Origin of the sequence: Actinoallomurus soli, assembly GCF_024055715.1 — a bacterium.
Classification (GTDB): Bacteria; Actinomycetota; Actinomycetes; order Streptosporangiales; family Streptosporangiaceae; genus Actinoallomurus; species Actinoallomurus soli.
Genome location: NZ_JAMXMV010000024.1, coordinates 1 through 57,671, shown reverse-complemented (window position 1 = coordinate 57,671; position 57,671 = coordinate 1). Strand labels below are relative to the sequence as shown.

The window sequence follows — 57,671 nt, the reverse complement described above, 5'->3', positions numbered from 1 at the left end:
GACAACCCCTGTTCGGATGCGATACGCATCACTAGAATCCGTTCTTGTTTCGGTGTCGCGTGACGCGTACGCGGCCGCGAGCAGGGAGGACGGCCATGGCGGAACGACTGCCCCTCAGCACCCCGCACTGCACGGTCGAGCGCGACGGCCACGTCGTCATCGTCACCATGAACCGGCCCGAGGCCCGCAACGCCCTCAGCACCGACATGCTCGTCGGCATGGCCGACGCGTGGGCCTACGTGTCCGATACCCCGGAGGTCCGGGTCGCCATCCTCACGGGGGCCGACGGGCAGTTCTGCGCGGGCGCCGACCTGAAGGCCATGGGCCGGCCGTCGGAGGACGAGCGGGTACGGCGACGCGCGTCCGAGATCCCGGACTTCCACTGGAAGGGCCTGCTGCGCGACTCTCAGCCGAAGAAGCCGCTGATCAGTGCGGTCGAGGGGTACGCGGTCGCCGGCGGCACCGAACTGCTGGTCGGCACCGACCTCCGCATCGTCGCGGAGGGGGCCACGCTCGGGCTGTACGAGGCGAAGCGCGGCCTGTTCCCGATGGGCGGCAGCGCGATCCGGCTCCCCCGCCAGATCCCGTACGCCTTCGCGATGGACATCCTGCTCACCGGCCGGTCCGTCTCCCCCGAGGAGGCGCTGCGGATGGGCCTGATCAACCGGATCGTCCCCGACGGCCGGGCCCTGGCGACCGCTCGCGAGATCGCCGACGAGATCGCCTCCTGCGGCCCCCTCGCGGTCCAGGCGATCCTGGAGACCTACCGCAGGACCGAGGGCCTGCCCGAGGCCGACGCACTGAAGATCTCCGACGAGCTCGGCTGGCCGGTCATCGGCTCGGCCGACGCCAAGGAGGGCGCCCGCGCCTTCAAGGAGAAGCGCCCCGCCGTCTTCACCGGCGAATAGCGGGGCGCCGCGGCCCTGATCAGGACGGCGCGCCGCGGTCCGCTGATCAGGACGGCGCGCCGCGGTCCGGTGATCAGGACGGGCGCCGCGGTCCGGTGATCAGGACGGAACCGTGGGAAGCGTCCTGCCGTCCCATCCTGCGACTGATTCGACGTGATCACCACGAATGGGGCGGCGATGGGCGGGCTCAACCGCGGCTTGGGGACGGTCGTCACGGCGGTGGCCGTGGTCGTCGGAGTGGCCGGCTGCAATGACGAGACCGGCGGCGACGCGTCGGCGTCCCCCACGGCGAAGCCGTCCGCTCACGGGGTGGTACGCGTCGACGGCGCCCCGCTGCGCACGCACTACATGTCCTGGCCCGGCAAGTCGTTCACGGTCGACCTCATGGGACTGGACCAGGTGGCGCCGGCCCGTGTCGTCGCCCGGTTCCGCGTCACCGCGGGGCCCGGATCGGCGGTCGCGCCGACCGCGTGGGCCGCTCCGGCGCACCCCGGGGACCACGCGCCGAGCGGCGCCCTCCTCCTGGATCCGGCCCACGCCACCGAGTATCCGGTGCTCCGCACCCAGGCCGGCGCCTGCCTGTGCACGGAACTGACCGACGTCAAGGCCGGGCAGCAGGTCGACGTGGACGCCGCCTTCCCGGCGCCGCCGGGCGGCGCGGGGAAGATGATCGTGGTGTTCCCGAACACGCCGCCGTTCCTCGGCGTCCCCATCGCGGCGCACGCGCCGTACGTTCTGCATCAGCGGCCGGGCGGCACGCCGTTGAACCCGGTGACGACGCCCGCGGCCGGGCCGGAGAGCTACCCGCTCGTCACCACGGTCCGGCACGGCGACGAGACCGACGCGACCGGCGGCGGCAAGACCAGCGTCCGGCTCTCCTCCGACGTGCTCTTCGCGACGAACAGCGCGGCCTTGACCGCGAAGGCGAGGACCCTCCTCAAGCAGGTGAGCGCGAAGATCGAGAAGTCGCCGGGCGACACCGTCGCGGTCGACGGGTACGCGGACAACACCGGCACCGACGCGGTGAACCTCCCCCTGTCCAAGAAGCGTGCCGAGAACGTCCGTGCCACACTGCGCCAACTGGTGAAACGGCAGGGGATGCGGTACTCGGCCGCCGGACACGGATCCGCCGACCCGATCGCGGACAACACCAAGCCCGCCGGGCGCGCCCTGAACCGGCGTGTCGTCATCACGTTCGCCGCACTGGCACAGCCGCCGCAGGACAAGCGGCCACTGCCCACCGCGAACGCGGACCCGGCCGGACGGCCCGAGCCTCCGGCGCTCGTCTCGGTCCACGCCGGCAAGAGGCCCATCCCGTTGCTGCCGTGGCCGAAGTCGATGACCTTCGGTGTCACCGGCCTCATTCGCGAGCCGAGCGGGTTCGCGGTGCTCACGTGGACGCTGCACAACGTCAACAGGCACCCGATCCCGGCCGGATTCGCCACCGACCTGGCGGACGTCTTCCGCAATGCCGGGCCGGGTCGCATCGTGCTGGGCGTCGGCCAGGACGAGTACAAGAACGTCACGGACACCAGGCAGCAGGCGGTGTTCCCGGGGTACTCGCTCCACCAGGGCGACGTCGTCGTACGCGCCCAGGGCAGCCTCGTCGGCTGGAACATGTTCCGGCTGCCCGCAGGCGTCCGGACCGTCACCGTGCGGGTCCCGGGCTTCCCGGCGGTGACGAACGTCCCCGTCCAGGCGCCGAAGCCGTGAACGCCCGGTGCGGAGGTGAACTCGAGAGCGCAGCGGGTTCGTCCCGCATGGCGTGTCCGGCCCGGTGCCACGCGTCCGGAGTCGTTCGTCACGGCACGGGCCGCAGCACGGCGTCAACGGCGGCCGCCACGTGGAGCCGGGTGGTGGGGAAGACCGGCACGGGACTGTCGGCCGCACCGACGAGCAGCTCGATCTCGGTACAGCCGAGGATGACGCCCTCGGCGCCGGCGTCGACCATCCCCGCGATGACCCGCCGGTAGGTCCGGCGCGACTCGTCGGACATCACGTTCAGGCACAGCTCGTCGTAGATGATGCGGTGCACCTCGGCGCGATCGGCGGCAGGCGGGACCAGCACGGTGAGCCCATGGCTCGCGAGCCGGTCGCGGTAGTAGTCCTGCTCCATCGTGAACGCCGTGCCGAGAAGCCCCACGGTGGACAGCCCGGCGGCGGTGACCGCCGCCGCGGTCTTGTCGGCCAGGTGCAGCAGCGGGATGTCGACGGCGGCCTGAACCTGGTCGGCGACCTTGTGCATGGTGTTCGTGCAGATCAGCAGCAGGTCGGCGCCCGCCGCCTCGACCTTGCGCGCCTCGTCGGCGAGCAGCCGCCCGGCGTCCTCCCAGCGACCGCTCATCTGCAGCTCCTCGACGTCGGCGAAGTCGACGGAGGCCATCACCAGCCGCGCCGAGTGCAGGCCGCCGAGCCGCTCCCGGACCACCTCGTTGGCCAACCGGTAGTACTCCGCGCTCGACACCCAGCTCATGCCACCGAGCATCCCGATCGTCCGCATGGAATCTCCCTCGCCCTACCGCCCGGCCCGCACAGGCCAGGACACCGGCGTCCATGCTCGCGCACGCCCGTACCCGGCCCGCGCGCTCGTCCCGGACTGTGCGGCCCGGTTCCGTGCCGACCCGCGTGGACGGCCGGGCTCCTGCGATCCGGCCGTCCACGGGTGCGGCGGTCACCGCGGCTCGCTCAGTGGGCGGATGAAGGTGTCGCGGAGGGCGACGGCTGCCGGCCGGTCCAGTCGGGGTGGCCGGGCATCGGCGGGGTCTTCGCGCCGTACAGCCAGGCGTCGAAGAGACCGGTCAGGTTCCGGCCGGACACGCGGTTCGCGACGGCGATGTAGTCCTGGGTCGTCGCGGAGCCGTACCGGTAGGTGGTGTAGAACGTGCGCTCGATCCGCTGGAACGTCTGGTCGCCGACCACCTGCCGCAGCGCGTACAGCGTCAGCGCGCCCGGCGCGTCGGTGTCGAACAGCACGCCGACCGCGTTCTTCATGTGCGCGGGCGGGCCGACGATGGGCCGCTGGTGGGCCTCGTCGGCGTAGATCTCCTTCATGATCTGGTCCATCGGCTCGAACCCGCGGTCGGACGTGTACCGGAACTGGTAGTACATCGCGTGGCCCTCGCTGAGCCACATGTCGTCCCACGTACGGGGCGAGACGGTGTCGCCGAAGTACTGGTGGATCAGCTCGTGCACCTGCGTCGGCGACTCCTTCTCGTCCGGCTGGGCGAGGGCGGCGGCCGGGAACGTCGAGATGGTCGGTGTCTCCAGCGCCACCCCGTCGTACCCGCTCGGGGCGCCGAGGATCCCGTACGTGCTGTAGGGGAAGGGCAGTCCGAGCGTGCGTTCGGCCCAGGCGACCTGGTCCGCGGTGCGCGCGATCGCGGGTGCGAGCTTGGCGGCCTGTGCGGTCGGGGCGTAGCTGTGCAGCGGGAGCCCGAACGGGCCGACGGCGTCGGTCCGGGTGAACTTGCCGACCGCGATCTGCACGACGTCGGTCGGGATGGGGCGGTCGATGCGGTAGACGAACGTCGTCCGGCCGTTGGTGGTACGCCGCTCAACGAGCGTGCCGTTGGCCACCGCCGTGCGGTCCGCCGGAGTCGTCACCCGGAAGGTGAACACGGCCTTGTCGCTCGGGTGGTCGTTGCTGGGGAAGATGACGTGAGAACGGTCGGCCTGGCCCATCACGGCGAACCCGTCCGGAGCGTTGACCCACGGTTTCCAGGGCCAGGCCATGCCCTGCGGCATCTTCACCGCCGGCGAGGCCGGATTCGCGTCGCGGTCGGCGACGTACTGGATGGTGGTGACGAAAGGGTGCCCGTCGGGCAGCGACCTGGGTGGTGTGATGAAGAGCTTCTCCCCGGCGGTACGGAAGCCGGCCGGCCTGCCGTTCACCGTCACCGAACGGATGCGCTGTCCGGCGGAGTCGAGGCTGAAGCGGGACAGGTTCTGCGTCGCCATCGCCGTCATCGTGACGCGCGCCGCCATGGTGGCAACGGCCGGGCGGTAGTCGAAGGCCACGTCATAGGAACGCGCGTCGTAGCCGCCGTTGCCCAGGGAGGGGAAAAGGCGATCCCCCAGGCTCGCCGCGCCGGGCGTCCCCTCGGCGGGACGGGCACCGGCGGGCACGGTCACGCCCGACAGCGCGGCGGCGACGGAGACGACGGCGAGGCATCGGGCCGTTCGCTTGTTACGGGGCTTCATGGAGACCTTTCTCATGGGGGTTCCCGGCGCAATACGGTCGGTGGTATCTCCCTAGAGGCTGGCAAAGGGAGCGGATCGTGCGCGTCCGCCCACGGTCGGAGACCGTGACGCGAAAGATCCGCCCGATGACTGACCGGCTGTAAGCCCCTCTGTGGAGCGCTACGGAAGTGGAGTGTTCAGGTCGCGAACAGCTCCTGGCCTAGCCCCGGCCGGTCGTGTGGCGCTCGGCGAGTTCCTGATGGTGCGCGACGGGCCCGCTACGCGCGTAGGCCGTACACGGTGTTCTTGTTCATGGCCGTGGAGCAGGTGAGGATGACAGTGCCGTCGCCGGTGGTGGCGGCTTGCTGTGGCTTGGTCACGTGGTAGCTCCACAGGAGGCGTCCGGTTTCGGCGTGCAGGGCGTAGGCCATGTCGTAGTAGCCGGTCAGGTAGACGATGCCGCTGAACGGGCCCCACACGCCTCGGAAGGCCATGCCTTCGAACTTCCACCGTTCGGAGCCGTCGGTGACGTTGAGAGCGTGCAGGGTGTTGGCACTGTCGTCGATGACGTACACCGTTGACTGATCGGCCGCCGGGGCCACGTCGGTCTGCCCGAACGCGGCCTTCCAGCGGACCTGACCGGTCTTGGCGTCGAGCGCGCAGAACGGCGATGATTCCTGACCGCCCACGTACACGGCGTCGCTGGTGGCCAACGGAGGGCCGAGATACCTGCCGGCGGCGAACTGCCAGCGTTGCCTGCCCGTCACCGTGTCCATGGCGTAGACGTTCGGAGCGGTCATCTCCCCGCCATCGGCGAAGGCCACGGTCGTGTCGGAGACGCTGATCCAAGACGTGTCGGCGGCCCCGGCGCTGTAGGTCCATCGCTGGTGGCCGTGCGTCCGATCCAGGCAGATCAGGGTCGAGACGGCAGAACCGTCCCGGGTCCAGCCCGCCACCGCGGTGTCCGCCACATCGATCACGGAGAAAGGCGCCTTGGCAGACCACAGCTGCTTTCTTCTGGACTCCTGGAGGGCGTAGAGCCGGGACTCGGTGGCCACGTAGAGCGTGTTGTGATCCTGGGCGACCGCGCGGATCGCCGGCGTGGCGGGAGCGGACCACTTCCAACGGCGCGCGCCGTTCCCGGGATCCCGACCGGACAGCGTCCCGTTGACCTCGCCATCGTCCGTCTCGGCATTCTCGGTCACCAGGACCGTATCCCGGGTGGCGACCGCAGGAGTCCCGGTGTTGACGGTCAGCTGCCACAGGATCCGCGGCGGGTTGACCGAGCGCGTATCGACCGGAGCGGGGCTGGGGCCGTTGGTACGGCGTTTCTTTCGCGACCCGGTCAGGAACGCGGGGGCGGTCACTGCGGCGGTCACGGTGATCGCGGCAGCGCCTCCGGCGGCCAGGACGCGCCGCCGGCTGAGCACCGGCCTCACAGGCAGCGTTCTGGTGGCGACGTGGGTGTCGGGTGGTTCGACGTGCGTTTCGGGCAATTCGGTGATGGTCGGGGCGACCATCACCGGTGGCACGACGGTGGCCAGGATCTGCTGGACGGTCGGCCGGGCCGCCGGGCGCTTGTCCAGGCAGGCGCTGACCAGCGGCAGCAGCGCGGCGGGGACGTCGCTCAGGTCGGGCGGATTGTGCACGACCCGGTAGAGCAGAGCGGGGGTGGCACCCGCGCCGAACGGGGAGCGGCCGGTGGCGGCGTAGGCGAGCACCGCGCCGAGCGAGAAGACATCGCTGGGTGTCTCCACGGGCCGGCCGTTGATCTGCTCAGGGGACATGTAGCCGGGGGACCCGATCGTGACACCCGTGCGGGTGAGGGCGCTGGCTTCGGCTGCCCGGGCGATGCCGAAGTCGATGACGCGGGGACCGTCACCGGCGAGGAGGATGTTGGACGGCTTCAGGTCGCGGTGGATGAGCCCTGCGGTGTGGATCGCCGACAGCGCGTACGCCAAACCCGCCGCCAGGCGACGCAACTCGCCCTCGTCCATCCGACCGTGATCGGCCACGTGGTCGGCCAACGAGGAGCCTGGAATGTAGGCGGTGGCCAGCCACGGAGTTTCGGCATCGGGGTCGGCGTCCAAGACCGCGGCGGTGTACCTGCCGTCGACCGCACGGGCGGCCTTGACCTCCCGGGCGAACCGGCGGCGGAAGTCCCGCTCGTCAGCGAGTTCGGCCCGCACCACCTTGATGGCCGCCTGCCGGCCGTCGACATCACGACCGAGATAGACCCGCCCCATCCCGCCGGCGCCAAGACGCCCGACCAGCTTGTATGGGCCGATGTGCGCAGGATCTCCCGGCGCGAGCGACTCCACCACACCCCCACACGCACGCGATTGTCCGGAGGCGGCACCGGACTTCCCGAGGGCCCACTTTAACGATCACTGACTAACCCGGCGATCCGCGGCGGTTCGCCCGCTTGATGGAGCGGTCGTACAGGCCCGCGTCGCCTTCGGCTCGCCAACGACGGCCCCACCTATGGGCGGTGGTGCGGGAGATGCCCATTTAATCGGCCAGGTGGGCGATGGGCCTGCCGGACCGAATCCGGTCGACCAGGAGCCTTCTGCCGTGGACGGTCAGCCGGGCATTGGGGTGGGACACGGCGCCCTCTGCAGTGGTGGGGAGACGCGTGGAGGTGGGGACGGCCGCCTCCACGCCCCTTGTGGTCCATCGCCCGCCGGTGTGACACCAGCGGGCGACACTGATCGGCGTTACCCGTGATCAGTGTGACTGGTCGGTTCGGTCGAAGAGGTCCTTCGGGTGGAGGACTTCGTGTTCGTGTGTACTGCTCTGCATGCTCCAGAGCAAGTCGGCAAGCTGGTCGGGGTCGACCACGGGCATGTCCAGGACCGGCTGGCCGGTGGCGCGGGCGGTCTCCTGCTGCTGGTGGAATGCGCTGTGCTCGATCACCGCGCCGATGTAGAGCCTGCCGACGTGGACGCCCTGTTCGGTCACCTCGGCCTGCAGCGCCTGGAGGTAGTTGCGTTGGGCGGCCAGGACGGCGGTGCCGGACAGCTGCGGCATTCCCTGCACGGCGCCGGCGGCCATCGCGACCAGGACCGCTCCCTGCTTCCGGTCGAGCATGTCCGGCAGGAACTCGTGCACGAGGTCCACGAGCGAGTAGACGGCGAGCGGCATCAGGTCGCGCAGTTGGTCGGCGGTCAGGTCGAGGACGGGGATGTATCCGCGCACCGAGGGCCCGTAGTAGATCGCATCGAGGCTGCCGACCCTGGCGCGGATCTGCTCGGCGAGCCGGGGCACCGCGCGCTCGTCGGACAGGTCGGCGGTGAGGGGATGCGCGGTGGCTCCGGCGCGGGTGAGCTCGGCCGCCAGCGCGTCGAGCGGTTCCTGCCGGCGGGCGATCGGGACGACGGTGTAGCCCTCGCGGGCGTAGCGACGGGCGACGGCTCGGCCGAGTCCGGGGCCGGCCCCGACCACGGCAATGGATTTCGGCATAGGCGGCTGCTCCTAGAATCCGGTTGACAGGGCATTGTCGACCACGTGGTCAACTTGACCCTATGGTTAAGTTGACCACGTGGTCAAGTTACCGGAGGGGGCTCATGATGTCAGAACCGGGCAAGGGCACCGCCCCTGCCGCCGATGAGGCCGCCGGGAGCGGTGGCGGGTCGCTTCGCGCCGATGCCGCGCGCAACGTCGCTCAGATCCGGGCGGCCGCGCTGACCGCGTTCCGCGGGCGCGGGCTCGGCACCCCCTTGGCGCAGGTCGCGGCCGCCGCGGGGGTCAGCAAGGCCACGATCTACAACCACTTCGGAGGCCGGAAGGGCCTGATCGACGCGGTCATCGAGGAACTGGTCACCTCTGAGCTGTACTCGGCAATGGATGCGGCGCGCCGCGCGGATGACCCGTGGGAACGCATCTCCGGCTGGGTCGGCGCCCGGCGCGATCTGCAGTACCGCGAGCCCGCCTTCACCGACGTCATGCTGGCGACGTACTCGGAGTCCGAGCAGTTGGCCAGGCTCGCCAAAGCGGTCACCGATGCGACCGCCGAAATCGTGGAAGCCGGCCGCGACTCCGGAGTGCTCCGCGCGGACCTCACCCCCGGTGACCTCTTCTGGGCCGATGTCGCCAACGGCCTCGCGTTGCGCGAGATGCCCAGACCCCGCCGCGAGGACTACGACCGTCGCACCCGCCACTTCCTCGACAGCCTGCGTCCGCGCTGAACAGCGTCCGTGATCATCGGCCGCTGGTGCTGTTTTCGGCGATGACCCACCGGGCGGCCGGCCAGGACGCCATTGTGCTCGGGCAGATCCGCGTATCCGACGGCACGACCGCAACGGTCAGGCAACCGACTTTGAAATCGCCATGCGTGATACCAGTGCACCTTGCGCTCACCCGGCAGGCGCGACCGCACCATCGCTTCGCGTACAGCCGCCCTGGATTCGGGCGGCAGGATGGACGCGGCGAGGATATAGACGTCGGGATCGAGTTCGCGGTTGGACTCGGACTCGGACTCGTCGACGAAAGCACACTAGGACAACGCGCCCTCCTCCGCACGAAGCGCCTCTCTCCTTCCCGCGGGTCGAGGGCGAACGGACCTTCGATTCGGCTGCTCACCATGTCAGGACGACATGGTTCATCGCAGGCGATTACAGGAAGTGACCGTTTAGTGGCTTTTCTCTGAGGGACAACTCCGTCAAAACTCGGGCCTCTGAGGAGGAACAGATGGCCACGCAGATATGGCGGCGTCGGCGCGACTCGGCGGCGGAGACGACGGCCTCGGCCCCGGCGGTGAGCGACTCCCGGACCCGGCGCTGGGACACCACGCGCGTCCGGCGGTTCCAGCGGCATGACGGGCTCAGCGCGTTCGTGTGGCTGGCCGCCTGGACGATCACCCTCATCCTGCTGTTCGGCATCGCGCTGACCTGGGGCGGCGCCAACCAGGCGAACGACGTGGTGCACGCCGTGATGCGGGCCGGCACCTGGCTGGCGACCCCGTTCCACGACGTGTTCCGCAACGGCGACGCGCGCAAGCAGCTCACGGAGAACTGGCTGTTCGCCGCCGGTGTCTACCTCGTCGCCGGCCGCGTCCTCGCCTGGCTGCTCCGCTGGTAGCGGCCGACCTCACCGGGACCATGGCCCCGCGGCGGGCCACAGTCCCGGCTTGTGCGGAAATTGACCAATCGGTGTCAGGTTCGGCGGAAATCTCTGGCTCGGCGGGATTCGGCGCTGTTAGCTTCCCCCGCATGACCGTCAACGATGACTTCATCAACGCGCTGCCGAAGGTCGAACTTCACGTTCATCTGGTCGGTTCGGCGTCCGTGCCGACCGTGCTGGAGCTGGCCCGGCGGCACACCGGCCACACCGTGCCGACGAACGAGGCGGCCCTGCGGGAGTTCTTCGAGTTCCGCGACTTCCCGCACTTCGCCGAGGTCTACTTCGCGGTCAACGGCCTCATCCGGGAGCCGGAGGACGTCGCGACGCTGGTCACCGGGGTGGCACGGGACCTGGCCGCGCAGAACGTCCGGTACGTCGAGCTGACCGTCACGCCGTACTCCCACGTGTCGGTCGGGATGACGATGCCGGCCGTCACCGAGGCGCTGGACCTCGCCGCCCGTGAGGTCGCGGACCGGATCGAGGTCGCCTACGTCTTCGACATCCCCGGCGAGTTCGGGGAGGACGCCGACCGCGGAACCCTCGACCACGCACTCAACCACCCGCCGGAGAAGCTCGTCGGCTTCGGCATCGGCGGCGTCGAGCAGGACCGGCTCTCGCACCAGCAGTCGATCCGGGACGCGTTCCGCGCCGCGATCGCCGCGGGGCTGCACAGCGTGCCGCACGCCGGGGAGATGAGCGGTCCGGAGACGATCTGGGAGGCGATCCGGGAGCTGAAGGCCGAGCGGATCGGGCACGGGATCGCCTGCCTCGACGACCCGGAGCTGGTGGCGTACCTGCGGGAGACGCAGCTGCCGCTGGAGGTGTGCCCGACCTCGAACGTCTGCACCAAGCAGGTGCCGGACATCTCCGCGCACCCGCTCCCCCGGATGCTGGCCGAGGGCCTGTACGTGACCCTGAACAGCGACGACCCGCCGATGTTCGGCACGACGCTGACCAACGAGTACCGCGTGGCGGCGCGGGACCTGGGGCTCGGCCGCGAGCAGCTCGCCGATCTGGCCCGCAACGGCGTTCGCGCGTCCTTCCTGGGCGAGGACCGCAAGCGCGAGATCCTCGCCGAGATCGACGCCGTCCAGCCCGCCTGAGCCGCCGTGGCGGGCCGCCGGCGGGCGCGGGCCCGCGCCCGCCGGCGGCACCGGTGGTCAGGATTCGGTGAGGGCGTTCAGGCGTTCCATCGTCTCGACGTACTCCTCGATGAGGTCGTAGATCACCTGGGAGGCGGTCTTGACCTGGTTCATCGAGCCGACGATCTGGCCGACCGGGAAGGTCGTCAGCTCCCCCGCGCCGGCGCGGTTGATCCGCCGGAGCGCGTCGGAGATGAGCATGAACTGCATCGGCATCGGGAGCGTGCCGGGCGACTCCGGGGACTCCCAGGCGTCGGTCCAGGCGGTCTTGAGCATCCGTGCGGGCTTGCCGGTCCAGGAGCGGGAGCGCACGGTGTCACGCGACGTCGCGGCGAGGAGCCGGTCGCGGGACGCCTCGGGGGTGTCGGCCTCCTCGACGGTGAGCCAGATCGAGCCGGTCCAGACGCCCTCGGCGCCGAGCGCGAGGCCGGCGGCGACCTGACGGCCGCGGCCGATGCCGCCCGCGGCCAGCACGATGGTGTCCGGGCCGACGGCGTCGACGGCCTCGGGGATGAGGACCATCGTCGCCACGTCGCCGGTGTGGCCTCCGGCCTCGGTGCCCTGCGCGACGATGATGTCGACGCCGACCTCGACCTGTTTCCTGGCGTGGCGGGCGTTGCTGGCCAGGCCGGCGACCTTCACGCCGTGCTGGTGCGCCTGCTCGACGACGTCCGCCGGGGGCGGCCCGAGCGCGTTGGCCAGGAGGGCGATCGGGTGCTTCAGCGCCACCTCGACCTGGGGGCGGGCGGTGGCGTCGGTCCAGCCGAGGAGGTAGTGGCCCGCGCCCTCCTCCGTGAGCGGGTCGACGCCGTGACGTTCCAGCAGGTCGTTGACGAACTGCCGGTGGCGTTCGGGGATCATGCCCTGCAGCTTGGAGAGCAGCTCGCCGGCGTCACCGAGGTCCGCGCCCTCGTACTTGGCGGGCATGACGACGTCGACGCCGTACGGCCTGCCGCCGACGTGGTCGTCGATCCACGCCAGCTCGGTCTCCAGCTGCTCGGGGGTGAAGTAGAGGGCGCCGAGGACGCCCATGCCGCCCGCGCGGCTGACCGCCGCGACGACGTCGCGGCAGTGGCTGAAGGCGAAGATCGGATATTCGATGCCGAAGAGTTCCGTTACCCGTGTCCGCACAGTCCCGACCATAGGTGCCGCGACAGCTAACTGCAACAGGTTCTAGTTAGGTTTCCTCGGAAGCCCCGGGTGATGTCCGGGCTCGCACACTGGAACGCGTAGCAGACGAATACGAAGAACATCCCAACCAGAGGTGTTGACGGCGGTATGACCGATTGTTAGCTTGCCCGCTCGGGGCTCCTACGTTGGAGCGAGCCCGGAGGGCCAGCACGGATGACCGATCCGTTCGGATCAGCCAATGGAACGGCCTCCCGGCCGGCGGCAGCGCGGCCGCAGGTCAGGGGACCGTCGCCGCCTGCCCTGACGCAGGCGCGGGCCGGCGAACCCTCACCGCCCCCACCGGCGCAGGCGCGGGTCGGCGAACCGCCACCGCTCCCACCGGCGCAGGCGCGGATCGGCGAGCTCTCGCCGCCCGCGCTGGTGGACCGCGCCCCTCTTCTCGCCCGCGCCCGCGACCACCTCGCCGTGGGCGGCAGCGTCGTCCTGACCGGGCCCGCCGGCATCGGCAAGTCCACTCTGCTGGCGGCACTGGCCGAGGAGTTCACCGATCACCGGGTGCTGCGCTGCTCCCTGTCGGCGACCGAACGGCACCTGCCGTTCCTCGGCCTCATCGACCTGCTGGCCGAGACCGGCGACGATCTGCTGGACACGCTCCCCAAGCACCAGCGGGACGTCCTGGAGGCGGCGCTGCTGCGCCGCGACGACCCGGTCGGCGAGCGCGACGTCCTCGGCCTGCGCGTCGCCGTGCTGGCGGCCTTCCGTACGCTCTGCGCCGCCGCGCCGGTGCTGCTCGTCGTCGACGACGCGCAGTGGCTGGACGCGCCGAGCGCGGAGCTGCTGGCCTTCATCGCCCGGCGCGCCGACGGGCTGCCCCTGCGCGCCCTGGTCGGCCTGCGCGCGGGCCCGGGCGAGCCGCAGGATCCGCCGGGGCTGTGCCCACCGCCCGTGCTGACCCTGCCCGTGCCCGCGATGACGACCGCGGAGATCGGCGGGCTGCTCGCCGACCTGCGGCTGCCCCGTCCGGTCCTGGCCAAAGTGCACCGGGCCAGTGACGGCAACCCCTTCTTCGCGCTGGAACTGGGCCGGGCGCTCGCCGACCACCACGAGCCGCTCGATCCGGCGGCGCCGCTCCCGGTGCCGGACGGGCTGCGCACGCTGATGATGGGGCGCCTGCTCGCGCTCTCCTCCGGCGCCCGCCAGACGCTGCTCGTCGCCGGCGCGGCGGCGCGGCCGACGCTCGCGCTGCTGCGCGCCGCGGGCCGGCCGGAGGCCGCCGCGGACATCGCCGAGGCGCGGCACGCCGGGATCGTCGCGCCCGGGGACGTCATCCGGTTCACGCATCCGCTGCTGTCGGCGGTGCTGTACGCGGAGTCGGCCGAGCGGGACCGGCTCGCCGCCCACGCGGCCCTCGCCGACGCGGTCACCGACCCGGTCGAACGCGCGCACCACCTCGCCGTGGTCGCGCCGGGCCGTGACGCCCAGGTCGCCGAGACCCTCGCGGAGGCCGCCGCCGCGGCGCGCCGGCGCGGGGCCCGTGCCGCCGCCGCGCGGCTGGGGCTCCTGGCCGCCGAGCGCACCACCAAGCCGGAGGCGGAGCCGGGGCTGCGGCTCACCGCCGCCGAGGACGCGCTGGCCGCCGGCGAGTTCGCGATGGCGCGCGGCATCGCCGAGCACGTCCTGGCGGTGGCCGTACCGCCCGCCGAGCGGGTGCGGGCGTGGATCGTGCTGCTGGACTCGTGCGGGCAGGCCCTCGCCGAACTCGACGAGGTGTTCCCGCGCGCGCTGGCCGACGCGCGGGACGACCCGGCGCTGCTCGCGCCGCTGCACTACCGCCTCGCCTGGCGGGCCTGGCTGGTCAAGGGCTCCGCGCCGCAGGCCCGCGCGGAGGCGGCGACGGCGGCACGGCTGGCGGCCGAGGCGGGCGACCGCAGCACGGAGCTGCTCGCCCTGGCCAAACAGGCCCTGGCGGAGTTCCACATCGGGTCGCCGGAGGCCGAGCGGACCATGGCGCGGGCCCTGGCCGGCCCGCAGGATCCGGCGATCCGACTCGGCCACAACGGCCCGGTGTACCTGCGCCACAAGCACCACCTGCTGCACGACCGGCTGGAGGAGGCGCGCGCCGAACTGCGCGCGCTGACGTACGCGGTGCGCCAGCGGGGCGCGGTGGAGAGCCTCTTCATGTGCCTGTACGGGTCCGCGCACGTGGAGACCGCGCGCGGCCGCTGCGACCGGGGCCTCGACCTGGCCTACCAGTGTCTGCGGCTGGCGCAGGACAGCGAGCTGAGCCAGGGGCCCGCCTGGTGCGCGGTCGCGTTCGCCGAGGCCGCGGGCGGCTCGGTGGACCGTGGCCTGGCCGCCGCCGAACGCGGTGTCGGGCACAGCGAGGACGACGGGGACCTGCTGTTCCTGCCGACGACGCTGCACGCGCTGGGGCACATCAGGCTGCTGCGCGGCGACCCGGCCGGGGCCGTCGCCGCCCTTCGCCGGGTCCGCGCGATGGAGGCGGCGCAGGGCCTGGCCGAGCCCGGCCTGCGGCGCTGGCACGCCGACCTCGCCGAGGCGCTCGCGGCGATCGGGGAGGTCGCGGAGGCGGACGAGCTGATCGAGGAGACGAGGCGGCAGGCCGCCCGGCTGGGCCGGCCTAGCGTGCTGGCCGCCCTGGACCGGGCCGCCGCCCTGGTCCTCGCCGCGCGCGGGGACCTGGACGGAGCCGTACCCGCGCTGGAGCGGGCGGTACGGGCCCAGGCGGCGCTCCCCTACCCGGTCGAGGAGGGGCGGGCCCGCCTCGAGCTCGGCCGCCTGTACCTGCGCGCGCGGGACGTTCCGGCGGCGCGGGAGGCGCTGCACGGGGCCCGCCGGGTGCTGCTGCGCGCCAAGGCCGCGCCCTGGATCGCGGCGGTGACCGCCGAACTGGACCGGCTCGACCTGGGCGTGCCGACGGCGGCCGGGGACGACGACCCGCTGCGCGCGCTGTCCGGCATGGAGCGCCGCGTGGCCGCGCTGGTCGCCGAGGGCGCCACGAACCGGGAGATCGCGGCCCGGCTGTTCGTGAGCATCAAGACGGTCGAGGCGGCGCTGACCAGGTCGTACCGCAAGCTCGGCGTGCGGTCCCGCGTCGGCCTGACCCGGGCCGTCACGAGCCCGCGCGCGGCGGACCGCCCGGCGTAGGGATTTCCCTACGGCTGTCTGAAGGGTCTTCTCAGCTTCCCCACGGAATCGGACACTCTGCGCAAGGTCCTCCGAACCGGAGGGCCGAGACCCTGCCCCTTCCGCCTGCCCGCGATGGCGCGGGCCCACCCCCTTGGCGAAAGGATTTCCCCGCTCATGTCCAAACGACGCATCGCGACGGTGTCGGCCACGGCCGTCATCGCCGTCGCAGGCGGACTGCTGACGGCTCCGGCCGTCACCGCCGCCCCGTCCCAGGTTCCCGTGAAGGCCCCCGCCAAACCACAGCCGGCGGGGCGTTCGGCGTTCACGCCGAGCGACTTCACGGTGAACACGTCCCCCTCCACCCGCGCCCAGGTCGTCGCCCAGGCGCGTAAGGCCCTCGCGGCGCACAAGAGCGCCGGGCACGTGAAGTCGGGTGACGCCTTCACGCCGCGCACGGTCGTGGTCGACAAGAACGGCGCGGCCGACGTGCGGTTCGACCGGACGTTCCACGGCCTGCCGGTCTACGGCGGCGACCTGATCGTCCACCTCAAGCCGGGCGGCACGTACCGCGCGCTGAACACGGCCACCCCCGCCTCGGCCGTGTCCACGACGCCGCACGTCGCCGCCGCCGACGCGGCCCGTACCTCGCGGACGCAGCTCGCCGGCACGGTGTCCTCGGTCGGCACGCCGCACCTGGCCGTGTGGGCCACCGGACGGTCCTCCCAGCTGGTGTGGGAGACCGTCGTACGCGGCGTGCGCGCCGACCGTACGCCGAGCGTGCTGCACGTCCTGGTGGACGCGACCAAGGGCAAGGTCGTGACCAAGCGGGACGAGATCGACACGTTCCTGTCGCCGGCGCAGCAGCGCGCCGCCGAAGCACGCGCCAAGGCCACGCCGAACGGTGGCGTGAGCCCCCTGACCGCGGGCACGGGGAACTCGATCTACAGCGGCACGGTGCCGATCGACCTGACGCAGTCCGGCAGCACGTGGACGATGAAGGACCCGTCGCACGGCAACGGGTACACCACGAACCTGAACCACGCGACGAGCGGCACCGGCACGACGTTCAGCAACTCGACCGGGACGTTCGGGAACGGGACCAACAGCGACCCGGCCTCGGCCGGCGTCGACGCGCACTACGGCGCGGCGGAGACGTTCGACTACTACAAGAACGTCCAGGGCCGTAACGGCATCTTCGGCAACGGCGCGGGCGTGCCGTCCCGTACGCACTACGGGAACGCCTACGTCAACGCGTTCTGGGACGGCTCCCAGATGACGTACGGCGATGGCTCCGGCAACTCCCGTCCCCTCGTCGAGATCGACGTCGCCGGCCATGAGATGAGCCACGGCGTCAGCGGCGCGCTCACCGGCTGGGGTGAGAACGGCGAGACCGGCGGCATGAACGAGGGCACCAGCGACATCTTCGGCACCATGGTGGAGTTCTACGCGAACAACGCCAAGGACACGCCCGACTACACGATGGGCGAGCTGATCAACATCAACGGCGACGGCAAGCCGCTGCGCTACATGTACAACCCCTCGCTCGACGGCAGTTCGCCGAACTGCTACACGAGCAGCAACGGCTCGCTGGACCCGCACTACTCGCTCGGCCCGCTGTCCCACTGGTTCTTCCTGCTGGCCGTCGGCAGCGGCGACCACGGCTACGGCAACAGCCCGACGTGCAACAGCTCCACGGTCACCGGCATCGGCAACGACAAGGCCGGCAAGATCTGGTACAAGGCGCTCGCGTCGTACGCCAACAGCAACGAGAACTACTCCCAGGCGCGGACCGACTCGCTGAAGGCCGCCGCCGACCTGTACGGCGCGCACTGCACCGAGTACAACACCGTGAACGCCGCCTGGGCGGCGGTCAGCGTCACCGGCTCCGACCCGGTCCCCGGCACCTGCTCCGGCCAGCCCGGCAGCCCGTCGGTGACCAACCCCGGCAACCAGACCACCACGGTCGGCACCGCGGTGAGCCTGCAGATCCAGGCCAGCGACCCGAACGGGCAGGCCCTGACCTACAGCGCGACGGGCCTGCCCGCCGGGCTGTCGATCAACTCCTCCACCGGCCTGATCTCCGGCACGCCCACGACGGCCGGCACCTCCTCGGTCACCGTGACGGCGAAGGACACCTCGAACGCGACCGGCACCACGACGTTCACCTGGACCGTGAACCCGGTCGGCGGCGGATGCTCCTCGCCCGGCAACAAGGTGAGCAACGGCGGGTTCGAGAGCGGCACCGCACCGTGGACGACCACCTCCGGCGTCGTGTCCACCAGCAGCAGCGGTGAGAGCCCGCACTCGGGCAGCTACTTCGCCTACCTGGACGGGTACGGCTCGACCCACACCGACAGCGCCACCCAGTCGGTGACGATCCCGTCCGGCTGCAGCGCCTCGCTCAGCTTCTGGCTGCACATCGACACGGACGAGACCGGTAGCACGGTCTACGACAAGCTGACGGTCAAGGTCGGCAGCACGACCCTGGCCACCTACAGCAACGTCAACGCCGCGTCCGGATACACGCAGAAGACCTTCGACGTGTCGTCCTACGCGGGCCAGACCGTGACGCTATCGTTCAGCGGCACCGAGGACTCGGGCCTGCAGACGAGCTTCACGATCGACGACGTCGCCATCAACGCATCCTGACCGTGATCCATCGGGGCCCCGCGCGTCACCCGCGCGGGGCCCTCTTCATCACCAGGAGATTCCTTTGAAGAAGGCTTTGCTCGCGCTGGTCGCCTCGGCGGCGACGGCGCTGACCCCGATCGGCGCGGCCCACGCCGCGGCCCCGCAGAATCCGTCCGCGACGCTCGCGGACAGCGTACGAACGCCGGCGACGCCGTCGTACACGGTCAACCTGACCAGCAACTCCAGCGGCTCCACCTGGACCGGCCACGAGAGCGTGAGCTTCACGAACGCCTCGGCCACCCCGCTGACCGAGGTCTACCTGCGGCTGTGGGACAACTACCACGGCAGCTGCCCGTCGACGCCCATCACGGTCTCGAACGTCACGGGCGGCACCGCCGGCTCCCTCGAGGTCGGCTGCACCGCGCTGAAGGTCACCCTGCCGAGCCCGCTGAACCAGGGGCAGAGCGGCTCGATCGGATTCGACCTGAGCATCGTGGTCCCGAGCGGCGTCGACCGGTTCGGCCGCGACGGGTCGTACAACTTCCTCGGCAACGCCCTGCCGGTCCTGGCCATCCGGGACGCGTCGGGCTGGCACCTGGACCCGTACACCGACAACGGCGAGTCGTTCTACAGCCTCGCCAGTGACTTCACGGTCACGCTGGACCACCCGAGCTCGATCAGCGTCCCCGCGACCGGGACGTCGGTGGACACGCCCGGCTCCTCCGGCCGGACGGTCACGACGGCGACCGCGAAGCAGGTCCGCGACTTCGCCTGGGCGGCCGGGCCGTTCGGCCTCGTCTCCGGCACGTCGCCGAACGGCGTGAAGATCAACGTCTACCGGGTGAGCTCGATCAGCTCCAGCTCGGCGAACTCGATGCTGAGCACGGCCAAGTCCGCGATCGACGCGCACAGCGGGCGGTTCGGCGCGTACCCGTACGGCGAGGTCGACGTCGTGCTGGACAACGGCTACTGGTTCGGCGGCATGGAGTACCCCGGCTTCGTCCTGGACCTGGTCAGCTCCACCGCGCTCGCGCACGAGCTGGCGCACCAGTGGTGGTACGGCATCGTCGGCGACGACGAGTACAACAGCCCGTGGCTGGACGAGGCGTTCGCCGACTACTCCACGGACCTGTACCAGGGCCTCACCGGGTCGGGCTGCTGGAACAACGTCTCCTGGGCGTCGTCCGCCGAGAAGATCACCAACTCCATGGCGTACTGGGACGCGCACTCCAGCCGGTACAGCACGGTCGTGTACTCCTACGGCAAGTGCGCGCTCCACGACCTGCGCCAGCTGATCGGCACGACCGCGATGACCAACCTGCTGCGCAGTTACGCGCAGTCCCACTGGTACGGCGTGTCGACGACGGCGGAGTTCAAGGCGGCGGCCCAGGCCGCGACCTCGACCGACCTGACGTCCTTCTGGACGCAGCACCGCATCGACGGCTGATCGGTCAGTTTCCGGACCGAGGGCGGACGGCCTGGCTCGGGCCGTCCGCCTTCGTCGTGCTCGCGCTCTCGTCGGCGCCGTCGGGCAGCGGAATGATCGTCTCGCGTCCGGGGATCGCCAGCACGAGCCCGACGACGAGCAGGACCAGCCCGAGGGCCGCGCCGCCGATCGGGACGATCGCCCGGAACGCCGTGATCTTCAGCGCCTGGTCCTTGTTGATCTTGGCGAGGGCCTTCTGGCTCGCGTCGGTCATCCTCAGGTCCAGGTTCGCGGCGACGAGCCGGTCCACGCCGTCCTTGGTGCGGAGCGTGGTCCGGACCTTCTGCTCCTGGTTCACCTGGCCGCCGGTGCGCGGATCCACCCAGAGCGTCACGGTCGCGTCGTAGACGCGGTCGACGGCGACGTTCCCGGTCTTCTTGTCATAGCCCGGGAGCTTCTTGGGGTTCTTCACCTTCAGCAGCGACGCGGGCAGGCCGCCCTTGACGGACTCGGTGACCGTCGGGGGGATCCGTTGCACGAAGCGGTACGTCGTGATGCCCTGGAGCCGTTCCTCCCCCGCGAAGACCGCGGGCCAGGTCCGCTTCGTCGAGATGTCGAAGTACGGGTAGGAGCGCTTCTTCACGCCGATCGGCCAGAACGTCCCGATCCCGGACTGCCGGACGCCGGTGTCGCTGCCCACCGACGCGCCCTTGATGTTGTAGAGCGTCCCGGTCCGGCGGTCGAAGGCGGCGCGCTGCTGCTGGATCTCGACGCTCTTCTTCGTCGCGGGGTCCTCGATGGAGGTGAAGGAGTCCCACACGGCGATCTTGTTGGTGGCGGCGCGCGCGTCGCCGCGGACGGTGTTCACCGCCCGCAGGCGCACGCCGTCGCGCATCTTGAGGGTGGCGGTGTCGAGGTACGAGGCGCCGGTGGCCTCCAGCGTCGACTGCTGGAAGAAGTTCGCCGGGGCGGCGATCACCTGGTTCGCGACGTAGAACCGCACGAGCGTGGCGAGGGCGAGGAAGAAGGCCGCGACTCCGACCAGGACCAATCCGACATTGCGTCGCACACTTGACCTCCTGCTCGCCGTGAACCGCATCGTAGAGGACGAAAAGGGCGACGCACCCTTGGGCTCAAGTGCCGTGATGAGTACGTTACCGAGGCGTAGGATTGCCGCTTCGCCGCCCCGGAGGTCCCCCCGTGCCGCCCGCTCCCCACCGCGCGACGCTCGCCCGCTCGGTGCGCCTGCTGCGCGCCTTCCGCGACGAGCAGTCCGACCCGGAGGGGTTCTACCGCCTGCTGGCCGCCGACACCATCGCCCAGCTCGGCCGGTACGCCTCCCTCGACGGCGCGACCGTGGCGGACGTCGGCAGCGGCCCCGGGTTCTTCACCACCGCGCTGCGGAGGGCGGGCGCCCGGTGCGTCGGCGTCGAGTGCGACGCCGGGGAGCTGACCCTCCACGGCCCGCCCCCGCCCGGCACCGTGCTCGGCACCGCGCTCAGCCTGCCCCTCGCCACCGGCTCCGTCGACGTGTGCTTCTCCTCGAACGTCCTGGAACACGTTCCCGGCCCCTGGCGGATGGGCGCGGAGATGATCCGGGTGGTCCGGCCCGGCGGGGTCGTCTTCCTCGCCTTCACGAACTGGCTGTCCCCCTGGGGCGGCCACGAGACCTCGCCCTGGCACTACCTCGGCGGGCACCGCGCCGCCCGGCGGTACGAACGGGGGCACGGCCGGCCGCCCAAGAACCGGTACGGCCACAGCCTCCACCCCGTCTCGGTCGGCGCAGCCCTGACCTGGGCGCGCGGCCGCGACGACGTTACGGTCGAGGCGGCTCTACCCCGCTACCTCCCCGGCTGGGCCGCCCCGGTGGTCCGCGTCCCCGGCGTCCGCGAGTTCCTCACCTGGAACCTCCTCCTGGTCCTGCGCAAGACGCCGTGACCACGACGACCACCGAGGAGCGGACACCGGATCCGCCGCCGGCCGACCTGCCCAGGATCTCCGGCCACCAGGACGCCCTGGACGGCGTACGGGCCGTCGCCGCGCTCGCGGTCCTCGTCTTCCACGTCGCCGCGGACACGGGGCACACCCTCAGGGACGACCCGACGGCCTGGCTCCTGTCCGGCGCCGGGATCGGCGTCCCGGTCTTCTTCACCCTGTCCGGCCTGCTCCTGTACCGCCCGTGGGCCGCGGCCCTGCTGCTCGACGGCCACGACCGGCCGCGTACGGGCCGGTTCCTGTGGCGGCGCGCCGTCCGCATCCTGCCCGCGTACTGGCTCGTCGTCGTCTTCGCGATGGTCACCATCCTGACGGACCACACGCGCGACCCGTGGACGTGGCTGAAGCTGCTGACCCTGACCTACCCGTACGACCCGCACCCGTGGTGGCACACGTACCTCGGCCCGTCCGGGCTCGGCCAGATGTGGAGCCTCACGGTCGAGGCCGCCTGGTACGCGCTGCTGCCCGTCACCGCCGCCCTCCTCGGCCGGTACGCCCGCCGGGCCGGCGAGGACACCGGCGTTCGGGCCCGGCGCCTGCTCCGTGGCATCGCGGGGTACGCGGCGGTCTCCTTCGTCTTCACGATCTTCATGTTCACGCCGCGCCTGTCCGTCCAGCTCGGCGTGTTCCTGCCCCGCTACTTCGCCTGGTTCGCGATCGGCATGGCCCTGTCCGTGATGACGGTCTGGGCCCGTACGGGCGCCGAGGCTCCGGTCCGGTTCTGCCGTACGATCGCGCGGTCCTGGGGCACCTGCTGGGCCATCGCCGGCGTCCTGTACTGCGTCGCGGCGTCCCCGCTGACCGGCCCCACCGACATGGTCACCCTCGACTCGACCTGGACGTCTGAGCTGCGCGTCCTGCTGTACGGCCTGGTCGCGGCCTTCTTCGTCGCCCCGGTCGCCCTCGCCGGCCCGGACGACTCCGGCGTTCATCGCATCCTCGGCAACCGCGTCATGCGCTTCCTCGGCCGCATCTCCTACGGCGTCTTCCTCTGGCAGCTCGCGGTCTCCGTCACCTGGTACCGCGCCACCGGCCACGCCGCCTTCACCGGCGGCTTCCTCACCGCCTTCCCCGCCATCACCGCCATCACCCTGGCGGCCGCGACGCTCAGCTTCCACGCCCTCGAGAAGCCCGCCCTCCGCCTCACCCGCCGCCGGAACCGGTCACCGCGTACGAGGCTCTGAGGAGAACCGGGACAGGCGTACACCAGGGAGCGCCGATGAACGCCGACACGATCACAGCGGCGAGTGCCGTGGTGATAGCTCTCGCAGCGTTAGCCGTCTCGATCGTTCAGACACGGGCCACGCTGCTGCACAACCGGCAGTCGGTCCGGCCTCTCCTCCAGCTGAGACGGCTTCGTGAGTACGGGGGTCCCGAAGCGGGACTCAAGATCACGAACGTCGGGCTCGGACCTGCGGTCATCACGAGGAGCATCGTGGTGCTCGACGGCCGGGCCATCGGGCCCTGGGACCTCGAGACCGTGCGGAGCTTCACCAACGGCTTACCGGAGAAGCCGCACATCAACACCCTGACCGACGGAGCGGTCCTTGCAGCAGGATACGGGAGCTACCTGATCCATCTGGACTCTTACGATCGTAAGGAGCACGAGTGGTTCTGGGCTCTCCTCACCAAGCGCCTCGAGATCGCCTTCTACTATCAGTCCATCTACGGAGACGAGGATTATCTCGCCGTGGTTCGCCCGTTCTCCACGTGATTCCCAACGAGGAGTACGTGGCGGTCTTCCGGCGGACGCTGAAGGTCGCCAACGGCGAGGGCTGCTGGTTCTACCGAGACGGAACCGGGACCGCCGAGACCTTTGGTCGTCCTGACGACGAAAAGTCTCGGCGGCGAGCGATGGCTCCCATCTCTGTCCGGGGTGATCAATAGGGTGCCCGGCATGAGCGAATCGAACGACGCGCCCCGGTTGACCACACCTCAGGAATGGCGGAGCTACCTGTGTGATTACAGCGAGCTCTATCTGCGGGCCTATCCGGCCGAAGACCGTGGTCTGGAGCAGGCGAGAGGCTGGATGGGCCGCGAGCCGGCCACCGAGGAGGCCGTCGCGGCCGCCGAGCAGCGGCTCGGCGTCCGGTTCCCGCCGAGCTATCGCAGCTTCCTGCTGACCAGCGACGGTTGGGACGAGGTCGGCCGCTGGATCGGCCCCGTCGAATCCTGCGACGAGGTCGCATGGCTGCGCGACACCGACTGGGGCGAGGAGTTCATCGAGATTTACAGCGAGGAGGGGATCGACGACTACGTGGCGGTCTTTCAGCGGACGCTGAAGGTCAGCAACGGCGAGGACTGCTGGTTCCTCGACCCGACGGAGGTCGGCCCGGACGGCGAGTTCGCCGGTTACCTGTTCGAGCCGAAGTACGGCGAGCTGTACAGATTCGCCAGTTTCGCCGACCTGTTCCACAACAACCGGCGCTTCCTCCAGGAAACGGCCGCAGACGCCGAAAGCGCCGCCACCGGGGATTGACTCGCCCCTTCGCGAGGTACGGCGACACGCCGCATGGCGACCAGGCCCATGCGGTTACGGGCCGCCCGGCCGATCCAGGCCGTTCATCCGCACTCAGCTGACGCGCTCGGCATTGGTGTCGTACTCCTCGCGGGCTGCGAGGACCTCGGCGATGTGCCGCGTCGACCACTCCGTGAGCGCCCGCAAAGGCTCTCGTAGTGTCTGGCCGAGCGGAGTCAGCGCGTACTCCACGCGCGCCGGCACGGTCGGGTAGACCGTTCGCCGGACTATGCCGTCGCGTTCGAGGGCGCGCAGCGTCTGGGTGAGCATCTTCTCGCTCACTCCCGACAGCTGCTTCCGCAGCTGGGTGTAGCGGCACACCCCGTGCCTGCCGAGCTCGCCCAGCACGAGAACCGTCCATTTGTCGCCGATCCGGTCAAGCACGTCCCGCGACGGGCAGCCGCGCTCGTACGGGTCCCACGACGTTGTCGGCTCGGTCACACCCTGGCCGGTCGCCACACGCTCACCTCGATGCTCTCCTTTGGGTGGCCACCCTACCGGAAAGTGGCTACTTCCCAGAAGAGAGCGATCAGGTCACCTTGGATCCGTCACGCCGCGGGAGGCCGTGGCGGAAAGGAGATCATCAATGTCAGTCGTTGTGACCGGAGCGACCGGTCATCTGGGCAGGCTCGCCGTCGAGGCGCTGCTGCGGCGCGGGGTGCCGGCCTCGGACGTCGTCGCGACCGGCCGGGACACCGCCGGGATCAAGGACCTGGCCGACCGCGGTGTCGTGGTGCGCCGGGCCGACTTCGGCGACCCGGACAGCCTCGCGGCGGCCTTCGCGGGAGCCGACAAGCTGCTGCTGATCTCGACCACCACCGTGGACGAGCGCCTCGGCAACCATCGGCGTGCCATCGACGCCGCGCTGGCCGCGGGGGTGTCCCTGGTGGCGTACACGAGCATGACGCGCGCGGACACCGCCACCACGATCCTGGCCGCCACCCACCGCGCCACCGAGGAGTACCTGCGTGAGCGCGAGGTCCCCAGTGTGCTGCTGCGCAACAGCTGGTACCTGGAGAACTACACCGCCCAGCTGCCCATGGTCCTCCGGTACGGCGCCGTCATCGGGGCCGCGGGCGAGGGCAGGGTCAGCGCCGCGTCCCGCGCCGACTTCGCCGAGGCCGCCGCGGCCGTGCTGACCACCGAAGGCCACACCGGCGCGGTGTACGAGCTGGGCGGCGACCAGGCGTTCACCCTGGCCGAATTCGCCGCGACGGTCTCGGCCGCCACCGGCCAGCCGATCGCCTACACCGATCTGCCGGCGGACAAGCTCGCCGAGGCGCTGACCGGCGCGGGCCTGCCCGCCGAGCTGGCGCACGTCCTCGCCGACGCCGACCTCGGCCTGGGCCGCGGCGAGCTGTTCACCGACTCCGGCGACCTGAGCCGCCTCATCGGACGGCCCACCACCTCCCTGGCCGACGCGGTCGCCGACGCGCTGCGCTGACACAGGTCCCCGGCGCCGGACGCGACCACCGCGCACCCGGCCGTCTCCCGAATCAACCGGAAGGTCTTTCACGATGTCCACCCGGATCACCGCACGCGCCACGTGGCGGCGCGCGCTGTTCACCCTCACCGCGACGTCCACCGCACTGGCCGCCCTCACGCTTCCCGCCGCCGCGACGACCCAAGATCGCGCGAAGGGCGCCTACTCGATCACGATCAACGGCAACAACGCCTTCCCCGAAAGCGTCGCGGCCGACAGCAACGACGTCTACGCCGGCAGCATCGACGACGGCACCATCTATCGCGGGCGCGTCGGGGCGACGACGCTCGAGCCCTTCCTGCCGGGCGGCCGGGACGGCCGTACCCAGGCCACCGGGATCAAGATCACCGGCAACCGCCTGCTGGTCGCCGGCGCCTTCACCGGACGCTTCTTCATCTACACCGACACCGGAAGGCTCGTTTCCTCCTACACCGTCCCCGACACGGGCGAGCCGACCCTCGTCAACGACGAGGCCGTCACCCCCAACGGGGACGTCTACATCACCGACTCGTTCCGCGCCGTGGTCTACCGGATCCCGGCCGCCGAGGCCAACGCCTCTGCCACCGGCGCCCGCCGGACCCTTCAGGCGGCCTATCACCTGCCGGACTACGTGGCCGGCCAGTCCAACGGCAACGGCATCGTCGCCACCCCCGACGGCAAGTCCCTGATCATCGGCTACTGGTACAGCGGCGCGCTCTACCGGCTCACCCTCGCCACCGGCGAAGTCCGCAAGATCACCGCACCGGCCCTGACCAGCGCCGACGGCATCACGCGGCGAGGAAACACCCTGTACATCGCCCGTTCCGTGGACAACGAGGTCGCCACGGTGCGGCTCTCCGGCGATGACACCCGGGCCACCGTCGTCTCCGAACGCACCTACCCAGGTGCCGACACGACCACCGGCGTCGCCGTGAGCGGGGACCGGCTGCTGGTGACCAACTCCCAGATGGACACCTACCTGTACGGCACTCCGCTGACCAGCCCGGTGTTCACCCTCGAGAGCCTGCCACTGCGCTGACGCCTCCCCTACCCGGGCGTGGGAGCTCGCCACCTCCACCTAACTGGGCAGGCGCCACCCCATCACCGGCATCGTGCACCTCGCCGCGGTGTTCTTCCGTGGCCACTCCCCCATCGACGAGGTGCAGGCCAACCCCTCGGGCCGGCCAGGCCCACGATCGGGGCCCGGCCGGCGGGCGAACCGAGCCGGTGATCAGCTCTTGATCCCGTACGCGCGGATCAGAGTCTGTTCGACACCGTCGGCGGTGGCACGGAACGAGACGTATCCCGTGGTGGGATTGTGGACGGTCGCCGTCCAGGCGGTGCCGCTCTTCTCCACCGGCAGCGTCTGCCAGGACCTGCCGTCGTCGTAGGAGACGTCGAGGGTGAGCCGCCGCGTGGCGCCGTCGGCCTTCACGGTGACCGGTTGTTCGGCGCCGGCCCGGGCACGACTGCGCAGGTCCAGTGGTGTGTCGTAACTGATCGTGGGCAGCGCCAGGGGGTCGGCGTTCTTCACCGCGAGCGTCCACACGGCGTGCTGCCTCGTGGACAGGTCGGAGCGGGGGGCCTTCCGCGTGGCGTCGATGGTGAGGGTGTAGCGGCCCGGCTTCGGAGCGGGCCAGCCATGGGCCGTGCCCGGCTGGTCGCTGGTGGCCACGACCTTGCCGTCCGCGTCGCGCAGGACCGAGGTGCCCGTCATCCCGGTGACGGGCGCAAGGGGGCCGCCGGCCGTCGAGGTGGCGAGCACCGACACGGCGAGCGCGGGTTCGGCGTCGTCGCCGCCCGTTCCCCAGATGACCCTCGCGGGCGCGGAGTCGAACCGCCCGAACCCGAAGGGCCCGACGTTCCACGCCCGCTCGTACGCACCGGCACGGGGGAACGTCTCGACGCGCGTCCACGCCTCCGTATCGTCCGGGGCGAAGGAGCAGTCCGCGCCGGTGAAGCCGGTGTCCATCTCCCAGGGAATCCCGGGGGTGAAGTACTCGGTGCGGGTGGCCGGCACCGCGCCGACGCTCTCGGGGAAGAACGTGCCGAATCCGGTCCAGGCCGCGCCGACGTACTTGCTCGCGCAGCCGCTGCCCTGGGGGACGCCGTACGTCGTGCGCACCGCGGCCAGGTCCTTGGTCCGGGCCCGTACGCCGGGGTCCTGCGGGACCCGGTCGCGGTCGATCGCCGCGACGTTGTACAGCCACGGGCTGCCCTTCTCCACGCCTCCCTGGGTGAGCATCGCGTGCGCGCGGACGACCAGTCCCGGTTCGGCGACGGTGGGCGTGACATAGCCGTGGACCACGTCGACGAGGGCGATCGGGTCGACGGTCTCGGTGCCGATCCTCTGTCCGATGGACAACACGCCGTCGAGGACACGGGAGTCCGTACGATCCACGACCGCGTTGATCGGTACCGCCTCGCGGGCGTCGAGGAGCACCCTGGTCGAGGAGGTGACGGACACGCGTGGCCGGTAGACGAGCGCCGTGGAGGTCACGCCGTCCGCCTCGTGGGTCTGCACCCAGGTCATGACCGCGTAGTCGCCCGCGGGGATCTCGCCGGCCGTGTGCCCGTCGGCGAGGTCGGCGCCGATCCAGTCGCCGCCCGCGAGCGGGGCGAACGTGACGCTGGAGTCGTCGGCGGTCGCGGGGGCGTCGCCGTGCCGGTCGAGGACGTCGATCGTGACGGAGACGGCGCCGGCCGCCCTCATTCGGGAGGCACCGAGGGGCACGGTCCGGCGGGCCGGGCCGTCGGCGACCGGATGTTTCGTGAAGTCGGGAACGTGGCGGGACGGCCGCCGTTCGACGGGCGCGGCGCCGGCGGGGGACGCCGCGACCATGCCGGCGGCCAGTGCGGCGACCGCTCCCACGGCGGCGGCTCTTCTGACGATCAAAGAGGTCTCCTCTAGAGGGTGGCCGCGCGGGTCGCGGCCGACCGTGATTGCCCGATGCCACCGCCGCCCTTCACGGCCTCGGCCGCGCGGCCCCGGAAAAATCGCCGTGAAGACGAAGTCCGGGTCCGGGCAATGACCGGTGACCTCGCAACCCCACGAAAGGCACCAGATGCATGGCCGTTGCAGACCCGTCCGCGCCCGGAATCGCCCGAATGCCTGCTGAGCCCACCGACGCGGAGGTGATCGAAAGATCCCGGGACGACCCCGAGGGATTCTCAGTGATCTTCGAGCGGTACTACGCGCGAATTCACCGGTACGTGTCCTCCCGGCTCGGCCCGAGCGCCGCCGACGACGTCGCCGCGGACACCTTCCTGGCCGCCTTCGACCAGCGCCGGCGATACGACCTGACACGGCCGGAGGCGGGCGCCTGGCTCTTCGGCATCGCCACCAACCTCATCGGCCGTCATCGGCGCTCCGAGGTGCGCCGGTACCGGGCGATGGCGCGCGTGGACGTCCGTGACGACAGCGGCTCCCACGAAGACAAGGTCGCCGACAGGGTCAGCGCCGAACGCATGCAGCCACGGCTGGCCGCCGCGCTGGCCGCCCTGTCCAAGGGCGACCGGGACGTACTCCTGCTGGTCGCATGCGGGCAGCTCACGTACGACGAGGTGGCCCTCGCCCTCGGCATTCCCGCCGGAACCGTCGGCTCGCGGCTGAACCGCGCCAAGAAACGACTTCGCACGACTCTCGGTAAGGAGATGTACGTCCATGGATGAGATGTCCATGCTGCGCGACCACCATGACGCCCAGCCGGCGCCTTCACCCGCCGCGGTCCGCGCGGCGCGGGCACGGCTCGCGGCGCGTGCGCGGTCCCGCCGTCGGGCGGTGCCCCATCTCGGCCGGCTCTCGCTGGGGATCGGCGCCCTCGGCGTGGCGGCCTGCACCGGCCTCGTCGTCGTCCAGGCGACCGGTGACGGCGAACACGGCCGTACGCTGAACGCCGTACCGGCCGCCGCGGTGCAGGTGCTGGACCGGGCCGCCACGGCCGCCCGCCGGCAGCCCGACCCGCGCCCCCGGGCCGATCAGTACGTCTTCGCGGAGTCACTGGACGGCGGCTACGCGTCCGGTCCCGGGTATGCGCCCAGGTGGCAGGACATGCGGCGCAGGATCTGGCTTCCCGTGGACGGTCGGCGGGAGGGACTGCTGCGGGAGCGCAGGACCGCCGGCGGCGGTTCCACCACCGGCGGGTGGACCACCACGGCGCTGAAGCAGCCGGGTGGCGGGCCCCTGGGCGACCCGAACAACTACACCTCGCTCGACCGGCTCTCCCGCGACCCCGGCAAGCTGCTCGCGCAGCTCCACCAGCGGTATCCGGCGCAGCACAGCGCCGACCCGGCTCGTGACCGGAGCGCCGACGAGCAGGTCTTCGACGGCATCAGGGGAATGGTGGCGGAGAGCTACCTGCCGCCTTCACTGCGGGCGGCGCTGTTCCAGGCGACCAAGAGGATCAAGGGCATCACTCTGGTCGGTGACTCGACCGATGCCGCGGGACGGCACGGCGTCGCCGTGGCCCTCACCTTCCGGGAAGGCATCCGCGAGGAGATCATCTTCGACCGGAGGACGTACGCCCCCCTCGGCTCCCGCACCGTGCTCGCCGACGCGGCCGCGTATCACCGCCTCTTCGCCGATCTGAAGGGCGTCCCGCAGGGCCGAACGCTGTCCGCCGCCGCCCTGCTGAGCACGAGGATCGTCGACGGCCCCGGTCGCCTCACCTGACGACGAGCCGCCCGGCACGCGGCGGGAACCGCACCGCGTGCCGGGCATGACCGGGGTCACCCATGCTCCCCGCCAGAGTCGGCCTGGCCCGCGCCGAGCTGCTGAAGGATCTTGGTGAGCGCGGTACGGAGGTGGTCGCGTTCCTCGTCGGTGAGGGTGGCGGTCGCGTGCTCCTCCAGGCGGCGGCGGGCCTCCTTGATGGGCTGCCGGGCGGCGCGGGCGCGATCGGTCAGGTAGAGGCGGACGAGCCGGCCGTCGTTCGGGTCACGGCGCCGGGTGAGCAGTCCGGCGGCCTCCATGCGCGTGGCGGTGTTCACGATCGTCGGGGTGGTGATGGGCAGGCGGGCCCGTGAGGCCACCTCGCCCGGCGTGAGGCCGTCGGTCTCCCAGAGCGCCTCCAGGATGAGGTTCTGGCCGATCCGGACGCCGTGCCGGCTCATCGCCTCATCGGAGGCCGCCTGCAGCAGTTTGTGCGCCCGGACCAGCAGCGTCAGGAAGTCGTCCACCTCTCGATCCTAAAGGTCGGTTGCATGCTAATGACGTGCCCGCTACGGTCTCATTAGCAAGCTAACGATCTTCTTGGAGACCTGGCATGATCCTGATCACCGGCGGGCTCGGCTTCATCGGCTCCCACACCGCCCGCGCCCTGCTCGACCTCGGCGAGTCCTGCGTGCTCACCCGGCACCGTACGGCCCGGATCCCCGCCTTCCTCGAAGAGGAGGTCGGCCGGCGGGTCTTCGTCGAACCGCTCGACGTCACCGACCCGGAAGCACTGCTGGAGCTCGGCAGGCGCCACCCCATCACCGGCATCGTGCACCTCGCCGCGGTGTTCTTCCGTGACCACTCCCCTATCGATGAGGTGCAGGCCAACACGCTCGGTCTGCTGAACGTGCTGCGGGCGGCCACCGAATGGGGCGTACCGCGTGTGAGCCTCGCGAGCACGATCGGCGTCTACCTCGGAGTGGACGACACCGCGCTCCGCGAGGACGTGCCGCTGTCGATGACCGCCTCGCACCCGATCCCCGCGGGCAAGAAGAGCGCCGAGCTGCTGGCGGGCACGATCGCCGAGCGGTCGGAGTTCGAGGCGGTCAACCTGCGCATCGGGGCGATCTGGGGGCCGCTCGGCCGCACCGAGTCGCCGTTCTTCCCGGTGCCCCGCCTCGTGCACGCCGCGGTGAGGGGCGAGCCCGCCGACTTCTCCCCGCCGCGCCGGCCCGCGTACGCCGACGACGGCGGCGACTACTGCTACGTCAAGGACTGCGGCCGCGCCATCGCCCTGCTCCAGACCGCGCCGAGCCTGCACCACCGCACGTACAACGTCGGCTCCGGCCACGTGACGAAGAACGCCGAGGTCGTCGAGGCGATCCGTACCGTCATCCCCGACGCGGCGAACGACCTGCCCGCCGGTCGCGGTCCCGATGCCCCCGGCGAGGACCAGTACCTCGACATCACCCGGCTCCACCAGGACACCGGCTTCACGCCCGCGTACGACACCGAGCGCGCCGTCCAGGACTACCTCGCCTGGCTCACCGCGGGCCACGAACGCTGAGGGACGTTATGACCGGCCGGGTGGGGTCGACGTGTGGTCAGGCTCCGCACCGATCGCCGTCATCCAACACGGCGACCTCGACGCATTCCCCGCCCTCTTGACCGCTGAGGGTGCTCTTCCGCCACTCCAGGGAGGAGCTGTTCACGGGCTCATGTGCCTTCCATCAGGGCTCGTATCAGATCCGCCGACGCCTCCGTAGGCAGGGCAGAGGATCTGATCAGGTCGAACATCACTTTAAGTCCCTCGATCGCTTTTCGCTGCTCGATCAGCGGTCCATGGCCGTTAACGGCCTCGGCGTATCCCAGCTCGGGTGCTTCGTCGAAGCTGAAGATCGTGAAACCGCCGGACGGGTAGACGGGTGCGCTCTCCGGCAGGACATGGATCGCGATGTTCGGCCGCTCCGCCAGTTCGAGCAGCCGTGCGTACTGCTCACGCATGATGTCGGCGCCGCCCACGATGCGCCGTAGCGCCGACTCGGTGATGACGAAGACCAGCCACGGTGGATCCTCTCGATCGAGGATCTCCTGCCGCGCCAGCCGGGCGGCGACGAGTTGTTCGAGCTTGCCGTCCTGTTGCCCGGCGCGCAGTACTTCGCGCGTGTACGCCTCGGTCTGGAGTAGCCCTGGAATCAGGAGGGGGTTGAAGAGGCGGATGGAGGCGGCGCGGGCTTCGGCGGCGACGTAGTCGCGGAACCAGCTCGGGGTCTGCTCGCGGCGGACGTGCCACCAGAGCTCTTCGAAGTAGGCGTCGAGGCCGAAGAGCTCGTCGAAGCCCTTGGACATCTCCGGGGTGGTCGGTCGTTTGGCGGTCTCGATGTGACCGATCATCTGGCCGGTCACCCCGACTCGTGCTCCTAATGCGTCTTGGGAGAGATTGGCCTTTTTCCGGTAATACCGGAGGCGATAGCCGTACTGCGCGATCGCCGAGACGCGCGGATCGAGTTCCCGTTCCCGTCCCATCGATTCGACCTCCCGTGCCGATGGTTTGAATCTGTAGCGGCGAAACCGTATCGACGGTAAACGACGCGCGACACGCTGAGAAAGCAATCCCTTCAGCGACCTGCGAGGGGTAGGAGAAATCGTCGACCGCGGAGGAAGTCTCGTGATCGAATCGCGTCTTCCGTATGAAATCTCTCTCAGCCCGAACGCGGCGGCGGCGCCGTGCGCCCGTCTCGTACTCAAAGATCGGTTGCAGGAGTGGGGCCTGACGGAACTTCTGGAGGACGCGGGCACCGTCACGGGTGAGCTCGTCGCCAACGCCGCCAGACTCGGCGAGATCTTCGCCGTCCGGCTGATTCCGGAGGACGGCGCCCTGCTCATCGAGGTGGTGGACTCGTCACCGGAGAAGCCTCGGGTCAGGGACGCGTTCGGGGACTCCGACGCGGAGGGCGGTCGGGGTCTGCTGATCGTCGACGCGCTCGCCGCCGATTGGGGAGCACGCCGGGAGGGCCCGCGGAAGGTCGTATGGGCCCGGGTGACACGATGACGGCCGGTGACATCGAGGCGGAGCTGTACGGCCTCCGGCGCGCCCATCCGGGGTGGCTCATCCTTTTCGGCGCATATACCCACTGCTATGTCGCGCACGGCTACATGTTGGGCAGACCAGGCATCTGGCTGACCTCCGGATCCTCTGCGGAACTAGACCGCAGAATGGCGCTAATGGAGAACACCTACCCGGGCTCGCCGATATCGTCGTGCCGTGACTGACGCCGATGCCTTTCTGGAGATGCTCGCGGAGACTGATCTGCCGCCCCTGATCGGCCACCGGCACCCCGCCGGCGACTTCCGCGGTGGCGTCGTGACTCGCGACCTGGGGCCCTTGCGGCTGGCCGAGCTGGTCAGCCCGGAGGGCGAGTGCTTTCGAGACGCGCGGTCCGCCCGTGACCCGGACAGCGAGCTGTGGCAGATCGAGCTGGTGACGCGGGGGCGGGTGCGTGCCGAGCAGGGCGGCAACACGGCCGTGCTCGAGCCGGGCGATCTCGTCCTGATCGACCCGGTGCGGCCGGTCCGGTTCGCCACCACCGCGACCACGAGTGTGACCATGCTGGTGCCGCGGCGTTTGCTGCGGCTCGCCCCGGACGCCGCCGTCCGGCTGGCCGGGGTGCGCATTCGCGGTGACCGCGGCCCGGGGGCGCTGGTGTCCTCGCTCGCGCGGAGCATGGCGCGGTCACTGGCCGGATTCCGCGCGGACGAGGCGGACAGGTCGGCGGCCGCAGTGATCGAGCTGATCTCGGTGGCGCTGTCGGCTCAGCTGGATGATGCGCGTCCGACCCCCGACGAGGCACTGCGCTCCCGGATCGTCGGCTTCATCGAGGCGAGGCTGTCCGACCGGGATCTCAGCCCGGCGAAGGTGGCCGCGGCGCACCACATGTCCGTGCGCCGCCTGCACAAGCTCTTCGAGGACCAGCCGCTGACGGTGGCCGCCCTGATCCGCCGGCGCCGTCTGGAGCGGTGCCGCGCGGAGTTGGCCGGGACAGACCGCACCGTCGCGTCCGTCGCCGCTCGCTGGGGGTTCGCCGATCCGGCGCACTTCAGTCGGCTGTTCAAGGCCACCTACGGGTACAACCCGGCGGCACTCACGTCCAGCAACCGTGCACGGATGATCAAGGCGCTCCCCGCCCGGCCTGGAGAGGATGGTGGCTAAAAGCACAGAAAGGTGAATTCATGGAACAGTCGGTTGAGGCGATGAGCGCCATCCCGGCTCGGATGATCGAGGGCTGGAACCGCGGTGACGCCAGCGCGTTCCTGGCCGATTTCGCGGACGACGCCGAACTCGTGGACTTCGAGGGAACTGTTCACAAGGGACGCGAAGAGATGATCGCGTTCCATCAGCCGGTCTTCGACACGGTCATGAAGGGGTCCCGATTCGCTCACGGCGAAGTGGTGTTCGCCCGGATCATCCGGCCGGGTTGGGGCGTGGTTCACCACCGCATGGTCATGGCGATGCCGGGCGAGGAGGAGCCGCCTCCGAACCGGATCTTCATGCAACTGCTCGTCGTGGTGTGGCAGAACGACCGTTGGGAGGTCGCCGCGCTGCAGAACTCTCGCTTGATCTCGCTGGACACCGCGATGGCCCTGGAATCCCTGGCCGGCGCCGAGTAACCGATCGGCCGCACACCCTCGCCCCAGCGCCGCATTCTCCGGCGTGTCCCCTGACGCGGGAAAAGTCCCGCCTCAGGGGACGGCCTCGAAAACGGAGCCCCCACCCGCGACCTCGGCCACAGCCCCTCCGCCCGCCGTACGACGGTTCAGAACGATTCGCTTCGTCAAGGAGTGCGATCCGCAGGAAGGTACCGTCTAGGCATGACCCGCGAGGACGAGACAGCAGGCACTTCGCTGCCCACCCCAGGGACTAGGAGCGCGATGCTCAGCGACCTGTTGTGGGAGGTGTCGGCGTATGTCGAGCTCCTGGGCGAAGCCGCGCTCGCGGATCTGCCGATCAGCACGGCGTCGAGCGGGATGCTCATGACCGTCTACGCCGAACCCGGCATCACCGTCGCCGAGATGTCCCGCCGCATGCCGAGGACCCAGCAGGCCATCAGCCAGATCATCGCCCGGCTCGAGAAAATGGGGTTGATCGAACGCCGCCCGAAAGCGGGCCGAGGTGTCGGTCTGCACCTCACGGGCGAGGGCCGGAGTATGGCCGAACAGGCCTTCGAGCGCGAACGCTCGGCCGACGAAAGGCTGCTCGGGATTCTTGGCAAGAAGAACCACGATGGCCTGCGCGAACTGCTCCTCGAAAGCCGCGACCTGCTCCGCCCCGAACGGTAGCCGTCCGCTGGGCCCCGGAAGCCCGACGGTGACCATCTCGATGGCTTCGACGGGCCGCGCGAGCTTCCGCCGCCCGATCTGCGCCACCGCGCGACAAGGCACATTCTAACAACATCTTGTGAAAACAAGGTCTTGTGTTACGCTGACCGTCATGGCCGCTCCGGAGAACCAGCCACGGAAGCCTTGACACCGGTCGCGGCCTGCGCAGCACACCTTCGCTTATGACGTGAACGAGCGAGGGCACCTCATCGCCGACAGCAATGTCGCCGATCCATGCCCAGGGAACGCAGGCAGCGGAGCAGGAGTGTCGCGATGGTCCACGAATCGCTCGTCAACGTCATCAGCCTTAATGGTCGTCGCGCCGTGGTGACCGGGGCAGGGTCCGGCATCGGGCGGGCGGCCGCCGTCATCCTCGCGAAGGCCGGCGCTTCAGTCCTTGCTCTCGACATCGACCGAGAAGGCCTCTCGGCGACGAAGGGCGTCGCTTCTCAGGTGTCGGACGTGGAGCTCGACGTCGCGACAGTCGACGTTTCAGACCTTGCGGCGATCGAGAGCGTCCTGAGCGACGAGAGCCTCGACATAGTCGTCAACTCGGCCGGAATCATGGCGCCGGATTCGCTCGCGACGACGAGCGGTCAGGATTGGGATCGTGTGCTGGCGGTGAACTTGACAGGGTACTTCAACGTGCTCAAGTCCGCCGTTCCTCACATGAATCGTCCTGGCAGCATTATTCAGATCTCCTCGATGATGGGGCATATCGGCCTGGCATTCCCGGCCTACACGGCCGCAAAAGGGGCGATCCTCTCCCTTTCCCGGCAACTCGCGGGAGAACTCGGCCCGGACGGGATCCGGGTCAACTCGGTGAGTCCCGGAATGATCCTGACGGGAATGACGCAGGATGATCTTTCCGACGGCGATCAGCGTCATCGCATCGCCGACCGTACCCCGCTGCGCACGGTGGGCGCACCGGACGACATCGCCAACGCGGTCCTCTACCTCGCGAGCGACCTGTCCGCGTTCGTGACGGGCACCGACATCCTGATCGACGGCGGACTGATCTCCACCCTCGATCTGTGAATCACTAGCCATACGCCGAACAGCCCCGGCGCTCAAGGCCGCGACAGGCACCCTTGCGGGCAGATACTCGTACACGTATATTCGTAGACGAGTAACCGGATCGGGAGGCGTCGTGGTCAAGAAGCGGAAGGTCGGCAACCTGTTGGCCCTCGCCGTGCTGGCCACGGTGTACACCCGGCCCATGCACCGGTACGAGATGGCCTCCGTGATGCGTGCCCGTGGCAAGGACCAGGACATGGACATCAAGTGGGGGTCGCTCTACACCGTCGTGCAGAACATGGAGAAGCACGGCTTCCTCGAGGCCATCGAGACGAACCGGGAGGGCGCTCGCCCGGAGCGCACGATCTACGCGATCACCGAGGCGGGCAAACGTGAGCTGGTCGACTGGACCCGCGAGCTGATCTCGGCCCCTCGGCACGAACACCCGAGTTTCGCGGCCGGGCTCTCGGTGCTCGCCACGCTGCCCCCGCAGGAGGCGATCGCCCTGTTCCAGGAGCGACTCGGGCACCTGGACGAGTCGATCAGGACGCAGCGGGCGGCACTCGCGGAGGTCGCCGACGAGGGGGTCCCCCGGCTGTTCCTCGTCGAGAACGAGTACGGCCTGGCGATGCTCGAGGCGGAGGCCGCCTGGGTCCGCGCGCTGCTCGACGAGTTGACGTCCGGTACGTTCCCGGGCCTCGCCGGATGGCAGGTCTGGCATGAGACCGGCGCGATGCCGGAGGAGATGGCGGAGCTCGCCGAGAGGGGGACGACCCCGGACTGAAGCCGGTTCCCAAGACGGCCCCGGCGGCGGTGCGCCAACACCGCCGCCGGGACCTACCTCGAACCGATGCCCGCGCACGCGAACTCGGCCACAAGGCGGCAACCGAAGGATATCCGGGTTCTCCACGCGGGGGCGGTTCGCGCCCACCCACGAATCAGCACGTCGGCGGGCTGCGCCGACCCATCCTCACGGGAGAGAACCCATGTCCAAGGTACGTACCGCGCTGGTCATCGGCGGCGGGATCGCCGGTCCCGTCGCGGCCACCGCACTGCTCAAGGCGGGCATCGAGGCGACCGTTCACGAGGCGTACCCCGCCGAGTCGGACGGCATCGGTGGCGCCCTCGGCCTCGCGCCCAACGGCCTCGCGGCGCTCGGCGTCATCGGGGCGGACGAGGCCGTCCGCGCCATCGCCATCCCGATGCGGCGGATGGTCATGTCGTTCGGCGGAAAACCCCAGGTGCTGCCCGGCCTGCCGGACGTGACGCCGCTGCACATGGTCGAGCGCGGCGACCTGCACCGGGTCCTGCGGGAACGGGCGGTCGCGGCCGGCGTACGGTTCGCGTACGGCAAGCGCCTGGTGGCCGCCGACGACGGCCCGGACGGCGTCACCGCGCGGTTCGCCGACGGCACCAGCGCCCACGCCGACGTACTGATCGGCGCCGACGGCATCCGCTCGACCGTCCGTTCCCTGATCGATCCGGATGCGCCCGGCCCCGATTACACCGGCCTGCTCGGCCTGGGCGGCCTCGCCGACGTCGATCTCGACGTCGAGCCCGGCACGACGACGTTCGCCTACGGTAAGCGCGCCTACTACCTGTACTGGCCGCAGCCCGGCGGCGGGACCGCGTGGGGCGCCAACCTGCCCTCGCGCACGTACCTGACGCTCACCCAGGCGCGAGAGATCCCCGCCGAGGAGTGGCTGCGCAGGCTGCGGGAGACGTACGCGGACGACGTCCCCGGCGGTGAGCTGGCCCGACGCACGACTCCGGAGAAACTGCAGATCGTCGGAGGTCTCCACATCATGCCGCCGGTGCCGCACTGGCACCGCGGGCGCATGGTGCTGGTCGGCGACGCCGTGCACGCCCCGTCCAACAGCACCGGGCAGGGCGCCTCACTGGCCATCGAGAGCGCGGTCGAGCTGGCGCGCTGCCTGCGCGATCTGCCCGACCCGTCCTCCGCGTTCGCCGCGTACGAGCGTCTGCGCCGTACCCGGGTGGAGAAGATCGCGGCGCGCGGCGCCAAGGTCAACCACACGAAGGCTCCGGGCCCGGTGGCGCGCAGGATCATTCCGGTGCTGATGCCGCTCGCGTTCAAGGTCATGAACGTGGAGAAGTCCCTCTCCTGGGAGCAACGCCACACGATCGACTGGGACTCGCCGGTGACGCCCGCAGTCCTGACCACGTCCGCGGCCTGAACAGACCGATCGAGGCACGCCCGGCCGGCACCGCGGGTCCCGGCCGGGCGCGGCCGGTAGCCGCTCTACCGCTCCGGCCGTGACGGCAGGCCCCCGCCGGTGACCCGCTCGGTGTAGCTGGAGCGGGGCTCGGGCCAGCCCTGTGGAGGGGGTGCCTGCCGGGCCAGGCCGATCAGCGTGGCGCGGACCACGCGCTCCACCTGCTCGTCCACGGCCTCAGGGGTGGCGAAGCGCACCAGTCCGTCGACGAGCAGGGCGGCGAGGCCGTGCACGGCCGCCCAGACCACGAAGTCGGCTCCGGGCCTGGCCTCCGCCGGCAGCCCGCCGGATTCGACCAGGCGGTCGAGCTCAGCGGCGAGGACGCGGTGGGGGTGGGGGGCCGCCGGGTCACCGCCTCCCGCGTTGTACGCCAGCCAGTGCCGGGCCACGGCGGGATCTTCCAGGGCCCAGCGCACGTACCCGCGGCCGTAGGCGACCAGGCCCTCCACGCCGTCGCCGCGCGCACGCTCGACCGCGTCGGCCAGGCTTTCGCCGAGCCGGGCGAGGACGCGCTGCGCCAGGGCCCGTACGAGCGCGTCGCGCGAGGCGAAGTGGTGGTAGGCCGCGCTCGGGCTGACGCCGACGCGGGCACTGGCCTCCCGCAGCGACCAGCCGTCGACGCCTCGCTCTCGGATCAGGGACTCGGCGGTGTCGAGGAGGGCGGTGCGGAGCTCACCGTGGTGGTACGGGCGGTCGGCCATGCCCCAATCTTAACGATGTTCAGATAGATGTGTTACGTTCGCAGTACGAACTGAACACTGCTCAGATTGGAGCCTTCCGATGAGCGTTCCCGACTCCCCCTCGGCGGCCGCAGGTCAGGCGCCGCCCGACATCAGCTCCGCGCCGGCGCCGATCGTGCGGGGCGAGCCCGTCCAGGTCGCCGACGGCGTCTTCGTGATCCCGGACGGGCGCGTCCCGATCGTGCCGAACGTGGGCATCGTCGTCGGCGAGCGCGCCGCTCTCGTCATCGACACCGGCGTCGGCCCCCGCAACGGCGCGTACGTGCTCGACCAGGCCAGGCGGCTGGCGGGCGACCGGCGGCTGTACCTGACCGTCACGCACTTCCATCCCGAGCACGGGTTCGGCGCGCAGGCGTTCCAGGGCGCGGCCACGATCATTTACAACCGGGTGCAGCACGAGGAGCTCCGGCGCAAGGGCGCCGCCTACCTGGACATGTTCAAAGGGCTGGGCGAGCGCGTCGCCGCGGAACTCGCGGACGTCGAGTTCGTGGACCCCGACGTCACCTACGAGGGCGAGGCGCGGATCGACCTCGGCGGGCGCACCGCAGTGCTGCGCGAGTGGGGCCCGGCGCACACCGTGGGCGATCAGACGGTGCTCGTCGACGACGCCGTCCTCTTCGGCGGGGACCTGATCGAGACGCGGATGTTCCCCATCGCGCCCTACATGCCGCCGTACGACGTCGACGTGGACTGCGGCCGCTGGATCGAGGTCCTCGACACGTTGGCGGCCATCGGTCCGCGGACGGTGGTGCCCGGGCACGGCGAGGTCACCGACCTCGGGCTCATCCACGATGTGCGCGACTACCTCGCCCACGTCCGCGAGCGCGTCGCCGAGCTCAGGAGCGCCGGCGTGCCCGTCGAGGAGACCGTGGCCCGGCTCGACCGGGAGGCCCGCGCCCGCTGGAGCACCTGGGCGAACCCCGAGTGGATCGGCTTCACCGTCCGCGCGTTCTTCGCGGCCGCCTGACCAAGGCGGCGATCAGGCGGGCGACGATGAGCACGCACAGGAGCTGCGGCAGGGTCTCGGCGAACAGACGCGCCGACGTGGTCTGTGCCGCCTCCAGGCGCAGGCCGGCGATGAGGGACACCGTCGCGGCGAGCATCATCGCCGCCGGGAGCCAGGCGGCGCCCAGCCGCGTACGCGCCGGGGCGACGGCGAATCCGACCGCCGCGGCCGCCGTCAGGGCCGCCGGGACGAGGCCGCCGGTCCAGTAGCCGATGCCCGCCGCCGCGCCGGCCGTCAGGACCAGCACCGTGACCGCGCGGAATCTCCCCCGCGCGGCCTCCGGCCGCGGCTCCGGGTCGGCGGGGCGGTGGCGGGACGGCCAGAGGGCCGCGATCACCAGGATGACCAGGAAGTTCAGGCCGATGAGGACGGCGGCCTGGTACGTGCGGTCGGGGGTGTAGGACAGGCGGACGGTGCCGACGGTGCCCGCCGGGAGGGCCCACGCCTGGCGCCAGCCGTCGATGCGTACGGGCCGCAGCGTCCGGCCGCCGATCGTCGCCCGCCAGCCGGCGTTGTCGTTCTCGTCGACCACCAGGTACGACGCGCGCTGCGCCGAGACCTCGACCTCCCGGTGTTCGGAGGTCCACCGCGTCACGGTCACGGGCGACGGCTCGTCGTCCCCGGTCGCCGTCGCGCCGGGCGGGGCCAGCGCGGCGGAGTCGACGCGGAAGGCGTCGGAGGGCGCCGAGCCGAGCCGGTCCTCCCCCGCCGGAACCGTGACCGTATGGCACGCCTGGAAGCGGAACGCCCGTCCCTGCAGGAGGTCCGCGTACGTACCGGTGGCCTTGGTCGGCACGTCCACGCCGTTCAGCCGCAGGCGGGGGCCGAAGCCGCACGGCAGCGGGACGCGGGCGCCGGGCGGCGTGCGGAACGGCTCGACGCCCGGCACGGTCACGTCGGTGATCTGCGGCAGGCCGGAGAACCGCAGCGTCAGCCGGCTCGTGCGCATCGGCTTGAACGAGACGCGGCCCTTGTCGTCGAGCGGCGCCTCGCGCCACTGGCCGTCGTCTCCCTCCACGCGGAGCTGGGTGAGGAACGCCGCGCCGGCCGGGCGCTTCACGGTGATCTGCCCGACCTTGACCGTGCGGCCCCAGGACAGCGACAGCCACGGCGCGCGGTCCCCCGTCGCGGGCACCCAGGTCGTCGCGGGGTCGGCGTCGAACGCCGACCGGGGCAGCGTCGCGGGCTCCCCGGTCAGGGTCGAGCTCGCGGTGACCTTCAGACGGGGGTCGGTGCTCGTGTAGCGCTGGATCAGGTCCGGGCCGGTGAGGGCGGCCGTGCCGGTCAGCTTGGCGGTGCCCGTGCGGGCGGCGGTGAAGACGCGATCGAAGGCGTACGGCTCCTCGCCCCGGCGTTCGAAGTACGGGGAGCAGACCCAGCGGACCGAGCCCTGCATGCAGGCCGGCGTCGCGTCCGAGGTGCGGGACATGACGACCGTCGCGCCGGCCGGGACGGCCGGCAGGCGGTACTCGCGGCCCGCGCGCACGCCGTCGACGTGCAGTTCGGAGACGGCGACGCGGGCGGCGGCGGGGACGGCGGGCCGGGCGGTGAGCGACCGGATCCGGATCCGCAGCCAGCGGGTCTGCCCGGCGGGGACGCGCAGGGGCTGGGCGGCGGAGGTACGGGCGACGCGCTGGACGACCCGGCCGGTCTCGGTCTCGACGGCGATCTCACCGGGCGGCGGTCCGAGGCCATCGTCCTGCGCGAACGCCGCCGTGACGTTCCGGGGCGTCAGCGGGTGGTCGAAGTCGACGCGCAGCCACTGGCCGACGGGGCCGCTCCAGCCGCCGCTCTCCCACCGCGTGCGCGGGTCGCCGTCCACGGCGGCGTACGGGAGCGCGCCGGGCTGGTCGAGTTCGGCCGGCGAGGTGATGTCCGACGCGGAGGAGGAGGCCGTGACCCCCTTGATTCCGGTGTAGGCGGCGACGGTGGAGTAGCGGTCCCAGCCGGGTTCGAGGATGTCCCGCCGGGTCGCGGGCACGCCGCGCCTCTCGGCCGCGGTGAGCGTGGGCGAGGTGTGGCCGCGCAGCTCCCCGAAGTCGCGTTCGACCTTGCGCGGGGTGTCGGCGACGACGGGGCGGCCGGCCGCCTTGGGGTCGTCGCCGCCGAGCAGGACGGGCCGGTCGTCGAGCAGTCCGTCGTCGGCCATCGTGAGCAGGGCCTCCGGCGAGCCGTACAGCCGCAGGGCCCGGTCGGCGTCGAGCAGGCCGACGGCGTCGTCCGCGCCCGCCACCTCGTAGATCTCGACGGGCGCGTACGGCTGGTCCGGGGAGCCCACGGCGTCGTCGGGCAGCGTTGATCCGGCCGGTACGCCGCCGAACCAGGCGACCCGCCGGATGCCGGGCGAGGAGTCCAGGGCCTGGTGCACCCGGGCGGGCCAGGCGCCGCGCAGGTCGTCGCGGCGCAGGTCGTTGCGGACGAGGAGGTACCGGACGCCCATCCGGCCCAGCACCTCGGTCAGCCCCGCGGAGCCCCGGCCTGTGGTGATCCGCTGGTCGATGGCGTCGAGCAGCCGGGTGAAGCCGGCCGAACCGGCGGGGACGAGCTGGCGTTCGCCCCAGCGGACGTTGAGCAGCGGCTGGGCGATGTCGTCCATCGGCCGGCCCCACAGGTACTCGCCGAAGCGCGCGCCGGGGACGGCCAGGACGCCCTGGTCTCCGGCGCGCCCGTTGAGCCAGGCGGCGGCCTCGCGCCAGTACTGCGGGACCTTCGCGAAATCGCCGTCGGCGGACAGGCCGGTGCTCAGCGCGGACAGCATCACCCCGGCCAGGGCGGCCGCCGCTCCGGCCGCGGTCCACCTCCGCCTCGGGAACGGCGCCGACAGCAGGTGCGCCAGGCCGAGGGCCAGCGGCAGCCGGACCAGGCCGTCGAACTTGTAGAGGTTGCGCAGCGGGGCGAGCGGCCCGTCGATCAGGTCCCGTACGGCGGGCGCGAGCGGGCCCGCGTGCCCGGCGACCATGACGACGAGGCCGGTCAGCAGGGCGAGGACGAGGAAGGTCCGCTCGGGGAGCCGGGCGCGTACGAGACCGGCCAGGCCGAGGGCGGCGACGAGGCCGGTGCACAGGACGGGGAGCGTCGCGGTCGCGAGGAGATGGCCGAGCGGCCACCAGGGCCGGCCGTCGACGACGAGGAAGTCGTGCCAGCGCTCCGCCCCCCGCAGGACGTTGGCCGGGCCGGTCGTCGCGGTCGTGGTGACGGCCTTCTCGGTGTAGAGCAGCCACGAGTAGGCGTACCGGCCGAGCAGGAGCAGCGGCACGGACCACCAGGCGGTGGCGCAGCCGACCGCGACCGCCCACCAGGCGAGCAGGCGCGTGCGGAACAGGCGGGGCCGTCCCCGTGGGCTCCGGGTCAGCACGTACAGGACGGGGACGACGAGGACGGCGAGGACGGCCGTGGCGTTGATGCCGCCGCAGCAGGCGACGGCGAGGCCCGACCGGGCCGCCGCGCGGACCCGGCCGCCGCCGTGCGCGGCGGTGACCAGGGGCAGCACCATCCAGGGCAGCATCGCCAGGGGCAGGTACTCCGAGGAGTTCGTGCCGAGGGACGCCAGGCCGTGCGGGCCCAGCGCGAACGCGAGGGCGCCGAGCAGCCGCGTGGCCGGCGTGCCGATCCCGAGGCGGCCGGCGAGTCGGCGGGCGCCGAGGAACGCGGCGCACAGCAGCGTCGCCAGCCACAGCCGCTGGACGATCCACGGCGGCATGCCGGCCAGGTGCCCGAGCGCGTAGAACGGGCCCATCGGGAACAGGTAGCCCGACACCTGGTTCTGCAACTGGCCGAACTGCTCGATGTCCCACAGGTGCAGCGCCCGGCCGAGGAAGCCGAGCGGGTTCACCGCCATGTCGATCTTGGTGTCGGCGACGATCCGGCCCGGCCGGGTCGCCGTCGCGAGGAGCGTCAGCAGGGCACAGCACAGGAACGTCCGCAGGCGGTCCCGCAGCCGCTCGTCGAGGCGGTACGGCTCGGTGTCGGGGGACGGTTCGACGCGGGTCAGCGCGGCCATGCGAACGACTGATCTCCCAGGCCGTGCGCCGTCCCGCGCCGTACGGCGGCGTCGAGCAGCGCCGCCATGCGCTCGGCGCTGCGCGCCCACGTGAACTCGGCCGCCCGTGCCCGGCAGGCGGCGGCCGTCTCGCGGCGCCGCTCCGGCACGGTCAGCTCCTTCAGCTCCCGCTCGACGACGTCGGCGAGGTCCTCGCCGTCGCGCACGAGACGGCCGGTCACGCCGTCGACCACGGCGTCGCGCAGCCCGTCGACGTCGTACGCGACGGTCGGCACGCCGAGCGCCGCCGCCTCCATGACGCTGAGGCCCCAGCCCTCGCCGCGGGAGGCGCTGAGGTGCAGGCGGGCGCGGGCGACGAGCGCGTTCTTGTCCTCCTCCGGCAGGTAACCGTGCAGGACGACCAGATCGGAGAGGCCGCGCGCGGCGATCCGGGCCCGCAGCCGGGCCTCTTCGGGCCCGCGCCCGATGACGTGGATCCGGACGCGGAGGCGTTCGGCGACGTCGAGGATCCGGTCGACGCGCTTGTGCGGGACGAGCCTGCTCACGCACACCAGCTCCGGCTCGCCGTTCGCGGGCTCCGGGATCGTCCCCGGCGGCGTGACGCCGTTCGGGACGATGTGGATGGGGCCGGTCCAGGCGAGGCGTTCCCGCATGGCGGTCACCGTCGACGCGGACACCGCGACGCAGGCATGCCGCCGGTACGTCCACCGGGCCACCGGCCCTTCGAGGAACCTACCGACCCGCGCCAGCCACGCCGGGAAGTAGACGCCGAACTGCTCGTCGTGCACGTGGTGGACGACGCACAGCACCGGCACGCGGCGCGGCAGCACCCACGGGGTGAAGAAGGGGATGCCGTTCTGGCAGTCGAGCACGGCGTCGAACGCCCGCCGGTGCCACAGCATCCAGGCCAGCACCCGCGGATAGACGCCGAACCGGCCGCCCAGGCGCACGACCTCGACGTCATCGACGCGCTCGCGCCGGACCTGTCCGGGCGCCCGCCCCGTGACGAAGCACACCCGCGTCCCGCGCGCGGTGAACCACCGCGCCATCTCCCAGGCGTAGCGCTCCGCCCCGCCGGCCTCCGGGTGCCAGGGGTCGCGCCAGTTCACGATCGCGAGCGTACGCAGTTCGCGCCCGGCGGTCATCTGCGCCCCCGCTCAGGTCCGCTCATCCCGCTCCGAGCTCGTCGGCGACGGCGCGGGGGCGCCGTGCCGCCGTGAGGTGCCGGGCGTCGGCGTGGATGCGGGCCAGGTCACGCAGGCAGCCGGCCGCGTGCCGCCGCACGGAGAACGTCGATCCCGGGACGTCGCGCCACACCACGGGGATCTCCACGGGCTCGGCGCCCCGGCGCCGGCAGTGCAGCAGCAGCTCCACGTCGAAGGAGAAGCCGGGCGTGCGCAGGTCGGCGGCGGCGGCCCGGGCCAGCGGGCCGGTGAAGAACTTGAACCCGCACTGGGTGTCGGCGACGCCTCCGGTGAGGTCGCGGACGAGGCGGTTGAAGGCGAGGGCGCCGACGCGGCGCAGGGGGTGCCCGTACACCTCGACGGTCGAGCCGGGGTGCCGCCGCGAGCCGATGACGACCTGGTGTCCCGCCCGCAGGAGGGCCAGCGCCCGGTCGAGGGCGGCCAGGCCGGTGGCCATGTCCGCGTCGCAGAACCCGACGTACGGGGCGGTGGTGGCCAGCAGCCCGGCCCGGACCGCCGCGCCCTTGCCGGGCACCGGGCAGTGGAGGAGCCGCACGGGCACCGGCCCGGACCAGGTGGCGGCGATCAGCGCGGTGGCGTCAGTGCTGGCGTTGTCCACCACGACGATCGAAGCGCACATCGGCAGTCCGGCCAGCTTCGCGGACAGCCGTTCCAGGCCGTACGGGAGCCGCCCCGCCTCGTTGCGCGCGGGGATGACGACGTCCAGCGCGGGGGCGGGCGGGCACTCCGGGTGCACGGTTCACCGGGTGCCGTAGTTGTACAGCGGCTTGACGACCGGGTCCTGCTGGGAGGTCGTGATGACGCGCACGACGCCGAACGAGGTGAGGAGGGCCAGCACGATTCCGGCCAGCATGGCGACGGCGATCCGCATCATGGCTCCTTCGACGACAGTGCGAAGAGGCTACCGACCGGTAGCCTGATTGACCAGACAAGTGCCGCAAAAGTAGTGAACCACGCTATTGCAATAGGCCATTGCGAAATCGGCGTCTCTCTGCTCCGGGTGGCACCGGGGATGCGATAGAGGACGAGGTCCGGTCCTGCGACGACGCGCTCCGCGCCGGGCAGGCGTCCCGCCCAGGCCGCGAACTCCTCCGGCGCGTCCACGGCGACGTACCGGACGCCGCGGGCGCGCAACGCGCCGGTGAGCGGCGCGCCGGAGCGGACGAGAGGGTCGAGCGCCCGTGCTCTCGGGTCCTCCACCGCCATCCGGAGGTCCCGGCGCCCGCCCGTCCCGACCCGTACGGCGTCGTTCAGGATCACCCGCCCGGGCAGGAGACGGGGCAGCGGATCGAGGACCCGGCGCCCGCCGTTCCAGGCGTAGGTCCGGTACGCCTCCCACGGCAGGACCAGCACGTCACCGGGCTCGGCCGTCACGACGGCACGCGCCCGCGACCAGTCCGCCGGATAACGCACCGCCGCGAGCCGGCCGCCCGCGCCCCACGCCAGGCCGGGCAGCAGCGCCACCGGGACCAGGAGGGCCAGGGCCGCGAGCTCCGGGCGCCTTCCCGCGACGCGGTCGACGACCAGGCCGGCCCCGACCGCGACGACGACGGCGAGCGGCGCGACGTACTGCTGGCCGTCCCGCAGCACCGCGAACCCCGGCCACAGCCCGATCGCCCACCGCAACAGGCCGGGCATGACCGCCCCGAGGGAGGCGAGGACCAGACCGGCGAGCGCGGCGACGCCCAGCCCCCCGGTCCCGGCCGCCCGCCCCCGGCACGCGTACGCGACCAGGGCGAGCAGGACCACGCACAACCAGGGCACGGCGGTGACGGCGGCGCCGTACCCGGGCGGCACGGTCTCGGCGTTCCAGCCGCCGCCGAGCAGCAGCAGGCTGCCGAGCGCGCCGAACGGCGTGTCCGCGCGGGCGGCGAACGCCGCCACCCCGGCCGGGTCCGCCGGGACCCCGGAGAACCGGGCGACGGACGGCACGAGCCACGGCAGGCTCATCACGAGCAGCGCCCCGAGCGACCACGGCAGGCGTTTTACCCCCGACCGACCGACCCCGACCGACCTCCCGGCGGGGCGCGGGCGGTGCAGGCCGATCACGAGGACGACGAGCCCGGACACGGCCATCGCGGCGAACCCGCCGATCGCCGCCGGCACCAGCGCGAGGACCAGCCGCCGGGGCTCCCCGCGCGCGGCGGCCCGCACGACCCAGGGCAGCGCGGCGTACCCGAGGAGCAGCGCCCACTGGCCGAGCAGCAGCCGTTCGGCGACGAAGGGGTTCCAGGCGTAGACGACGCCTCCGGCCAGCCGGGCCGTGAGCCGCTCGGAGGGGACGAGCGCGGCGGCGGACGCGCAGGCGATCACGAGGATCGCCAGCAGGATCGTCTTCTGCACGAGATCCGCGGGCGCGACCTGGGCCAGCGTCGTCACCACCGCGTCGCTCGGCACGTGCCGGGGCAGCATCCCGGCCAGCCCGAACGTCTCCCGGTCGAACACCGGATGCGGCACGAACACCATGTCGTACGCGAGCGTGAACCCCGGGGCCAGCGCGGGGCCGAGCGCGAGCAGCCCCAGGACCAGCCCCGTCCCGGCGGCGACGACGGAGCCGCGGGTCACGCGCTATCGCCCTGGTTCGGGGTCCCGGGGCAGCCCGAGGAGGCGTTCGGCGATCACGTTGAGGTTGACCTCGGTGGTGCCCCCGCCGATGGTCATCGCGCGGGAGGCCAGCAGCAGCCTGGTCCACTCCGCGCGCGGGCCCGCGCCGGGCGGGCCGATCAGCGCGCCCTCGGCGTCCAGCAGCCCGAAGCCGTACTCGGTGACCCGCTGGCCGTGCTCCATGCCGACGAGCTTGCTGACGTTCGCGGTGGCGCCGGCGTCCACGCCGGACAGCCGCTTGAGCGTGGCGCGCAGGCCGAGCAGCGCGAACACGTGCGCGTCGGCGACCAGCCCGCCCACCCCGTCGCGGACGACCGGGTCGCCGGTGAGACCGAGGTCGCGGACCAGGTCCAGCAGCCGGGGCACGTCCGCGCCGAGCTGCCAGCCGGTCGACAGGTTCACGCGTTCGGCGGTGAGCGTGACCCGCGCCACCTTCCAGCCCGCGTTCACCGGGCCGACCACGAGGGAGTCGGGCACGAAGACCTCGTCGAGGAACACCTCGTTGAAGACCTCCGCGCCGGTGAGATCCCTCAGCGGCCGCACCTCGACGCCGGGTGCGGCCATGTCGACCAGGAAGTAGGTGATGCCCTCGCGCTTGGGCGCGTCCGGGTCGGTGCGGGCGAGGCAGATCCCCCACCGGGCGTGCTGGGCGAGCGAGGTCCAGATCTTCTGCCCGGAGATGAGCCACCCGCTCTGTGTCCCACCCCCGTGGCTTCGCCCCGCCACCCCCCGTGTCTCACCCCCGTGGCTTCGCCCCGCCACCCCCTCCGTCCTCTCGGCGCGGGTGCGCAGGCCGGCCAGGTCCGAGCCCGCGCCCGGCTCGCTGAACAGCTGGCACCACACGATCTCGCCGCGCAGCGTCGCGGGCAGGAAGCGCTCCTGCTGCTCCGGCGTGCCGTACGCGGCCAGCGACGGCGCGACCCACGCGCCGATGCCGAGCCAGGGGCCCTCGATCGCGGCGGCCCGCAGCTCCCGGTGAATGACGACCTGTTCGAGGGGTGAGGCGTCCCGGCCCCACGGCCGGGGCAGGTGCGGCTGCACCCAGCCGGCGGCGGCCAGCTCCCTGATCCGCTCGCGACCGTCGAGCGCGGCCAGCTCGGCGACGCGCTCCCGGATCTCCCGCCGCAGCGGCTCGGCCTCGGGCGGCAGGTCCAGGTCGCGCTCCCGCGTCTCCCCGGCGAGGGCGAGCCCGGCGACGGACGCCCGGTGGTCCGCCGCGCGGCCCAGCACCGCCCGCAGCGTCAGCGCGCGCCGGTAGTACAGGTGGGCGTCGTGTTCGAAGGTGTACCCGATGCCGCCGTGCACCTGGATGCAGTCCTGCGCGCAGCGCACGGCCGCGTCGGGGGCGACGACGGCCGCGACGCCGGTGGCGTACGGGACCTGGTCCCCGGCGGTGACGGCCTGGGCGGCGTCCCAGATGGCGGCGCGGGCCCTCTCCAGCTCGATCAGCATCCGGGCGCACCGGTGCTTGACGCCCTGGAACTGCCCGATCGGCCGCCCGAACTGCTCGCGGGTCCGCGCGTACGACGCCGCCGTCTCGACCGCCCACGCGGCCACCCCGCACGCCTCGGCCCCGAGGATGACCGCCGCGAGGGCCCGTACGTCGCGCGCGGTGAGCCCGGTCAGCACGCGGCCGGCCGGCACGACCGCGTCGTGTGACGCGACGCGCGCCGCCCCGCGTACCGCGTCCAGGGCGTCCGGCGCCTCCGTGTCGAACTCCCGGCGGCGCAGGACGACCCACGTCTCGCCGTCGTCGAGGGTCACCGGCGCAACGAGGACGTCGGCCGCCGGGCCGCCGAGGACCGGCTCCGCACCGCCGCCCACGACCAGGCCGTCGTCCGTCCGCCGCCCGGTCAGCCCGGCGGCGAGGCACACCGCACCGGTCAGGGAGCCCTCGGCGAGGCCGGGCAGCAGCTCCCGATGGGCCGCAGGCGCGTCGGCGGCGGCGATGACCGCGCTGGCCAGCACGGTCGGGACGTACGGCCACGGGACCAGCGCCCGGCCCATCTCCTCGACGGCCACCGCGAGCTCCAGGACCGAGAAGCCCTGCCCGCCGTGCTCCTCCGGCACGTGCAGCCCGAGCAGCCCCTGTCCGGCGAGCTCCGTCCAGTACGCGGCCCCGGCCTGCTTTCCGCCCCCGTGGCTTCGCCCCACCGCCCCCGCCGCCTCGTCCGCGACGGCGTCCCGGACCACCGCCCGGGGCGCGTGTCGCTCGGCGAAGCGGCGCACGCTCGCGGCCAGCTCCTCGTGCTCCTCGGTCAGCCCGATTCCCATCGGACGCTCCCCGTACCGCTACTTGCCCGGCTCCGGGTCGCGCGGCAGGCCGAGCATGCGTTCGGCGATGACGTTGAGCTGCACCTCGGTGGTGCCGCCGTAGATGGTCATCGAGCGGCTGAACAGCATGTACCGGGCCCAGATACCGGTCGCCTGGCCGGGCTCCTCCTCGACCGCCACGGCGCCCTGCGACTCCCAGATGAAGTCCGCGACCTCCTGGTTGAACTGCACGCCGAGCAGCTTGCGGACGCTCGCCTCGGCGCCCGGCTCGTGCCCGGAGATCTGCTTGAGGGTGAGGCGCAGGCCGAGCAGGTCGATGGCCTGGCCCTCGCAGAGCAGCCGGCCGAGCTCGATCAGGGTGGGCGGGGTGATGAGGTCCTTGCCCTGGAAGGAGTTCAGGAGCTCCCGCGTGCCGGCGCCGAGGCCCTGCCCGCTGGACAGCTGCACGCGCTCGTTGCTGAGGGTGTTGCGGGCGACCTTCCAGCCCTGGCCGACCTCGCCGACGACCTGGTCGTCGGGCACGAACACGCCGTCGAGGAACACCTCGTTGAACATCGCGTCGCCGGTCAGCTCGCGCAGCGGCCGCACGTCGACGCCCTCGGCCTTCATGTCGACCAGGAAGTAGGTGATGCCGTCGTGCTTGCGCGGCTCGACGGAGGTGCGGGCGACGCAGATCGCCCACTTGGCGTGCTGGGCCAGGGACGTCCAGATCTTCTGGCCGGTGAGCCGCCAGCCGCCCTCGACCCGCTCGGCCCGCATCTGCAGCGAGGCCAGGTCGGAGCCCGCGCCGGGCTCGCTGAACAGCTGGCACCACACGATCTCGCCGCGCAGCGTCGGCGCGAGCCACCGCTCCTGCTGCTCCGGCGTGCCGTACGTGACCAGCGAGGGCACGACCCACGCGCCGATGCCGAGCTGCGGTCCCTTCACCTTGGCGGCGCGCAGCTCCTGGAGGATCAGCACCTGCTCCACCGGGGAGGCGGCCTTGCCCCACGGCTCGGGCAGGTGCGGGAACACCCAGCCCTCGTCGCCCATCTTCGCGTTGCGTGCCCCGTCGTCGGTGATCGCGGCGAGCTCCTCGACCTCCGCGCGGATGCGGTTGCGCAGCGGCTCGGTGTCCTCGTCCAGCTCGACCTCGACGGCGCGGCGTACGCCGTCGAGCGCCTGCCGCGCCACCTGGCCGGCCCACTCCTTGCCGGGGCCGAGCAGGACGCGCAGCGTCGAGGCGCGGCGGAGGTACAGGTGGGCCTCGTGCTCCCAGGTGAAGCCGATGCCGCCGAGCACCTGGATGCAGTCGCGGGCGCAGCGCAGCGCCGCGTCCGGCGCGATGACGGCGGCGACGCCCGCCGCGAAGCCGGCCTCCTCGGCGGGGTCGTCGGCGGCGCGGGCGGCGTCCCAGACGGCGGCGCGGGCCTTCTCCAGGTCGATCAGCATCCGGGCGCACTTGTGCTTGACGCCCTGGAACTGCCCGATCGGGCGGCCGAACTGCTCGCGGACCTTGGCGTACTCCGCGGCGGTGGTCACGCACCAGTCGGCGAGACCGGCGGCCTCGGCGCCGAGCAGCAGCGCGGCCAGGTCGCGGACCTCCCGGCCGGTGAGGCCGGTCAGGACGCGGTCGGCCGGAACGGCGACGTCCTCCGCGGACACCCGGGCGACGCGGCGGGTCCGGTCCAGGCTCTTGACGGGTGTGACGGTGAGCCCGGCGGCGTCGAGGGCCACCCACTCCTCGGCGTCGTCGACCGCGACCGGCAGCACGATGACGTCGGCGAGCCCCGCGCCCAGGACCGGCTCGGCGGTGCCGCTGATCGTCAGGCCGTCGTCCGTACGGCGGCCGGTGAGGCCGCTCGTGAGGGACAGGGCGCCGATCAGGGAGCCGTCGGCGAGGCCCGGCAGCAGCTCGGAGTGCGCCTTGCCCGCCTGCCCGGCGCGCAACAGCGCGGCGCTGGCCAGCACGGTCGGCAGGAACGGGCCGGGGACGACGGCGCGGCCGAGGGCCTCCAGGGCGACCGCGAGCTCCAGCAGCCCGGCGCCCTGCCCGCCGTGCTCCTCGGGCACGTGCAGGCCGAGCAGGCCCTGCTCGGCGAGGCCGGCCCAGAAGGACGGACGGCCCTCCTCCTCGGCGTCGAGCGTCGCGCGTACGACGCCGACGGACGCGTACCGCTCCGCCCAGCCGCGCACCGCGTCGGCGAGCGCCTCGTGCTCCTCGGTCAGCCCGATCGCCATGTCCCCACCTCATCCCGCAACGTCCCGTTGCGGCCTACCTTAGATGGCCGCGGACGCCGATTGGAATGGGATTCGGTATGTGACACGGCTCTCGGGGACCGAGGACCGGATCAGGACACCTTGATCGAGTGCATGACGTAGTCGACGTCGGGCCAGAGCTTCTTGGCGGTGTTCGGCACCGACATCAGCACCACGCCGGGGGCCTTCTTGCCCGTGTCGACCACCGCGACCGTGAAGATCTCCCCGGTCGTCTTCACCTTCGACTGGTGGTAGGTCAGGTAGTAGCCGACCAGCCATCCCTTGTGACCGCCGACGGTCAGCGACTGCGAGGCCAGCACCCGCTTCTTGTGCGCGTAGCCGTACATCCGCTTCTCGTAGTAGTCGGCGACCTGGGTCGCGGCGGCGCGCTCGCTGCCCGGCCCGGTGTAGGCGTCCTTGTTCGCACCGCCCAGCTGCGCGCTCAGCAGCCGGCCCCAGCGCTTGGGCTCGGTCACCGCGTACTGCCCGGCGCTGAAGCCGAGCTCGGCCATGGCGCCCTTCTGGGTCTGCATCTGCCAGGGCTTGCCGAGCTTCGGGTACGACAGGCCGGCGTGCGCGTCGGCGATGCGCCCCACCGGCTTGGTGTGGGCGCCCTTGAACTGCGTGAGGGGCTTCTCCGGCTGGGAGTCCGCCGGCTGACCCGTCTTCGGCTTGGACTTCGCCTTCGCCGGGGAGGTCTTCGCGTGACCCGACCCGGCCTCGGCGTGCTTGTCCGAACCGCCGTGCGAACTCAGGAAGTAGGCGCCGCCCGCCGCGAGCAGGCCGACGACGAGCACGCCCAGCCCGGCCAGCAGCGGCCGCTTCGACCGGCCCTCGTCCTCGAAGCCGTCGCTCGGCGGAGCCGTCAGTCCCCCGTGGCCGTCGCCGCCCTCCTGCTCGCGCATCCACTCCGGCAGCCGCAGGTTGCCGCTGCTCGGCTTGCCGGGCTGCACCGGGCCGGTCGGGCCGAGCGGCTTATTCCACAGCGCCGGGTCGTCGTCGTGGGAGAAGAAGTCGTTCTCGGCGGCCTGGTCCTCGGCCGGCACCGGCCCGCCCGCGGGAGGCATGCCTCCCGGCGCACCGGCGAACGCCCCCGGACCGCCGTACGGCTGCGGCGGCACCGCCCCGCCGTAAGGCCCGGTCGGGCCCGGATCGCCGTACGGCCCGGACGGGGCCGCGTCGCCATAAGGCTGCGGCCGGTCCGCGTCACCGTACGGGCGGGGCGGAGCCGCGTCGCCGTACGCCTGGGGACCACCCTGCGCCTCCGGACCGGCGACGCCGTCCACCGGACCGAGCAGGGACTCGAAGGAGTAGGGCTCGGACGCCGGCCCCGGGCTCACGGCCGGCGCATCGGATCCGGTGTCGGCCTCCCGCGCCGGGTGGGCGGCCCCGTAACCGAACGACGGGTCCGCCACCTCGTACCCGTAGGCCGCGTCCCGCGCGTCGTACGGCGCGACGTTGGGGGCCTCGGACTCGAAGGACTGCGTCGAGCCGGTGAACTCGGGCTCGGCCGCGCCGGAGAACGTCTCCGCCGTCCCACGGCCGAACGACGGGGTGTCCTCCTCCGGGACCGGCACGGACGGGAACGCCGTGGTCCGCTCGGACGAGATCTCCGGCTCGGCCGGCGGCTCGGTGCCGAACGACCCCGCGGCCGGGAACGAACCGCTCGTCTCGGCGGACGACCCGTGCGTCGACGCGGACGACCCGGCTCCGTACTCACCGGCCGCGCCGTTGCCGTACTCGGCCGCCGAACCGTTGCCGTACTCGCCGGCCGCACGGTTGCCGTACCCACCGGAGGGGCCGGCCCCGTATTCACCGGCCGCGCCGTTGCCGTACTCGGCGGGTGCGCCGAAGCCGTCGTAACCGGCGGGCGCGCCGGGCCCGGCGGAGCCGCCGGCGGAACCGGCTCCCGGATCGGCGGGCTCGAACGGGGCGCGCTCCCGGCGCATCGCCTTCGGGGCCTGCTCCGGCGCCGAGACGGCGGGGAACCCGCCCGTCGGCGCGTCGTCGTCACTGGACCAGGAACCGGACCGGCCGTTCGCAGGCGGGCCACCCGACGCCGCGGAGTCCTGTCCGCTGACTTCGGGAAGCGGGCCTGTCGGCTCATCCGGTTCGGAGTACGGGCCGCTGTGGCTGTTCGCCGGACGCCACTGCCCGGCGCTCCCCTGATCAGACATGCCGCACAGGTTACGTGAAGATCAACATTTCTCGCTTCGGACACTAATTACGCTCAGGCCACAGCTTGTTAGCCGCGGCATGGCGGCGGCGTGACGTCCGTCTCAGGCCGGAGTGCCGGCAATAGCGCCCTGATCTGGCGGAATCCCCGGTCCCACAAGCCTTTCGCGCGCCAGCAGCGTACCGCCGGCGACAGCACCGGGCATCGCCAACACGGAACCGAGCGGAATGAGGAAGGTCACGAATACGGAAACTCCAAAACCCAGAGACAGCCCCCGATGGCGGCGCAGGAGGGCGAACCGCTCGCGCCGCCGTACGCCGCGCCGCTCCAGTGCGATCGACGTCAGCTCGAACGTCAGGAAGTAGCCCGACACGAACGCGGCGATGACCGGGACGACCGTCTGGCCGACGGCCGGAAGAAGGCCCAGGACGAAGAACAGCACGGCGAACAGCGTGGTCACCGCCCCGACGACGATCCCGTCGGCGATCGCCCGCGTGAGTTGCCGCAGGAGCGGGACCCGGACCTCCGGCGGATGGCCGCCCTCGCTCTCCTCCACCCTCCCGGACAGGCTCTCGTAGAAGGGATCGCCGACGATCAGGGTCACCGCGGTGAACGTGACGATCGCGATCATGACCGCGGCCCCGAACAGGAGGACGGCGATCAGCCCGCGCGTGGCATCCCGGGCGCCCTTCGACCAGTGATCGGCGAACGGGCTCATCGCCTTCGCCAGGTCCCAGTCGTAATTGGCCAGGAACACGAGGGCGACAACGTAGACCGCGAGGACGATCAGAGCCGGAATCAGGCCGAACAGCCACTGCCGCGGCCGCCGCGCGACCCATGCCATGCCCCGCAGGAAATACCGGACGCCAATGATCGAATCTCGCACGCGCCCACATTAGAGCTCGAACAGGGTCTGAGGCTCTGATCTCCCGGCACGGGCCCGGTGGAACCGCTCGCGGCCCTCGTCGAGACCGATCACGGGATCCGGGTAGTCCAGGCGCCGGCGGACCTCCGCGGGCAGTAGCCACGGGCGGTGAACGGCGGCCCCCTCGACCCCCGCGAGCTCCGGTACCCACCGGCGCACGTAGTCACCGCGCCCGTCGAACCGCCGGGCCTGTACGAGCGGGTCGATCACCTGGTTGGGCCGGGTGCTGGCGCCCGTTCCGGCCACCCACTGCCAGTTCAGCTGGTTGTTCGCGATGTCCCCGTCGACCAGGAGGTCGAGGAAGTGCCGTGCCCCCACCCGCCAGTCGACATAGAGGATCTTGGTCAGGAAGCTCGCGGTGACCAGCCGTCCGCGATTGTGCATCCAGCCTTCCCGCGCCATCTGCCGCATCGCGGCGTCGACGAGGGGATATCCGGTACGTCCCTCCCGCCAGGCCGCGACGAGCGCCTCGTCGGCCCGCCAGCGGTCGTTCCGGGGCCGGTAGTCCTCGCGCGCCGCCTCCGGCCGATCCGCGAGCAGCTGCCGGTTGAAATCCCGCCAGGCCAGCTGCCGCACGAACGCCTCGGCGCCGGGGCCGCCCACCGCGGTGGCAAGGCGCGTCAGCTCGACGGCGGACAGGCATCCGAAGTGGAGGTACGGCGACAGCCGGGACGTGGCGTCCCCGGCGAGATCGTCGTGGCGGTCGGCGTACCGCGTGATCGGCCCGCCCAGCCAGGCGGCCGCACGCCGCCGCCCCTCGTCCTCGCCGCCTCGCGGCAGTACGGGCGACGGATCGCCGTCGGCGAGCTCCGCGCCCGACGGCAGGCGCTCGGACCGTACGGCCGGGACCGGCACCGTGCCCGGAGCGGCCAGCGGCTCCCGTACGGGGACGTCGCCCCACTTCCGGTAGTAGGGGGTGAAGACCGCGAAGTGCCCGCGGGACCCCGGAGTGAGCGCGCCCGGCGGAACCACGAAGGTCACGGAGTCATGCACGCACAGCCGCCGGCGGGAGTCCTCCAGCATCCGTCTCAGCCGCGCCTCGCGCCGCTGCGCGAACGCGCTGACGTCCCGCGCCAGGTGCACCTCACCGGCCCCGGTCTCCTCGGCGATCCGGGCGACCTCGTCGACGACGTCCCCACGGCGCACGACGAGACGACCACCCCGGCCACGCAGCGCGCCGTCCAGATCCGCGAGACAGTCGGCCAGAAAGGCCGCCCGATTAGGTACGGCGAAGCCGGCCTCCCGCACCCCGTCGTCGACGACGAACAGCGGCACCACCTGATCCGCCGCCCTCAGCGCCGCGCGCAACACCGGATTGTCGTGAACCCGCAGGTCACCCGTGAACAGACAGATCGCAACCGACATCACCCAAGGCCATGCCCACCCCCACGGACCGAACACCCCCGACCCGCAGCGACCAGCCAACGACCACCGTCAGGGGGGCGTAGGAGGCGAAGCCCCCACAGAGGGGGGCGTAGGGCGCAGCCCCCATCGGAAGCAATGACAGCCAACGACCACCGTCAGCGGGGGTGTTGGGGGCGAAGCCCCCACAGGGG

General features: G+C 71.9%; 47 protein-coding genes and 1 pseudogene. 25 read left to right on the top strand and 23 right to left on the bottom strand.

Annotated features, from left to right (window positions below):
• The first annotated feature begins 95 nt into the window (after positions 1-95).
• Together NDW01_RS36315 and NDW01_RS36310 are read left to right on the top strand one after the other, a co-directional pair.
• Positions 96-908, top strand: coding sequence for a crotonase/enoyl-CoA hydratase family protein (locus tag NDW01_RS36315; RefSeq protein WP_252828888.1), 813 nt, complete (start codon positions 96-98; stop codon positions 906-908).
• A 153-nt stretch (positions 909-1,061) separates the two neighbouring features.
• Positions 1,062-2,621 carry an OmpA family protein gene (locus NDW01_RS36310; RefSeq protein WP_252828887.1) on the top strand — a complete coding sequence of 520 codons (1,560 nt, stop codon included), beginning with the start codon at positions 1,062-1,064 and terminating at the stop codon, positions 2,619-2,621.
• A gap of 88 nt (positions 2,622-2,709) precedes the next feature.
• Here the strand turns inward: NDW01_RS36310 and NDW01_RS36305 are convergent, their stop codons facing one another.
• The 5 genes and pseudogenes from NDW01_RS36305 to NDW01_RS36285 all read right to left on the bottom strand — a co-directional run bounded on the left by NDW01_RS36305 (position 2,710) and on the right by NDW01_RS36285 (position 8,549).
• Positions 2,710-3,408: an aspartate/glutamate racemase family protein gene (locus NDW01_RS36305; protein WP_252828886.1), complete on the bottom strand. Its 699-nt coding sequence runs from the start codon at positions 3,406-3,408 to the stop codon at positions 2,710-2,712.
• Positions 3,409-3,593: 185 nt separating this feature from the next.
• The gene (locus NDW01_RS36300) at positions 3,594-5,108 is read right to left on the bottom strand and encodes a M1 family metallopeptidase (RefSeq protein WP_252828885.1); all 1,515 of its coding nucleotides are present in this window, start codon (positions 5,106-5,108) and stop codon (positions 3,594-3,596) included.
• A gap of 257 nt (positions 5,109-5,365) precedes the next feature.
• Entirely contained in the window at positions 5,366-7,408 is a 2,043-nt protein-coding gene (locus NDW01_RS36295) for a protein kinase domain-containing protein (protein WP_308211856.1), read from the bottom strand.
• A gap of 109 nt (positions 7,409-7,517) precedes the next feature.
• Positions 7,518-7,694: pseudogene (locus NDW01_RS36290) on the bottom strand (helix-turn-helix domain-containing protein); the annotation flags it as partial.
• 120 nt (positions 7,695-7,814) lie between these two features.
• Positions 7,815-8,549, bottom strand: a complete 735-nt coding sequence (locus NDW01_RS36285) for an SDR family NAD(P)-dependent oxidoreductase (protein WP_252828883.1) — start codon at positions 8,547-8,549, stop codon at positions 7,815-7,817.
• A gap of 104 nt (positions 8,550-8,653) precedes the next feature.
• On the opposite strand from NDW01_RS36285, the gene NDW01_RS36280 reads away from it, so the two are divergent.
• From NDW01_RS36280 to add, 3 genes are all read left to right on the top strand, one after another.
• Complete coding sequence (locus tag NDW01_RS36280; RefSeq protein ID WP_252828882.1) at positions 8,654-9,274, top strand: TetR/AcrR family transcriptional regulator; 621 nt, start codon at positions 8,654-8,656, stop codon at positions 9,272-9,274.
• A 502-nt stretch (positions 9,275-9,776) separates the two neighbouring features.
• Entirely contained in the window at positions 9,777-10,166 is a 390-nt protein-coding gene (locus tag NDW01_RS36275; protein ID WP_252828881.1) for a hypothetical protein, read from the top strand.
• Positions 10,167-10,297: 131 nt separating this feature from the next.
• On the top strand, positions 10,298-11,311 hold the full coding sequence (gene add / locus NDW01_RS36270; RefSeq protein WP_252828880.1) for an adenosine deaminase: 1,014 nt from the start codon (positions 10,298-10,300) through the stop codon (positions 11,309-11,311).
• Between the two features lie 57 nt (positions 11,312-11,368).
• Here add and NDW01_RS36265 read toward each other — a convergent pair whose 3' ends face one another.
• Positions 11,369-12,481, bottom strand: a complete 1,113-nt coding sequence (locus NDW01_RS36265) for an NAD(P)H-dependent flavin oxidoreductase (RefSeq protein ID WP_252828879.1) — start codon at positions 12,479-12,481, stop codon at positions 11,369-11,371.
• Between the two features lie 213 nt (positions 12,482-12,694).
• On the opposite strand from NDW01_RS36265, the gene NDW01_RS36260 reads away from it, so the two are divergent.
• The 3 genes from NDW01_RS36260 (at position 12,695) to NDW01_RS36250 (ending at position 19,709) form a co-directional block, all read left to right on the top strand.
• Positions 12,695-15,649 (top strand): ATP-binding protein, encoded by a 2,955-nt coding sequence (locus NDW01_RS36260; RefSeq protein ID WP_252828878.1) that lies wholly within the window; start codon positions 12,695-12,697, stop codon positions 15,647-15,649.
• 156 nt (positions 15,650-15,805) lie between these two features.
• Positions 15,806-18,280, top strand: coding sequence for a M4 family metallopeptidase (locus NDW01_RS36255; RefSeq protein WP_252828877.1), 2,475 nt, complete (start codon positions 15,806-15,808; stop codon positions 18,278-18,280).
• 64 nt (positions 18,281-18,344) lie between these two features.
• The gene (locus NDW01_RS36250; protein ID WP_252828876.1) at positions 18,345-19,709 is read left to right on the top strand and encodes a M1 family metallopeptidase; all 1,365 of its coding nucleotides are present in this window, start codon (positions 18,345-18,347) and stop codon (positions 19,707-19,709) included.
• A 4-nt stretch (positions 19,710-19,713) separates the two neighbouring features.
• Here the strand turns inward: NDW01_RS36250 and NDW01_RS36245 are convergent, their stop codons facing one another.
• On the bottom strand, positions 19,714-20,757 hold the full coding sequence (locus tag NDW01_RS36245; protein WP_252828875.1) for a DUF3068 domain-containing protein: 1,044 nt from the start codon (positions 20,755-20,757) through the stop codon (positions 19,714-19,716).
• A 131-nt stretch (positions 20,758-20,888) separates the two neighbouring features.
• Here NDW01_RS36245 and NDW01_RS36240 point away from each other — a divergent pair, with 131 nt between their 5' ends.
• The 4 genes from NDW01_RS36240 to NDW01_RS36225 all read left to right on the top strand — a co-directional run bounded on the left by NDW01_RS36240 (position 20,889) and on the right by NDW01_RS36225 (position 24,162).
• Positions 20,889-21,626 carry a class I SAM-dependent methyltransferase gene (locus tag NDW01_RS36240; protein WP_252828874.1) on the top strand — a complete coding sequence of 246 codons (738 nt, stop codon included), beginning with the start codon at positions 20,889-20,891 and terminating at the stop codon, positions 21,624-21,626.
• Positions 21,623-22,867 (top strand): acyltransferase family protein, encoded by a 1,245-nt coding sequence (locus NDW01_RS36235; RefSeq protein ID WP_252828873.1) that lies wholly within the window; start codon positions 21,623-21,625, stop codon positions 22,865-22,867. The genes NDW01_RS36240 and NDW01_RS36235 overlap by 4 nt, the downstream gene beginning before the upstream one ends.
• Positions 22,868-22,902: 35 nt before the next feature.
• Entirely contained in the window at positions 22,903-23,397 is a 495-nt protein-coding gene (locus NDW01_RS36230) for a hypothetical protein (protein ID WP_252828872.1), read from the top strand.
• Positions 23,398-23,580: 183 nt separating this feature from the next.
• Positions 23,581-24,162 (top strand): SMI1/KNR4 family protein, encoded by a 582-nt coding sequence (locus NDW01_RS36225; RefSeq protein WP_252828933.1) that lies wholly within the window; start codon positions 23,581-23,583, stop codon positions 24,160-24,162.
• A gap of 93 nt (positions 24,163-24,255) precedes the next feature.
• Here NDW01_RS36225 and NDW01_RS36220 read toward each other — a convergent pair whose 3' ends face one another.
• Positions 24,256-24,660 carry a winged helix-turn-helix transcriptional regulator gene (locus NDW01_RS36220; RefSeq protein WP_252828871.1) on the bottom strand — a complete coding sequence of 135 codons (405 nt, stop codon included), beginning with the start codon at positions 24,658-24,660 and terminating at the stop codon, positions 24,256-24,258.
• Positions 24,661-24,787: 127 nt separating this feature from the next.
• Here NDW01_RS36220 and NDW01_RS36215 point away from each other — a divergent pair, with 127 nt between their 5' ends.
• Together NDW01_RS36215 and NDW01_RS36210 are read left to right on the top strand one after the other, a co-directional pair.
• Positions 24,788-25,645, top strand: coding sequence for an SDR family oxidoreductase (locus NDW01_RS36215; protein ID WP_252828870.1), 858 nt, complete (start codon positions 24,788-24,790; stop codon positions 25,643-25,645).
• A gap of 73 nt (positions 25,646-25,718) precedes the next feature.
• A complete protein-coding gene (locus tag NDW01_RS36210) occupies positions 25,719-26,702 on the top strand; it encodes an SMP-30/gluconolactonase/LRE family protein (protein WP_252828869.1) in 984 nt (327 codons plus the stop codon).
• A gap of 192 nt (positions 26,703-26,894) precedes the next feature.
• Here the strand turns inward: NDW01_RS36210 and NDW01_RS36205 are convergent, their stop codons facing one another.
• Complete coding sequence (locus tag NDW01_RS36205; RefSeq protein WP_252828868.1) at positions 26,895-28,559, bottom strand: hypothetical protein; 1,665 nt, start codon at positions 28,557-28,559, stop codon at positions 26,895-26,897.
• Positions 28,560-28,837: 278 nt separating this feature from the next.
• On the opposite strand from NDW01_RS36205, the gene NDW01_RS36200 reads away from it, so the two are divergent.
• Both NDW01_RS36200 and NDW01_RS36195 read left to right on the top strand, forming a co-directional pair.
• Positions 28,838-29,335: an RNA polymerase sigma factor gene (locus NDW01_RS36200; protein ID WP_252828867.1), complete on the top strand. Its 498-nt coding sequence runs from the start codon at positions 28,838-28,840 to the stop codon at positions 29,333-29,335.
• Positions 29,328-30,335, top strand: a complete 1,008-nt coding sequence (locus tag NDW01_RS36195) for a CU044_5270 family protein (RefSeq protein WP_252828866.1) — start codon at positions 29,328-29,330, stop codon at positions 30,333-30,335. Before NDW01_RS36200 ends, NDW01_RS36195 begins: the two co-directional genes overlap by 8 nt.
• A gap of 56 nt (positions 30,336-30,391) precedes the next feature.
• Here NDW01_RS36195 and NDW01_RS36190 read toward each other — a convergent pair whose 3' ends face one another.
• A complete protein-coding gene (locus NDW01_RS36190; protein WP_252784214.1) occupies positions 30,392-30,841 on the bottom strand; it encodes a MarR family winged helix-turn-helix transcriptional regulator in 450 nt (149 codons plus the stop codon).
• A gap of 86 nt (positions 30,842-30,927) precedes the next feature.
• On the opposite strand from NDW01_RS36190, the gene NDW01_RS36185 reads away from it, so the two are divergent.
• Entirely contained in the window at positions 30,928-31,884 is a 957-nt protein-coding gene (locus NDW01_RS36185; protein ID WP_252828865.1) for an NAD-dependent epimerase/dehydratase family protein, read from the top strand.
• Between the two features lie 37 nt (positions 31,885-31,921).
• Here the strand turns inward: NDW01_RS36185 and NDW01_RS44560 are convergent, their stop codons facing one another.
• Positions 31,922-32,029 carry a DUF397 domain-containing protein gene (locus tag NDW01_RS44560; RefSeq protein ID WP_406567795.1) on the bottom strand — a complete coding sequence of 36 codons (108 nt, stop codon included), beginning with the start codon at positions 32,027-32,029 and terminating at the stop codon, positions 31,922-31,924.
• Positions 32,030-32,033: 4 nt separating this feature from the next.
• Positions 32,034-32,843 carry a helix-turn-helix domain-containing protein gene (locus tag NDW01_RS36180; RefSeq protein ID WP_252828864.1) on the bottom strand — a complete coding sequence of 270 codons (810 nt, stop codon included), beginning with the start codon at positions 32,841-32,843 and terminating at the stop codon, positions 32,034-32,036.
• Positions 32,844-32,985: 142 nt separating this feature from the next.
• On the opposite strand from NDW01_RS36180, the gene NDW01_RS36175 reads away from it, so the two are divergent.
• From NDW01_RS36175 to NDW01_RS36145, 7 genes are all read left to right on the top strand, one after another.
• Entirely contained in the window at positions 32,986-33,369 is a 384-nt protein-coding gene (locus NDW01_RS36175) for an ATP-binding protein (RefSeq protein ID WP_252828863.1), read from the top strand.
• 213 nt (positions 33,370-33,582) lie between these two features.
• Entirely contained in the window at positions 33,583-34,527 is a 945-nt protein-coding gene (locus NDW01_RS36170; protein WP_252828862.1) for an AraC-like ligand-binding domain-containing protein, read from the top strand.
• Between the two features lie 20 nt (positions 34,528-34,547).
• Entirely contained in the window at positions 34,548-34,985 is a 438-nt protein-coding gene (locus NDW01_RS36165; protein WP_252828861.1) for an SgcJ/EcaC family oxidoreductase, read from the top strand.
• A 201-nt stretch (positions 34,986-35,186) separates the two neighbouring features.
• Complete coding sequence (locus NDW01_RS36160) at positions 35,187-35,654, top strand: MarR family winged helix-turn-helix transcriptional regulator (RefSeq protein WP_252828860.1); 468 nt, start codon at positions 35,187-35,189, stop codon at positions 35,652-35,654.
• Positions 35,655-35,966: 312 nt separating this feature from the next.
• Positions 35,967-36,731, top strand: coding sequence for an SDR family NAD(P)-dependent oxidoreductase (locus NDW01_RS36155; protein WP_252828859.1), 765 nt, complete (start codon positions 35,967-35,969; stop codon positions 36,729-36,731).
• Between the two features lie 112 nt (positions 36,732-36,843).
• Positions 36,844-37,494 (top strand): PadR family transcriptional regulator, encoded by a 651-nt coding sequence (locus tag NDW01_RS36150; RefSeq protein ID WP_252828858.1) that lies wholly within the window; start codon positions 36,844-36,846, stop codon positions 37,492-37,494.
• Between the two features lie 202 nt (positions 37,495-37,696).
• Complete coding sequence (locus NDW01_RS36145) at positions 37,697-38,908, top strand: FAD-dependent oxidoreductase (protein ID WP_252828857.1); 1,212 nt, start codon at positions 37,697-37,699, stop codon at positions 38,906-38,908.
• 65 nt (positions 38,909-38,973) lie between these two features.
• Here the strand turns inward: NDW01_RS36145 and NDW01_RS36140 are convergent, their stop codons facing one another.
• Positions 38,974-39,648, bottom strand: a complete 675-nt coding sequence (locus tag NDW01_RS36140; RefSeq protein ID WP_252828856.1) for a TetR/AcrR family transcriptional regulator — start codon at positions 39,646-39,648, stop codon at positions 38,974-38,976.
• Between the two features lie 79 nt (positions 39,649-39,727).
• Here NDW01_RS36140 and NDW01_RS36135 point away from each other — a divergent pair, with 79 nt between their 5' ends.
• Positions 39,728-40,654 (top strand): MBL fold metallo-hydrolase, encoded by a 927-nt coding sequence (locus NDW01_RS36135; RefSeq protein ID WP_252828855.1) that lies wholly within the window; start codon positions 39,728-39,730, stop codon positions 40,652-40,654.
• On the opposite strand, the gene NDW01_RS36130 is transcribed toward NDW01_RS36135, so the two are convergent.
• The 10 genes from NDW01_RS36130 to NDW01_RS36090 all read right to left on the bottom strand — a co-directional run bounded on the left by NDW01_RS36130 (position 40,623) and on the right by NDW01_RS36090 (position 57,480).
• The gene (locus tag NDW01_RS36130) at positions 40,623-44,693 is read right to left on the bottom strand and encodes an alpha-(1->3)-arabinofuranosyltransferase domain-containing protein (protein ID WP_252828854.1); all 4,071 of its coding nucleotides are present in this window, start codon (positions 44,691-44,693) and stop codon (positions 40,623-40,625) included. The two genes, NDW01_RS36135 and NDW01_RS36130, sit on opposite strands and share 32 nt — an antisense overlap.
• Positions 44,681-45,838 (bottom strand): glycosyltransferase family 4 protein, encoded by a 1,158-nt coding sequence (locus NDW01_RS36125; protein WP_252828853.1) that lies wholly within the window; start codon positions 45,836-45,838, stop codon positions 44,681-44,683. The genes NDW01_RS36130 and NDW01_RS36125 overlap by 13 nt, the downstream gene beginning before the upstream one ends.
• Before the next feature lie 22 nt (positions 45,839-45,860).
• Positions 45,861-46,634, bottom strand: a complete 774-nt coding sequence (locus tag NDW01_RS36120; RefSeq protein WP_252828852.1) for a glycosyltransferase — start codon at positions 46,632-46,634, stop codon at positions 45,861-45,863.
• Between the two features lie 3 nt (positions 46,635-46,637).
• Positions 46,638-46,769 carry a hypothetical protein gene (locus NDW01_RS43300; RefSeq protein WP_256513956.1) on the bottom strand — a complete coding sequence of 44 codons (132 nt, stop codon included), beginning with the start codon at positions 46,767-46,769 and terminating at the stop codon, positions 46,638-46,640.
• The gene (locus NDW01_RS36115; RefSeq protein ID WP_252828851.1) at positions 46,769-48,463 is read right to left on the bottom strand and encodes a hypothetical protein; all 1,695 of its coding nucleotides are present in this window, start codon (positions 48,461-48,463) and stop codon (positions 46,769-46,771) included. Before NDW01_RS36115 ends, NDW01_RS43300 begins: the two co-directional genes overlap by 1 nt.
• A 3-nt stretch (positions 48,464-48,466) precedes the next feature.
• Entirely contained in the window at positions 48,467-50,776 is a 2,310-nt protein-coding gene (locus NDW01_RS36110; RefSeq protein ID WP_252828850.1) for an acyl-CoA dehydrogenase, read from the bottom strand.
• Between the two features lie 18 nt (positions 50,777-50,794).
• Positions 50,795-52,996 carry an acyl-CoA dehydrogenase gene (locus tag NDW01_RS36105; protein ID WP_252828849.1) on the bottom strand — a complete coding sequence of 734 codons (2,202 nt, stop codon included), beginning with the start codon at positions 52,994-52,996 and terminating at the stop codon, positions 50,795-50,797.
• A gap of 110 nt (positions 52,997-53,106) precedes the next feature.
• Complete coding sequence (locus NDW01_RS36100) at positions 53,107-55,191, bottom strand: hypothetical protein (protein WP_252828848.1); 2,085 nt, start codon at positions 55,189-55,191, stop codon at positions 53,107-53,109.
• A 102-nt stretch (positions 55,192-55,293) separates the two neighbouring features.
• A complete protein-coding gene (locus NDW01_RS36095) occupies positions 55,294-56,076 on the bottom strand; it encodes an EI24 domain-containing protein (protein WP_308211855.1) in 783 nt (260 codons plus the stop codon).
• A gap of 9 nt (positions 56,077-56,085) precedes the next feature.
• A complete protein-coding gene (locus NDW01_RS36090; RefSeq protein ID WP_252828846.1) occupies positions 56,086-57,480 on the bottom strand; it encodes a cryptochrome/photolyase family protein in 1,395 nt (464 codons plus the stop codon).
• Positions 57,481-57,671: the final 191 nt, after the last annotated feature.

Excerpts from the sequence above, each read along its gene's own strand:
- NDW01_RS36315 (WP_252828888.1), top strand. The coding sequence starts at position 96 with ATGGCGGAACGACTGCCCCTCAGCACCCCGCACTGCACGGTCGAGCGC.
- NDW01_RS36305 (WP_252828886.1), bottom strand. The coding sequence starts at position 3,408 with ATGCGGACGATCGGGATGCTCGGTGGCATGAGCTGGGTGTCGAGCGCG.
- NDW01_RS36300 (WP_252828885.1), bottom strand. The coding sequence starts at position 5,108 with ATGAAGCCCCGTAACAAGCGAACGGCCCGATGCCTCGCCGTCGTCTCC.
- NDW01_RS36285 (WP_252828883.1), bottom strand. The coding sequence starts at position 8,549 with ATGCCGAAATCCATTGCCGTGGTCGGGGCCGGCCCCGGACTCGGCCGA.
- NDW01_RS36280 (WP_252828882.1), top strand. The coding sequence starts at position 8,654 with ATGATGTCAGAACCGGGCAAGGGCACCGCCCCTGCCGCCGATGAGGCC.
- NDW01_RS36275 (WP_252828881.1), top strand. The coding sequence starts at position 9,777 with ATGGCCACGCAGATATGGCGGCGTCGGCGCGACTCGGCGGCGGAGACG.
- add (WP_252828880.1), top strand. The coding sequence starts at position 10,298 with ATGACCGTCAACGATGACTTCATCAACGCGCTGCCGAAGGTCGAACTT.
- NDW01_RS36260 (WP_252828878.1), top strand. The coding sequence starts at position 12,695 with ATGACCGATCCGTTCGGATCAGCCAATGGAACGGCCTCCCGGCCGGCG.
- NDW01_RS36255 (WP_252828877.1), top strand. The coding sequence starts at position 15,806 with ATGTCCAAACGACGCATCGCGACGGTGTCGGCCACGGCCGTCATCGCC.
- NDW01_RS36230 (WP_252828872.1), top strand. The coding sequence starts at position 22,903 with ATGAACGCCGACACGATCACAGCGGCGAGTGCCGTGGTGATAGCTCTC.
- NDW01_RS36225 (WP_252828933.1), top strand. The coding sequence starts at position 23,581 with ATGAGCGAATCGAACGACGCGCCCCGGTTGACCACACCTCAGGAATGG.
- NDW01_RS36215 (WP_252828870.1), top strand. The coding sequence starts at position 24,788 with ATGTCAGTCGTTGTGACCGGAGCGACCGGTCATCTGGGCAGGCTCGCC.
- NDW01_RS36210 (WP_252828869.1), top strand. The coding sequence starts at position 25,719 with ATGTCCACCCGGATCACCGCACGCGCCACGTGGCGGCGCGCGCTGTTC.
- NDW01_RS36195 (WP_252828866.1), top strand. The coding sequence starts at position 29,328 with ATGGATGAGATGTCCATGCTGCGCGACCACCATGACGCCCAGCCGGCG.
- NDW01_RS36185 (WP_252828865.1), top strand. The coding sequence starts at position 30,928 with ATGATCCTGATCACCGGCGGGCTCGGCTTCATCGGCTCCCACACCGCC.
- NDW01_RS36180 (WP_252828864.1), bottom strand. The coding sequence starts at position 32,843 with ATGGGACGGGAACGGGAACTCGATCCGCGCGTCTCGGCGATCGCGCAG.
- NDW01_RS36165 (WP_252828861.1), top strand. The coding sequence starts at position 34,548 with ATGGAACAGTCGGTTGAGGCGATGAGCGCCATCCCGGCTCGGATGATC.
- NDW01_RS36160 (WP_252828860.1), top strand. The coding sequence starts at position 35,187 with ATGACCCGCGAGGACGAGACAGCAGGCACTTCGCTGCCCACCCCAGGG.
- NDW01_RS36155 (WP_252828859.1), top strand. The coding sequence starts at position 35,967 with ATGGTCCACGAATCGCTCGTCAACGTCATCAGCCTTAATGGTCGTCGC.
- NDW01_RS36145 (WP_252828857.1), top strand. The coding sequence starts at position 37,697 with ATGTCCAAGGTACGTACCGCGCTGGTCATCGGCGGCGGGATCGCCGGT.
- NDW01_RS36140 (WP_252828856.1), bottom strand. The coding sequence starts at position 39,648 with ATGGCCGACCGCCCGTACCACCACGGTGAGCTCCGCACCGCCCTCCTC.
- NDW01_RS36135 (WP_252828855.1), top strand. The coding sequence starts at position 39,728 with ATGAGCGTTCCCGACTCCCCCTCGGCGGCCGCAGGTCAGGCGCCGCCC.
- NDW01_RS36130 (WP_252828854.1), bottom strand. The coding sequence starts at position 44,693 with ATGGCCGCGCTGACCCGCGTCGAACCGTCCCCCGACACCGAGCCGTAC.
- NDW01_RS36125 (WP_252828853.1), bottom strand. The coding sequence starts at position 45,838 with ATGACCGCCGGGCGCGAACTGCGTACGCTCGCGATCGTGAACTGGCGC.
- NDW01_RS43300 (WP_256513956.1), bottom strand. The coding sequence starts at position 46,769 with ATGCGGATCGCCGTCGCCATGCTGGCCGGAATCGTGCTGGCCCTCCTC.
- NDW01_RS36110 (WP_252828850.1), bottom strand. The coding sequence starts at position 50,776 with ATGGGAATCGGGCTGACCGAGGAGCACGAGGAGCTGGCCGCGAGCGTG.
- NDW01_RS36105 (WP_252828849.1), bottom strand. The coding sequence starts at position 52,996 with ATGGCGATCGGGCTGACCGAGGAGCACGAGGCGCTCGCCGACGCGGTG.
- NDW01_RS36100 (WP_252828848.1), bottom strand. The coding sequence starts at position 55,191 with ATGTCTGATCAGGGGAGCGCCGGGCAGTGGCGTCCGGCGAACAGCCAC.
- NDW01_RS36090 (WP_252828846.1), bottom strand. The coding sequence starts at position 57,480 with ATGTCGGTTGCGATCTGTCTGTTCACGGGTGACCTGCGGGTTCACGAC.